The organism is Haloarcula sp. CBA1115 (assembly GCF_000827835.1).
GTDB lineage: Archaea > Halobacteriota > Halobacteria > Halobacteriales > Haloarculaceae > Haloarcula > Haloarcula hispanica.
Genome location: NZ_CP010529.1, coordinates 3,358,596 through 3,413,484 on the forward strand (window position 1 = coordinate 3,358,596; position 54,889 = coordinate 3,413,484).

Sequence of the window (54,889 nt, forward strand, 5' to 3'; positions counted from 1 at the left end):
AGCGGAAGGAGCCACTGGAACAGCGAGAGAAGTCCAGCGCTCGCCTGCACACCGACAACGAGCAAAATAGTGGGCCCACAGCAGGCGAATCCGGAGAGCAGTCCCGGCAACCCCGACACAGCCCCTGCCCCCGGGCCGAGACGGCAGGCCGATGGGCCGCGCCACGCGACGGCGGAGACGGCGAGGTTGAGTCCGACCAGCGATGCCAAGACGGCACCGAGAAGCACGTTCAGCGGCGAGACGAGCAGTTCGACTGGGCCGACGACGACCAGTGCAATCGGTTCCCACTGAAACGGCCCGACCTGCCGGAACGCACGGGTAAGCGGGTTACTGACGACAGAAACCTCGTAGCCGGCTGGGCCGAAACCGAGGTGTCTGAGACCAGCGAGGTACAGCAGGAAGTACGCCAGTCCAGACACACCCAGAAGCAACTGACCGTCGCGGCGGGTGAGCGCTCCCCGGACCGCAACCGCAGTGTGCCGAAGCAAGCGTTCGATGCGAGCGGCCACACCAGCCCCGTCGGCTGCACTATCAGTCGACATACGCACTCTCCGGATAGAAACCGGCCCAGGCGAACCACATGGCGTCGAAGGCCAGTGAACGGTCCAGCGGGAGCGAATCGGCATCGTGTGTGGTCCCTTCGAGCGTGTAGCCGTCGTCCGCCGCTTCGACCGTCGCTGACTCCGGATTCGCGTACACGTAGCCCGTTTCGAGGTCGGTGTCGGCGACGGCGACGTACGGCGTGTCGCCGATGTTGCCTGTCAGAACGCGCTGACTCAGCAATGTTCCCTTATCGAAGGCCACCGCCCCCGTCTCCGTCCGGGTCCCGATGACGACGGTCTTTGGGTGCGCGCGGCTGTCACCCTGCAGCGGCTCAAACAGCGTCCGAGTGCTCGAATAGTAGCCGCGTTTCGCGTTGTACTGGCCGTATGGATCAGTGCCGTAACGCCGCGAAAAGCCGGTATCCTCGGTCAGAACGGTCGTTTCCGGATAGGTACTGGACCAGCGGTCCCACGTCGTCCAAGTGATCCGGAACTCCCGCAGCGACTCGCCAGTTAATGGGCCCGTAATCGCTGTCGCCAGCATCTGTGGCCACCAGCTATCGGTGCCCCGGTCGTACATCGTCAAATTCGAGTTCACAAGCCGCCCTGAGACGCCGAACTCCACTGGACCGCGCTCGAATCCCTGTGCGGTGCCCGTCAGCGGACAGTACGTCACAGCGACGGAATTACCAGCGACAGTGTCGTTCACGATTTCGTGGTGGACGAGAATGTACTGCGGATAGGCTTTCGCCTCCCCGTCGCGGACCACGCCGAACACCGGGTCGTCCAGATCCAGTATCTCTGGAGGCGTGTTGGTGAACGTCGGGTCGTCGATGGACGGAATACCGTCTTTACGAACGCCACCGCTGACGATGTTCTCTTCAAGCGTCCCGATATCGTAGTCCAAATCGAGGCGGCCATCAGCCGTCGGTGGCTTCGACCCGTCGCTTCGGTCGGTTGCCGTCGATGGCGTCCCGGTTCCGCCGCCGGACCCGGCCACTGAACGCGATCCAGTAGTCGAGCCGTCATCTCCCGCGCAGCCTGCGCCGCCGAGTGTCACACCGGCACCAACCGTCGTGAGAAGCCGTCGGCGGGAAAGGTCCATGCCATGTGTAGTCTTTCCAATCACTAAGTCTCGCGGTGAGGGGCCGGTAACTCCCTGCTGGCACGCTCAGCGAGGCTATCTCGGTGTACGAACCAACGCTCGGACGGCCTAATTGACGAGGGTGGCGGCCAGCGACGAGACGTACGCCAGTTCGTCCTCGTTCACGCCGTGGCCCATCCCCTCGTAGATGCGTTCCTCCACGTCCCCGTTCAGCTGCTCGAAGACCGAGGCCGTAACGTGAACGCGCTCTTCGGGAATGTGCGGATCGACGTCGCTACAGCCCAGGAACACCGGCGTTTCCTCGATGTCGCCCTCGTACTCGCTCTCGTCGATGGTCTCGCCGATGAGGCCACCACTGAGAGCCACGAGCCCGCCGTAGCGCTGCGGGTTACGGGCGACGAACTCGCTCGCGAGACAGGCCCCCTGGGAGAAGCCCAGGACGAGCACACGGTCGGTTGTAATCCCGGCTTCCTCGGCCTCCGTGACGGCGTCCTCGATAGCCTGCAGTCCCGATGTCCGCCCGGGTTCGTTCTGCTCGACCGGCGAGAGGAAGGAGTTAGGGTACCAGGTGTTCCGCGCAGCCTGGGGGGCGAGCAACGCCAGCCCGTCCTGTTGGAACTCTGTCCCCATCTGGACGATGCTCCGGGCAGTCGCACCCCTGCCGTGGACGAGGACCGCCGCCGCGTTCGCTTCCGACAGCGTGGTTCCTGCGGTCACGAGCTGCTGGTCCTGATGGGGGCCGCTCATCGCTTTCCTCCCGGTCGTCGGCTGCGCCCTGTCATGCCCGTGCAGTCGGTTTCTCTTCCCGTTCGCCCGGTTGCCGTAGCCAGCCACCGTGTCGTGTGCATACCTCAGATAGCGCGCGAAGACACTTGACTTGGCACATCGGTCAATCGGTCGAGATATCCCGTGTTCAGGCTCGCAATCGGAGTTCGATGTCGTCACCGTCACGCACTGTGAGACCGGTATCGGTTTCGGAGACAGCGTAGCCGGACTGACGGAGGCGCTTACGTGTCGCAGCAAGGGTTGCTTCGTCGGGGAATCGAATCTCGAACCACGCCAGACCCTGTCCGGCGTGGGGCCTTGACCGCCCCTGCCAGACGTTGGCTCCGATGTGGTGGTGGTAGTCACCGGCCGCCAGAAACACCGCGCCGTCGTACGCGGCTCTGACACGCAATCCGAGTGCGTTGGCGTAGAACGACCGGGCCGTCTCCACTGACGAAACTTCCAGATGTACGTGTCCAATATCGGACCTAGCGGGCATCGACTGTTCACCGGTCGCGGCAGCCGCGACTGACTGCGTATCGAGGGGCTCTGTCACCATTTCGACGTGACCCGACGGTGTCTCCTGCCACGACGCCCGCGGAAAGTCCCGATAGATCTCGACGCCGTTACCGGCCGGGTCCGACAGATATAGCGCCTCGCTGACACCGTGATCCGATGCGCCGGAAAGTGTCCACTCCGATTCGATACGCTTGAGTGCATCACCCAGCGCCGCTCGCGACGGAACGCGAAACGCGACGTGGTACAGCCCGGTCCCGGCAGAACCTCTCGCTGGTGCGTCTGGCCGACGGTTCAGGATCAGTAGTTCCTGTCCACCCGCACCGAGTATCGTCCGGTCGTCGTCTGAGTCTAGGACTTGGAGGCCGACAACATCACGGTAGAAATCGACAGTCGGTGGTAAGTCAGCAACGGTCAGGGCCACCCGGCCGATCTCGGTTTCTGATGGGAGAGTGGCTTGGTCCATACCGATAGCAGGTATAGGCAGCCCATAACTCTGGGTGCCAGCCGGAGACTCCCGCAACGAGTTTGAGTCGACAGTGTTCGAGTCGAGGCCGTCCGTCATCGAAGCGTTGTACATTGCTAGCACTCGACAGTGCCTTTGGAGAAATGGTAAAATTCAGTGTAAAAAACTCAAAATATACTCCGCACCAGGAATTATTCATGAACTATTACGTATTACTAGCAGAGCCGTGTGTTAACCTTCATCAGAGTAGTACTATAACCTTCGAGTTGTTACCTTGGGTTGACTATGAAAAAGCAGGAGCTCATCCACCTTCACGGCCTGCTTGCACAGGTACAGAACCACTACGAAGCCGAATCCGGGACAGAAGTAGACCACGACGAATACGAGGAACTGGGCGTCAAGCCGACATCGATTCACAAGTCGAAAACAGACCACAAGGCCGCTGTCTTTGCGATTGCTGACGGTATTGCCTCCGAGATGGCTGACGAGACCAAAGAGCCAGTTTCTGCCGCCGCGGACTAACAGTTCTCCGTCGTTTCTATGCAGTTCTCCCGACGAGCAATGCTATTAGTGACTGTATAACGGCTGTCGGAATCATATTGGAGACGCGATACGTCGAGGGTGTTGAACAGAGAGACCCTGTTGCTCGGTAACCGGACTTACTCGTCGATTAATTCCTCGAATTCGGGTAACACGTCGTCCGATTCGTCCTCGGACTGGCCCGACGACTGGTCATCGGCCTCTGCTGTCGACTCTGTCGACGAAGACTCGTCGTCCGTCGTTTCGTCGGCCTCCTCCGGAATCTCCTCGATTTCGAGCACGTCGAGCGGGATATTCTCGAGTCGTTGCCCGATCTCCTTGCGTGCAATTCGGGCGGCATGTTCGTCCCGTTCGACGTTGAACACGGTCATCTCCAGTTCGAGTGCGACGAGACTCTCATCGGCCGCGAGAAAAGCCGGTTCCAGTGTCTCGCCGCAGTGCGGGCAGTGCCGGTCGCCCATGTTGATCTCGACGTAGTTGAGGTCGGGGTTCAGCATTTCCCCCGTCTTCGAGATGGCGATGCGAACTGCCTCGTCCGCAGATGCCACATCGTACACTGGGACTGCGGCCTCGACAACAACTCGGCAATTCATGCTAGTATGTTTGTTTCCCAATATAATGAAGGTTAGCCCTGAAACGGGGATCACCTCTCACCCCATATATCGTGGTATAGAGGGGCAGAAAGCACCGTTGAGCCGCACAGACGCAAGCGACATAAAACATCACGACGGCGAAAAGCAGTGACAGATCAGACGGATATGAACGTCCGCTAGTCGAGAGAGGTCTCCAACCCGTGCGAGCGGAACTCGTAACGCCATTACCTCCGGGTCCGTACACACGGACAATGGAACAGGGCGTCATCGACGTCGGGTCGCTGGCCGGCGGTATCGACCTCCAGGCAACTGTCGAGAGCGGGCAGTCCTACCTCTGGAACCGGGAGGACGGCGAAATGTACCAGCGCGACGGGGGAACCGGGGACGACGCGTGGTACTGGACGACAGTCCGTCGAGACGGGTCACCAGCAGTCATCCGCGTCCGGCAGCGGGACGGTGTCCTCGAATGGGAGTCCACGATCGACGCGGAGGCAGACCTCAAGCGACTCCTGCGGCTTAGGGACGACCTCTCCGCGATTCGGACGACGGCACCGGCCGACGACGTGGTCCAATCAGCCTACGATAGGTTCTGGGGGATGCGTCTCGTTCAGGACCCACCGTTTGGCTCCCTCATCTCGTTCATTTGCTCGGCCCAGATGCGCGTGGCCCGGATACACAGTATGCAACAGGCGCTCCGCGACGCGTTCGGCGAGACAGTCGAGTTCGACGGGCGGACGTACAACGCCTATCCGACGCCGTCAGCGTTGGCCGAAACGACCGAAGAACGCCTCCGGGACCTCGGGCTGGGCTATCGAGCGCCGTACGTCCAGCGCACCGCGGAGATGGTCGCAGGCGGCGAGGCCGACCCGGAGGAAGCCGTCGGTCTCGACTACGAGGACGCCAGGGAGTCGCTCACCCGCTTCGTCGGCGTCGGCGACAAGGTCGCGGACTGCGTGTTGCTGTTCTCGCTTGACTACCTCGAAGCGGTCCCGCTAGACACCTGGATCCGGTCGACCATCGAGGAGTACTACCCGGAGTGTGAGCGAGGGAACTACACCGACACGTCCCGGGCCATCCGGGCCGCGCTCGGCGGCGAGTACGCCGGCTACACGCAGACCTACTTGTTCCATTATCTCCGGACGGGCAGCGACGAAAACTGACGCGGGTGATGGAAGGCGACAGTATAACGGAGTCCACAAGCAAACCCTCGGACATGGCTCGCACGCGAGCACATGTATTCGTCTCCGGTCGTGTCCAGGGCGTCTATTACAGAGCGACCACGCGGGAGCGCGCACAGGACCAGGGGGTCGACGGGTGGGTCCGGAACCTCGACGACGGGCGCGTCGAAGCGGTGTTCGAGGGCCCCGAGGACGACGTAGAAGCGATGGTCGAGTTCTGCCACGAGGGGAGCGAACGCGCGAACGTAACCGACGTCGAAGTCGAGTTTGAGGAGCCGGAGGGTATCAACGGCTTCGAGGTCCGCTGGTAAGCCGCCGTCCCGTAGAGTTACTTCACTGGCGGGCGAACCCGCGGGTATGCTCACCGGCTCCGAAATGGGTGTCGTCGATGAGAACGCCGCGGCGCTCGGCGTCCCGCGCAAACAGCTGATGGAGTCGTCCGGGCACGCCGTCGCACGGGCGGTCCGTACCCTCGCTGACCCCGGCGACCAAGTCACCATCGTCGCTGGTCGAGGGAACAACGGCGGAGACGCGCTCGTCACCGCCCGCTTTCTCGACGAGTACGACCTCCGCGTCCTTTTGTTGGGCCGCCCGGACGCAATCTCGACGACGATTGCCAGGGAGAACTGGGATGCCCTCCAGCACGCCGAGTATCCGACGAAACCAGTCAAAGATTCCTCGGCCTTCGACCTTGGGAGCCCTGACGTCGTCGTCGACGCGATGCTAGGAACGGGAATCGCCGGTGCCCTCCGGGAACCGGAGGCAACGGCCGCCACGGCGATGAACGAGAGCGACGCGATCGTCCTCTCTGTGGACGTCCCGTCGGGCCTCGACGCCGAAACGGGGCGGCTAGCCGAGAACGCCGTCGACGCCGACCACGTCGTCACGTTTCACGACACCAAACCCGGTCTGGCGGACCTCGACGTCCCGGTCACAGTCGCCGACATCGGCATCCCCGACGCCGCGGAGTTGTTCATCGAGCGCGGTGATCTCACCCGCCTCGAACGGGACCCAGCGAGCCACAAAGGCGACAACGGCGAGGTGCTGGTCGTCGGCGGCGGCCCGTACACCGGCGCGCCGGCGCTCACGGCCCAGGCCGCCCTCAGAGGCGGGGCCGACCTCGTTCGAGTCGCCTGCCCGGCAGTCGTCGCGCGGGAAATCCAGTCCTACAGCGAGAACCTCATCCTCAGACCGTTCGACGGGGACCACCTCGCGCCACCCCACGTCGACAACCTCGCCGAACTGGCGGCAGAGCACGACACGCTGATCGTCGGGCCGGGACTCGGGAACGCCGACGCGACGCTGGAAGCGGTCGGGGACCTGCTGTCAGGATTCGAGGGGACGGCTGTCGTCGACGCCGACGCTCTTTCCGTGGTTCCGGACATCGAAACGGACGCGGACCTCGTCTGTACGCCCCACCAGGGCGAGCTTCTCGGGATGGGCGGCGAGACGTCCGAGGACTGGCGGGAGCGGGCGGACCTCGTGGAGTCCTTCGCATCGGAGGTCGACCAGACACTGCTGGTCAAAGGCCCGTACGACATCGTCTCCGACGGCGAGCGAACCCGCGTCGGCCGGACGGGCAATCCGGGGATGACGGTCGGCGGCACCGGCGACGTGCTCGCGGGCGTGACGGGGGCGCTCGCCTGCGTTCAGGAGCCGCTCGACGCGGCCGCCATCGCCGCCTACACCGTCGGCACGGTCGGCGACCGGGTCGTCGACGACCGCGGCTACGGATTGGTCGCAACGGACCTGCTAGACGAGATACCGAGCGTACTGTGGCAGCGGGAAGCAGAAGCGTAGCGTCCGCAGTCAGGCCGACGCACCGACCAGCTCCCCGGCTTTCGCTCGGGACTGCTCGATGATCGCGGGCCGCGCCTCGAACTCGATAACCACCTGGTCGCCGTAGTCGACCGTCTCCACGCTGGCGTGGTCGTGAATCCACGAGACGAGGCTCATCGTGTCGTCGGTCATCGGGAGCACGAGTCGCTCGCGTTCGTAGTCCGGCAGTTCGTGGTCGATGCGGTCCGCCAGGTCGTCGATGTTGAGCCCCTGCTTGGCGCTGACGGCGACGGGGTTCGGAGCCAGCGACGAGAGCGCGTCTTTCTTGCGGCGGACCTCTTCATCATCGACCATGTCGGTCTTGTTGAGGACTGTGACGATGGGCGCTTCGTTGCGCTCGTACAGCGTGTCGTGGCTCGTCACCAGTTTCTCCCGGATTTCCTCGACCGACTCGGAGACATCGACGACGAGCAAGACCAGATCGGCGTGGTACACCGACCCGAGCGTCGATTTGAACGATTCGACGAGCCAGTGCGGGAGGTCCTGAATGAACCCGACGGTGTCGGTGACCAGCACCTCGCGCTTGCCGACCGCCGCGCGGCGGGTGGTCGTGCCAAGCGTCGTGAACAGACGGTCCTCGCTCTCGGCCGTGGTATCGAGGTCGGGATGCAAGTCGTCGTTCTCATCGACGTCGAGGTCGTCGGCGAGGCGGCGCAGGAGCGTCGACTTCCCGGCGTTGGTGTAGCCGGCCAGCGCGACGAGGTCGAAGCCGGACTCGCGGCGCTGCTCCCGGCGGTGTCGCTCGGTCTCCTCGATGGATTCCAGTTCGTCCCGGATGTTGGCGATCTGCTTTTTGATGTCCTCTTCGCGGGACTCGTCGTACTCGCCGAGCCCCATGAACCCCGGCCGCTCGTCGCGTTTGGCCAGGCTCGCCTTGGCCTCGGCGCGCGGGAGTTCGTAGCGCAGTTCCGCGAGTTCGACCTGGAGTTGGGCTTTTCGCGTCTGGGCCCGCTGGCCGAAGATTTCGAGGATGAGCCGGAAGCGGTCGATGACGCGCACCCGCTCGGGGAGCTCGTTCCCGATGTTGTACGTCTGGTACGGGCCGAGCTGATTGTCGAAGATCACGACGGCGGCCCCTTCGCGAGCGACCGCGTTGCTCAATCGCGTTACCTTCCCCTCGCCGAGGTGGTACGCCGGGTCCTCCGTTCTGGTCTGTGTGATCTCGTCGACAACCTCGTAGCCGGCCGCCCGGGCAAGGTCCCGGATTTCCGTCGTGTCGGCGGTGCCACTGTCGACGCGCTTCGCGATAACCGCTCGTTTCGTGGTGTGTGTCGCCGTCACTCGTTGGAAAACTACGGCGTCCGATTATTTAACCCCCCGGGAGGGGACTCACACTCTTCCGGGGGTCGGCGGTTGGACGGTAAAATGGCAGATACTGAGCGATTCCTGCAGCCGGCTGGCGAAACTAACGACTTCGATACCCGCTCGAAGGCTGAAATGCAGCCAGCAAAGCGGTAGCGGTCAGTCCGGCTTATTCGAGGTCGAAGCGGTCGAGCTTCATGACCTTGTTCCATGTGTCCACGAAGTCGTGGACGAGCTTCTCCTCCGCGTCGGCCGAGCCGTAGACTTCCGAGATGGCCCGGAGCCGGTCGTTCGAGCCGAAGACGAGGTCGATGCGTGTGGCTTCCCACTTGACCTCGCCGGTATCACGGTCGAGCCCCTTGTAGACGTGTTCGGAGTCCGACGCCGGCTCCCACTCCGTGCCCATGTCGAGCAGGTTCACGAAGAAGTCGTTGGTCAGTGTCCCCGGCTCGTCGGTGAAGACGCCGAGGTCGGTGTCCCCGTAGTTCGCACCGATCGAGCGCATCCCGCCGATCAGGGCCGTCAGTTCCGACGCCGTCAGGTTCAGCAGGTCCGCGTTGTCGACCAGCACTTCCTCGGCCGGTCGCGTGATGTCGTCCTGGATGTAGTTTCGAGCCCCGTCGACCTTCGGCTTGAGAGCGTCGAAGGAGGCGGCGTCGGTGTGTTCCGGTCCCGCATCGACGCGGCCGGGTTCGAACGGGATCTCGACGTCGTAGCCGGCGTTCGCTGCCGCCTGTTCTACGGCCGCGTTGCCGCCCAGCACAATCAGGTCGGCAAGCGAGACCTGCGTCCCGTCGGAGCGCGAGTCGTTGAATTCCGTCTGGATGTTTTCGAGCGTCCCCAGGACCGTCTCTAGCTGCTCGGGCTCGTTGACTTCCCAGTTTTTCTGGGGTTCGAGTCGGAGACGAGCGCCATTAGCGCCGCCGCGCTTGTCGCTGTCGCGGTAGGTCGATGCCGACGCCCACGCGGTCTTGACGAGCTGGGAGACAGAGAGGTCCGAATCGAGGATCTTTTCCTTGAGCTCGGTGACCTCCTCGTCCCCGATCAGGTCGTAGTCGGCGTCCGGGAGCGGGTCCTGCCAGATCATCTCTTCGTCAGGAACCTCCGGACCGAGGAACCGCTCAGGCGGCCCCATGTCGCGGTGGGTCAGCTTGTACCAGGCCTTCGCGAAGTTCATCCCGAACTCCATCGGGTTCTCCTGGAAGGTTTCCATGACCTCTCGGTAGTCCGGGTCTCGCTTCAGGGCGATGTCCGTCGTGAGCATCATCGGCGTCTGCTTTTCGTCTGGGTCGTGTGCGTCCGGCACGCTGTTTTTCAGCTCCTCGCTCGTGGGTGCCCACTGCCACGCGCCGCCAGGACCCTTCTCCGGCTCCCACTCGTAGTCGAGCAGGTTGTTGATGTATCCCATATCCCACTCGGTCGGCGACTGGGTCCACGGCCCTTCGATACCGCTCGTGATCATCTCGCCGCCTTTGCTGTTCCCGTTCTCGTTTTGCCAGCCGAGGCCCTGCTGCTCGATGGGGGCCGCTTCGGGCTCGGGACCGAGGTTCTCCTCGGGGTCGTCAGCGCCGTGGACTTTGCCGAACGTGTGTCCGCCGGCGATGAGCGCGGCCGTCTCCTTGTCGTTCATCGCCATCCGGTCGAACGTCTGCCGGATATTCTTCGCCGACGCTTCCGGATCAGGGTTGCCGTCCGGTCCTTCCGGATTCACGTAGATGAGGCCCATCACGGAGGCACCGAGCCCTTCTTCGATTTCGCCTGGCTCGTCGAAGCGCTCCTGGGTTTCCATCTCGTCTTCCGGCCCCCAGTTGACAGCCTTGTCCTCCTCAAAGGCGTCCTCGCGGCCGCCGGCGTAGCCGAACGTCTTGAATCCCATCGACTCGATGGCGACGTTCCCTGCGAGGATCATCAGGTCGGCCCATGAGATCTTTTTGCCGTACTTCTGCTTGATCGGCAGGAGCAGCCGTCGCGCCTTGTCGAGGTTCGCGTTGTCCGGCCAGCTGTTGATAGGTGCAAAGCGCTGTCGGCCGCCAGCCGCGCCACCGCGGCCGTCGGCGGTCCGGTACGTCCCGGCGCTGTGCCAAGCCATCCGGATGAACAGCGGGCCGTAGTGGCCGTAGTCGGCTGGCCACCAGTCCTGCGACGACGTCATCAGCTCTTCGAGATCCGACTTCACCGCTTCGAGGTCGAGTTTCTGGAACTCCTCCGCATAATCAAAGTCGTCCTCCATCGGACCGACATCACGGGCGTTCTGGTCGAGGATCTCCAGATTCAGCTTGTTTGGCCACCAGTCCTGATTAGATTTCGGTCGCTTCGAATGTCCACCTGCGGCACCGCTCATATCGGAATTCGGTGTTTCTGCCATCTTAACAGTAAGTAAGATTCGTCGGTAGCATACAAATCTTTGGATATGAGTAAAGAAATGGCATCGTGTGAAAAATATCGCCCCGAATTCTTTGGGACACCCCGGTAGCAACGACCCCCGTTCCTGTGGCGGAGGCTGTGTAAAAGGGAAAGCGCCAGAGGGAGCACAAAGGATTTAAAAACAGGCGGTCAGGTACGCTGTATGGGTGAGTTCGTACTCCAACTAGATGGGTTGGGCCTCCAGCAGATGGGCCTCGAATTCGGTGGCGGCGGCCTTATCGGCGGGATCATCGGGTTCGCCGCCAAGAAGGTCGCAAAGCTCATTGCCGTCATCATCGGCATCGAGCTGGCACTGTTCAAGTTCCTCGAGACGCGTGGCATCCTCCAGGTGAACTGGGACGCGATAGGCGGGGCCGCACAGAACGCGACCGGCACCGCCGGGAACGCGGCGTCGGCGCAACCGCCGTCCTGGGTCACGTCACTGCTCTCGGCGCTGCCGGTCAGCGCTGGTTTCACTGCCGGGTTCTTGGTCGGCTTCAAGAAAGGGTAACGCGACGCCGCGGCGTTAGCGCGTACTGATGTCGTCTTCGTCTTTGATTATCTGGGTTTCTGCCTCGCCGCTGGTGTGTTCGTTCACCACGTCGTAGAAGTCGTTCTGTAGGCCGGCCGGGAACGTCATGACGCCGACCCACGAGCCGTCGGACTGCCACTCCTCGCGTTCGAGGTCGCCGAACTGTCGGATCTGTGCCTGGGCGCTCCCAGCGTAGTCCGCGGGGACCTGCACGGCGACGGTGACCTCGTCGAACCGGATCGGAATGACCGGCCGGAGCGCATCGAGGGCGTCGTCGACCTGCGCCTCGACGGGTTCCATCGGGTCGACTCTGAAGTCCGTCTCTTCGAGCGCGGATTCGATGCGCTCCGGCGGGTGCGGCGCGTCGTCCATCTGTGGGTTGACCGCGTTGCGCGTGATCCGCTGGATGAGCTGTTTGTGCTTTTGTTCCTGCATCTCGCGGCGCTGGTCGGCCGTGATCTGTATCTCCCCCCGCTTGATGACTTCGGGGATGATGGCCATCGGATCAGTGGTGTCAAACACCTCTTCGAGCATATTCTCGGGCGGTCGGTCCCCCCGCGAGGCGTCCTCGAACACGTCCTCCGCGGCGATAACGTCCTCGAGGTCGCCGTCGAAGTCATCACGTTTTATCGCTAGCGCCGCGTCCGGATCCACCAGTACCTCGAACCGCTGGCCGTGGGATTCGAGGCGCGCCGTCACCGCCTCGTCAAGCGATATCATACCCGTCGGTAGCAGTGGGCCAGTTAAAGGCCTTACTGCGTGGTCGGACAGAAAAAGTCCAGTCGCCCGCGAGGGCTGTCGGAAGGGTTACTCTTCGGTGGCGTCTTCGCCTTCGTCGTCCGCGTCTTCACCGGTATCAAGGAGGTCGGCCTCCGCGAGGTGAGTCTCCTTCTCCTCGTCGGTCAGCTGGCCGAACGTCTCCGTTTCGACGTCGACCGTGGCGACGCCGATGCCTTCCGGCGTGAGCCCGTCCTCGTTGACCGACGCGAGAGCGGCCAGCGCGAGGTCGACGCCCTCGTCGAGGTCCATCCCCTCGTCGTAGTGCTCTTCGAGGTAATCCCGGATGTCGCCGCGGTCGGCACCGACAGCGAGGGCCTTCCACTCGTAGGGCGTCCCGGAGGGATCGGTCTCGAACAGACGCGGCTCGCCGTTGACGATGCCGCCGATGATGAGCGCGACGCCGAACGGGCGCGCGCCGCCGACCTGCGTGTACTGCTGGATGTAATCGGTGATTTCCTTGGTGAGGGTCTCGACGCCGACCGGCTCGCCGTAGCGCAGCTGGTTCACCTGCGCCTGGCGGCGGGCGAAGTCGATGAGCTGTCGGGCGTCGGCGACGTGGCCGGCCGAGGCGATGCCGATGTGGTCGTCGGCCTTGTGGATCTTCTCGACCGAGGAGCGCTCCATCAGCGGCGACCGGATGCGCTTGTCCACGGCGAGAACGACGCCGTCGCTCGTTCTGACGCCGATGCTTGCTGTGCCGCGTTTGACCGCTTCGCGGGCGTACTCGACCTGGTAGAGGCGTCCGTCCGGCGAGAAGATAGTAATCCCGCGGTCGTAGGCCTGCTGTTGATTTTGTCCCTGCATAGTTATCGGAAATCGAGTGCTGTCGCGCCGACGAACGCGCCGCCGGAGGCCGCTTCGACATCGTAGCGCGGAGGCCGAACAGTAGCGCTCCGGTCTGCGTTCTCGAACACGACGTGTCTCTGTTCAGTGGCTTCCGGCGGCCCGCGTATATACTTTTCTTCACAGGCACGCACAGTGCCGCTAATCCCCCGGACACGGACCCGAACCTCATCGCCGTCGACGCTGTCCAGACAGGTCAGTGCGGCCCGCGCTGGGTCTGTCTGGCCGCGTCTGGTCCGGACGATGGCCTCGGCCGTGCCGTCGTAGTCGTGGAACTGGAGGACGGTCATGTCCGTCTCGGCGCTGCCGGTGTCGCCCAGCAGGTTCTGGGCGGCGTACCACACCGCCCGCTGGAACGCCCGACGGTCCAGCGACGCTGTCGGCCACGTCTCGATACCGACGGCCAGATAGCGCCACCGGGGCCGGAGATGCTTCGGGAGGTGTTTCATACGCCAGCGTTGGGGCGGAGGACAATGAGCAGTGTGGTGTGGCGATCGGTCAGGATGTCGATAGTGGGGCTACTGCCCGTCATCGTTGACGGCGTCTACGTCGCCTTCCAGTCGGACGCCCGGTTCGATGACGGCGTCGCTCTGGCGCTCGCGGTTGCGCTCCGCGACCCGCTCCCACTCTGCCAGGCCCTTTCGGAGGGTATCAGCGTCGAAGCCGATGGTCTCCCCGACCGCGATGAGATCCCGCGGTGCGCGAATCTGGAGATGGTTACTCGGCGATGCCGAGACGACGAACGGTGCGCCGGCGTCCTCGACCAGTTCCCTGAGCTTCCGCAGTTCTTTGATGGCTCGGACGCGAGTGCCGCCGGAGGCCCGGAGCACCGGGCCGAAGTCGAACTCGACGCGGACGCCGTTGTCGGCCGCCGCGTTCGCCAGAACGTGGTTGAAATCGCCGTCCTCGCGCATCGGGTGGGCGAGCACGTCGACGGTCGGTTGCTCGACAGCGAACCGATTGATGCGGCGGTCGCCGCCGTGGACGACGACGACCGTCCGGTCGCTCCGGTAGTTCCCGACGAAACCGCTCGCCCGCGAGGGGTCGTCTGCCCGGACCTCGACGCCGGCGGCGACGTCGATGTCGTAGGCGTCACTGATGGCCTCAGCGTCGTAGTCCGCCTGCGCGTCGCCGTGGTTCCTGACGACGATGCCGTCGTAGCCCGAGTCGGCGGCCGTCAGCGCGTGCCGGGCGACGGTGCTGTCGCCGTCGGGATGGGCGTAGACGGCCTCGTACATCACAACTCCTCTAGGAGTTCACGAGCGTTTTCGACGGCCTTCTCCCGCTTTGCGGGGTAGGCCTCGACTTTCGCCCGGAGCGTGATGCCGTCGCCGCGTTCGACGCTCCCCCCGAACGCGGCCTGTTTGTCGAAGGTGAGAAAGAACGAACAGTTGTCGTCGACCCGGTCGTCCAGTTCCGCACGCACTGCGTCGATATCCGGCGCTGACGCGACCTGCGTGAGTACGTGCCGGATATCGTCAGCGTTCTCGACGCGAGCCGAGAGGACGACGATCCGGTCGCCGTAGTGCCCCTCGCTTTGTGCGCGCTCGATAGGGTAGTCCTCAGGCAGGAACGTTCGGAGCGCTCCCTCGACACGCTTGTCGTCCTCTGTCGCATAACAGAATGTCCGGAGGTCGACGTAGTGGAACGGAACCGACGACATTGAAGCCCTACTCGTCCTCGGCGGCTTCGAGGTTGTCTTCGGGGACGCCCTGCTCCTGTCCGTCCTCGAAGGAGACCGTGTAGTTGGCGTCGCCGAACATCGTCTCGACGACCTGCGTGATGGTGCCTTCCTCGCCGTCGTAGTCGCTGTGCTCGTCGTGGAGAATAACGCTGTCGTCCTCTTCGAATGCCATACTGGGCGGTACTCGGTGGCTCGTCAAAAAGGGACTGATTCAGGTTTGCTCGGCCCAGTCGCGGACGTGGTGGGAAAATGTCCCTGTGACACGGCCCAGATCTGACAATCAGGACCGCGACAAACCTCGATCAGCGCAAAGCCAGGGGTACGCTGATCAGGGCTGACCGATCTTGGTGTTCCCTGTCGCTTCCGTTGCGAAAGGCATGGCCATGATTAGACTTGTCTAAATATTTTCTTAGATAGATAGAATTAAGTGTCAGATCATTCTACAGTCACATGCGTTCCATCAACCACGGAACGCAAAGGCGTACAGATCGAGTGGGTAGAACAATCCGTCAGGTCGTCGAAACAGCCAATGAGTTCCTGCTACACGGGAGCGTGGCTATCCTTGTTCGGGCCTCTTCCCGTGTTTCGCTTCGAATGAGCCGGACCAGATATGTATCCGCGTTTGCAAGCTCTCCACCAGTGTCAGTGGCACAACGGATTCGGTTTCGAAACCCCCCTGAGATACGCCACGGCAGCCGATACGTCACAACAACTGTTATGGGACTCTCTCGACTAACCATCGACATGATCAGTCCACCGCTCTCCCCCGTCAAGACGGTTGTTTCGTCGAGGTGTCAGACACAGATAGGACACAGATGACGAGCGTCGACGACCTGTGGTACCTCTCCGACGGGGCGTGTCAGACCGCCGAGCAGACGTATCACCAGCTCCGGGAGCAGTACAGCGGCTACATCGAGTTCACGCGCCACCGTAACGTCCCGCGGAATCGGTTCCGGGACGTGGCCGCTGTTGCTCGGGACCACGGCGCACCGTACGGGGCGCACACGCTCGCCTACCGGCCCACCGGTGAACTCCTGCTCGTCCGCCACGAGGGCGTCGACATGTGGGTACTGCCCGGCGGCGAACTCGATGCCGGTGAATCCCTGCAGGAGGCCGCACTGCGGGAGTTAGGCGAGGAAAGCGGCATCGAAGCGGCCATCGAGGGACTGGGGCTGCTCGGACGGGTCGAGTTCTACTGTGACGGGAACATGGCCTGGGGCGTGCTGCCGGTGTACGAGGCGCGAGCGGAGACGACCGACATCGCAGTCAATGACCCAGATCATGAAATCAGTGAAGCCCGGTGGTTCGACGAACTGCCGGCCGATACGCGCGACCGCGAAGAGATTCTGCAGTGGCGCGGGCGGCGGTTCGGCGGCGGGGCGTAATCCGCTGAAACTGCACGGGTTACTCCGGGCCGAACGACTGGCCTTCGCGAGCGTCGGCGTTCATCCGCCGGATGGTCGCGCGAGCGTTGCTGGCGTCGTAGCCGAACAGCACGGTTTCGGCGTACTCTTCGGCCACTTCGACGGCCTTCGAGAGGTCGTCGACGTCCACGTCGACGGCGTACAGTTCGATGCTGAACGGGGTCGAGAGACGGTCCTGCCAGCCCTTTGCGAGAATCTCCAGCCAGTAGGTCGTCGAGTACGCCATGTCGTAGATGGGGACGACGAACTCGTCGACGAACTCGGCGATGTCGTCGACGGCGACGCCGGAGCGGGCTTCGAGGTGGCCGGGATAAGGGTCGGGATACAGCGTGAGGTACATCTCGCCGGGCACGCGCTCGCGAGCCTCGGCGACGAACTCCGTGATGACGTTACTGCGCCAGGCCGACCAGTCCTCGAACTCGCTGTCGGCAAAGCGTTGCTCACAGCGATCACAGTGACAGTACTCGTCCCGGGGGAAGCCCACGTCGTCGAGGCGGACGTCCTCGTTGACGGCGGCGGCCTCCTCGATGATGTCGAGCAGGCCCTCGCGGTAGCGGTCGTGGGTCGGGCAGACGTACGTCCAGTCGAAGTACGGCTGGTTCCGGGTCGCCGGTGTCCCCTCGTCGTCGAACGCGAGCAGGTCCTCCTCGCTCTCGACTGCGTTGTCGCCGAAACAGGACACCATGTTCACCGCGCCGGCAATCGGTTCGACAGCGCGGCCGGTCACGTCCTTGACCTCGTAGAACGCCCGGTCGAACTCGGACCACTCCGTCTCCTCCTCGTTACGGGTGACGACGCCGTACATACACGCTGGTACGGCGGTTCGCCGGGTAAGAGTTCGGAAAGCGACGGCGCTGTCGCTGACAGCGCAGAGACCGAGAGAATACTGCCGGCCATCGGGATACCCCACCCCATACGACGCCGTTGAGGACCAGTAGGCAGGGCGGCCGACAGTAGATTCAGAGGGCGATACAGTCGATTCGCGCAGCCTTACCGCTTGACGTAGTACGCGAGGGCAAGTGCCATGACCGCGACGAGGGCGATGACTTTCTTTGACATCGTTTCAATAAACGAACACCGATTATAAAGAACTACCGCCGTGCTAATCGTCAGCACTCCCCTCTGTATCAGCGGGCATATCGGCGTCAGAGCCGGGGATATCGGCCCCGTCGTGGGTACCGACCGGCGGTCGGTTTACCGCTGCCGCTGACGAGTCTTCGAGGGGAGTCCGGTCGTCAGCGTCGGCCTCGATCGATTCCATGTCGCCGTCTTCTCGCGCGTCCTGGTCGATCCGCATCGAACAGAACTCAACGCCGCACATCGAGCAAAAGCGCGCCTCTTTGTAGTTGTCACCGGGGAGCGTCTGGTCGTGGTACTCGCGGGCGCGGTCGGGGTCTAACGCCAGGTCGAACTGTTCGCGCCAGTCGAAGGCGTACCGGGCTTCAGAGAGCGCGTCGTCCCAGTCTCGCGCCCCCTCGCGCCCGTTTGCCACGTCGGCGGCGTGGGCGGCGATGCGATAGGCCGCAAGCCCGTCCCGCACGTCGGACTGCTCCGGGAGGCCGAGATGCTCTTTGGGCGTGACGTAGCAGAGCATCGCCGCACCAGCACGGCCCGCCTCCGTCGCGCCGATGGCGCTCGTGATGTGGTCGTATCCCGGCGCAACGTCGGTCACGAGCGGGCCGAGGACGTAGAAGGGCGCGCCGTCACAGACCTCCTGCTGACGTTCGACTTGCTCGGCGACCTGATCCATCGGGACGTGGCCCGGCCCTTCGACCATCACCTGCACGTCGTGCTCCCAGGCGGTCCGCGTGAGTTCCCCGAGCGTGTCCAGTTCGGCGAACTGCGCGTCGTCGCCGGCGTCGGCGAGACAGCCCGGCCGGAGGCCATCGCCGAGGCTGAAGGTCACGTCGTACTCGCGGAATATCTCGCAGATGGCCTCGAATTTCGTGTACAGCGGGTTCTCCATGCCGTTCTCCTCGATCCACTGGGCGAGGATAGAGCCGCCCCGGGAGACGATGCCCGTCTTCCGGCCGTCGGTCAGCGGCAGGTGTTCCATCCGGACGCCGGCGTGGATGGTCATGTAGTCGACGCCCTGCTTCGCTTGCTTCTCGATGACGTCGAGCAGCAGTTCGTGGGTAATCTCGCTCGGGTCGCTGGCGCGCTTGACCGCCTCGTAGATGGGAACTGTTCCGATGGGGACCGGCGAATGCCGGACGTTGGCCGACCGTATCTCGTCGAGGTTATTCCCTGTCGAGAGGTCCATCACCGTGTCCGCGCCATAGTGGACAGCGGTGTGGAGCTTCTCCAGTTCGCCCTCGATGTCGCTCGTCTCCTCGCTGTTGCCGATGTTTGCGTTGACCTTCGTCGCAAACTCCCGGCCGATAATCATCGGGTCCAGTGAGTCGTGACCGACGTTTGCGGGAATCACCGCCTGTCCATCGGCGACTTGCTGCCGGACGAACTCCGGTTCGACACCTTCGCGCTCTGCGACTCGCGCCATCGCCTCGGTGACGGTTCCGTTCCGGGCCGCTGCTAGCTGCGTCATAATCACTAGGTTATACTACTTGGTTATAAAGCTGCGGTGATCGGTCGCGGTAAAGAGACCCTGTCAATACTGGGACCGACCCCAACACCGATGTACGCGAACAGGAAATAGACGAACAATGGCCCGCCGGACCCGCCGCGCAGTACTCACGGCGCTGGGGAGTGGTATCGCCGCGACGGCAGGCTGTGGGTCGTTCGGTCGGGAGCGGGTGGACGTGCTGGTCGCGGGGAGTTTACAAAAGGCGGCCAGTGAGACGCTACAAACCCAAACAGACGTGGAGGTCGCTGTCGAAGCCCGCGGCTCTGTTCAGGCCGCGCGTCTGGTCGCCGACGGGAAGCGCGACCCGGCTATCGTCGCGCTGGCGGATCCGACCCTGTTCGACCGGGTCATGGACACCGCCTGGCACGCTGTGGTCGCCAGCAACGAGATGGTGTTGGCGTACAACCCTCAGACGGGCGGCGGGACGCGCGTCGCGGAGGCGGACCCGTGGTACGCCCCGCTCCGGGGGGACAGTGTCTCACTGGGCCGCACCGACCCGACGCTCGACCCGCTTGGCTACCGGACCCTGTTCGTGCTGGCCCTCGCAGCCGACTACTACGACGAACCCGGCCTAGCTGAGGCGGTTCTCTCGCCGGACCAGACCTATCCGGAAACGCAACTGCTCGCACAGTTCGAGACGGGAGCCGTCAACGCCGCGTTCGTCTACCGGAGCATGGCAATGGAGCGGGACTACCCGTTTCGGGAGTTCCCCCCGGAGATACACCTCGGCGACCCCGCACACGCGGAGCGGTATCGGACCACCAGCTACGAACTGCCAAACGGCACGGCAGTCGCCGGCAACCCAATCGAGTACGGAGCCGTCCGCCGTGACGAGCAAGAAGCGACGCGTACAGCCTTCGAAACAGTCCTGTCCGGCGACTGGCTCGCACCACACGGATTTACCGTCCGTCAGGCGTATCCTCGACTAGTGGGAGATGTCCCGAGTACTGTCACGCGGTGAGACCAGAGCCGGCCACGCGGTCGGCGTGCGGGAACTCGTGCCCGTCCTGGGAGCGGTGCTGCTCCTGTATTTCGTCGTCCCGGTGATGGTGCTCGTGCTCACGTACTCCCCGACAGCGCTACTGACGAGTCTGACCGAGACGTACGTCATCAACGCCGCAATCACGTCGCTCGTCGCCGCGCTCGGCAGTACCACCATCGCCGTCGTGTTCGGCCTGCCGTTGGCCTACTGGCTCTCGAAGAACACCGGCGCGCTGGCGACCGCCGCGATGGGGGTCGTCGTCCTGCCGCTCGTCCTCCCACCGATCGTCAGCGGGATGTTGCTGTTGACCGTCGTCGGCCCGAACGGACTCGGCGGCCTTACCGACCTGGCGCTGACCCGGTCGCTGCTGGGCGTCGTCGCCGCCCAGACGTTCGTCGCGTCGCCGTTCTTCGTCGTCACCGCCAAGGCCGCCTTCGACGGCATCGACGACCACCTCGAAGAGGCCTCCCGGTCGCTGGGCCGTGACTGGGTCGGGACGATGCGCTCGGTGACGGTGCCGCTCGCAAAGCCCGGCCTGCTCGCCGGCCTCGTACTGACCTTCGCCCGCGCGATGGGCGAGTTCGGCGCGACGATGATGCTGGCGTACTACCCGCGGACGCTGCCGGTCCAGATCTGGGCCTCGTTCATCTCGGACGGACTGGACGCGGCGCTTCCCGTGGCAGTGGTCCTGCTGAGCGTCGCGCTCGGGACGCTGCTGATAGTCCATGCGCTGCGGGCGACACCGTGGCGATAACGGTCGGCGTTGTAAAAATCGCGCCGCCGACTTACCGCTCGTGCGCCCAGAACTCCTCGTCGACGGTGACCTCTTTCTTGAACAGCGGCACCTCCTCCTTGAGACGGTTGATGCCGTCTTCGACAGCACGGAACGCCTCGCCCCGGTGGCCGGCCAGGATGACCACGAAGACGATGTCCTCGCCAGCGTCGACTACCCCGGTCTTGTGGTGCAGGCGAACCGCGTAGACGCCGTCCCGCGCTTCGAGGTCCCGCCGGAGCGCGGCCATCTTCTCTGTGGCGACCTCGTCGTAGCGCTCGAACTCAAGCAGTTCCGTCGGCTGGTCCTCCGGTCCCTCCTGTGCGCGGACGCGCCCGGTGAAGGTCGCAATTGCGCCGGAGTAGACTTCGTCCGGATCCCGCTTTACGTCCGCTACGAGCGTCTCCAGCGTGATGTAGGGGTCCCGTTCCTCCATCGCCGCGACGATGTCGTCGAGATCGGCGTCCGCGCCGTGGGGTGCGCGATGCACGACGGGGTCGGCGACCTCGCGGTCGTCCAGAACGACCTTCGGGATGCTCGCGTCCGAATATCCCTCGACAAGTGCGTAGTCGTAATCGGGCGCGAGCGCGTCCAGCGTCTCATCGAGCGTTCGGGATTCGCCCGTCGCGTACCACTCGCCGTCGTCGGTGAGCGCGACCGTCTCGGCCGCGCCGGCGTCGCGGTGGCGAGCCGTGTCTTTTCCGTCCGTGTCGACGTCCGGGGCGTGCGTGCAGTGTTTGACCGTCGCGACGCGTCCGGACCCGGAGAGCCGCTGGGTCAGCCGCTCGACCAGCGTGGTCTTCCCCGACTCGGAGTGGCCGACGATACCGAGGACTTGCATGCACACCGGTAACGGGGCGACGTAGATAGACCTTTTTCATGGAGCGGCGAAGCTGCTGCCGGTAGCCACTCCTCACCGGTCGACGGTCTTCTCGACCACGCGGATGTCTTCGATGGCCGTCGCGGGGTACTCGCCGTCCTCGTCTTTCTCGTTTGCCTTCACCATGTCCCACACGACGTTGAGGCCGGTCGTCACGCCCTCCAGCGCCTCCATCTCGCAGCCGGTCTTGCCGACCGTCTCGACGGCGACCATGATTTCGACGGCCGCGTCGCCGACGGTGAACTCGACTTCGACGTTCGTGATAGGAATCTGGTGGCACATCGGCACTGTCTCCCAGGTGTGCTTGACCGCCTGAATCGCGCCGATGCGGGCCGTCGTCAGCACGTCGCCTTTCTCCACCTCGTCGGCGTCGATGGCGGCGAGTGTGGACTCAGTGAGTCGAATCTGTCCGCGCGCGACCGCGCGGCGCTGGCTCTCGGCCTTGTCACCGACATCGACCATCTGTGCGTCCCCCTCCTCGTCGACGTGCGTGAACTCCTCGGGCATGCGTCCCTGTAGCCGACGCCGGCCCAAAACCGTGCGGGTCCGCGTTACCGACGGACGAGGCCGAGTAGGTGGCCCACCGCTGGCGCGACGAGTTTCTCCGCGCCCGTCCGAGCGGCGTTCTCGCTCCCGGGCAGACAGAACACCAGTCGGTCGTCGACAACGCCGGCGGTTGCCCGCGAGGCCATCGCCATCGGCCCGACCTCCTCGTAGGAGAGCCAGCGGAACAGCTCGCCGAAGCCGGGAATCGGCCGGTCGAACAGCGGTTCGATGGCGTCCACGGTCACGTCGTCGGGGGTGAGCCCAGTCCCGCCGGTCGTCAAGACCACGTCGACGCCGTCATCCAACAGGGCGGCGACGGCGTCCTCGATAGCGTCCATCTCGTCGGCGACGAGGCGGCGCTCGACGATTTCGTGGCCCGCGTCCTCGCAGGCCGTGGCGATGATGTCGCCCGCCGGGTCGTCGTCCAGCGTTCGCGAGGTCGAGACCGTGAGGACCCCTATTTCAACCCCTTCGGCGTCGTGGGCGTGATGATCGTCGTAGTCGTGCTCCCCATGACTGTGGTCGTGGTCACTGTCATGGCCGTGCTCTCCGTGTTCGTGGCCCGCCTCGCTGTCGCTGGCTGCCTCGTCATGGTCGTGTCCCATACCCGAAACGACAGTCGGCGGAGAAATATACCCTCGGCTGTCTGGCCGGTGACCGGCGGTCGGACGGCGGCCCCGGCACCGCACCAAGCCAGGTCTGGGCTGAGAGGACAGCGGCTTACTCGTAGTACGGCAGGCGCTCGACGACCTCCGCGAAGGCCACGTTCTCGCGGACCTGCTCCATCTCGACGCGGAGGCGCTCCCCGACATCTGCGTCAGAGACGATGACGACGTACCCGCCGTCGATACGCGCGACGCCGTCGCCTTTGTCGCCGATGTTTTCGATCTCGACCACGCGCGTTTCACCCTCGGCAACTGGCGGGGACGACGGTGCGAACTCCGGTTCCCTGCTCCGCCCGTCGGACCGGGAATCGGACTGGGTCTCAGACTTGGATTGGGAATTGGACTGAGGCTCGGGCTCCGATTGGGAATTAGAGCGAGGCTCGGGACTGGAATGAGACTGTGGCTGGGGAGTGGGTGCCGCAGCCGCCGACTGGAACAGTGCGATCCGGTACAGCGTCTCGGGGGCCAGCGTTCCCAGTTCGACTTCTTGTTTCGGAATCTCGACCACGTACGAGTCGTGCTGCTCCTCGACGGAAGCCGTAAAGAGACAGTGAAGATCTGAATCGGTCGCCATTAGTATAATTGGTTCAGCTAGCACCGGAACTGCATTGATTCTGGTGTTTTCGATCCGCCGGGCCGACCGCTGCTAGAAGGGGTGACAGACAGGCTGTGCACGCCCGCTATCGAGCGATCCGTCGGGCAGAACTCGGGGTTACTCGAACTCGAACAGCCGACGGAGCTCACGCTCGATGGCGTCGGTGAACGCCGACAGCACTGTGTCGAACGTCGCTTCGTCGCCCGGCAGAGACTGTGCACGCGCCGCAGTGTCGTCGGGCAGCCGGATGCTGAACGCCCCGCCCCCCTCGTACACCGGCTCGCTCTCGCTGAGAATCTGCCGGTCGATCCCGCGAAGGACCTCGGAATCGTACTGCCCGTGTAGCTCCTGGTACGCGTTCGAATACGCCGTTTCGAGCTCCTCGAAGTAGTGGACGTACTTCTCGTCGAACTTCTCGGCGTCGAACTCGGTCATAGATGCAGTGTCGCCGGGGCGAGGGTAAAGGGTTCCGTGCCTCAGAGATGGAGTTCCCAGCCGAAACCGCTGCAGCGTCAGTCGACATCAATGCGGTCGGATTCGGGCTCCGCCGGTCGAGGGTCTATCGGTCACGACCGGACGCCGCTTACCACTCCCGCGTACCCCCGATTTCACCGTCGAATCGAGTGAAAAACTCGTCCATGAATTCCCGACGAGTCCGACCGAGACGGCGGCCGGGGTGGGTGTACAGCATATCTAGACGTTCTCGGGCCCATTCCCGAAGCAGCGTGATATCCGGATGATCCGACGATTCGAGGTCAGTATCTGACGTGTCATCGATGACAGCGTATTTCTTACCCGTCCGCCCAGATCGCTCGCCGACGATACAGGCCAGTCGGACGAGTCCGCGTGCCCCGGCAGCGTCCAGTTTGTCCGCATCGAAGAGGAGTTTCGCCTCCAGCGTTCTCGGCTCCGGAGAACTCGCGCGGATACTGTGTGCTCGGATACAGTGTTTGACACGGTCGATTCGGTCGGGCTTCACGTCTTCGGCCGCGAGTAGTTGCGCGGCTTCCGCCGTGGCCCATTCGTCGTGGTCATCGATTTCACCGGCCCGCTCCCGGGGCCGACCAATATCGTGGAGCCACGCCGACGCGGCAAGGACATCCCGGTCGACCGAGCCGTCGCAGTGCCCCGCGAGCCGAAGCGCGACGTCTCGGACTCGCTTGGCGTGAAACTGGTCGTGCGCTGGGAGGGCGTCTTCGTAGTACGGGACCGACAGTGTTCGAGCGAGGGGACCAAGTTCCTGTGTCATTGGCGGCGGTGGCACCTCGCATGCCGGCTGGAATAACTGCTGTGAAATGCCTCTGTATCGCTGACATGAAGCGGAGCGGTCCCACTCAGCGGGAGTCAAGCAAGTCGTCGAGGAGTTTCCGCTGGGCGGCGGCGAGATGTTCGGTGAACGTCGAGGTGGAGATGTCAAGCGCTTCGGCCACGTCGCCGGCAGTCGCATCGCGCGGATGCTCGAAGTACCCCATCTGGTGGGCCTGGCTCAGCACCTCGCGCTGGCGATTGGTCAGTTTCGCGCGGTCGAGCACGACCGGCTGATCCGTCTCCGTGGACGTGTCTTCGAGTAGCCGCCGTAGTTTGACGGTCTCGCCTTCCGACTGGAGGTCGGCAACGATATCCCGCAGAGTCGGCATATCGTCGACGAGAAACGTGACAACGATGGATTCGGTATCCGCCGTGAACTTCTGGACGACACAGCCGGCCGCTTCGATACGTTCACAGACACAACCCTGTTCGGCCGCCCGGGACACCTGGAAGACGTGTCGCTGGTCGTAAGCGAAGACATGGTCCACATTCGGGAGTTCGCTCTGTAGCGCTCCCGGGTGGTCATCACCGCCCTTGAGCGTGAACTCTTCGAGAACGCGGTCGGCATCGCCACTCGTTGCGCTCCGAGAGACCGACGACACTGACCACTCCTCGTCAGCGTGTGGCTGTACTTGACAGGACCGAGGACCGAACACTTCGACCTCGGCGAGCATTCGGCCCGACATACACGGTAGATGGGCCGGCCTCCATAAGAAAGGGCAGGCGAACATGTTCGTATAAAAAACCGCCATATAATGGGCCTAAGATGTCGGGCTGGCAGTTCATCCGGGTTCTGGGACAAACCCCGAACACAGCGACACAGCGCAGCCGTTCGAATCGCTGGCGAACCGAGATAACACAAGATTATGAGACGCAACACGATACTCATCGGTCTGTTGATAACAGCGGTGTTGCTGCCGATGTGGTACGTCGCTTTACACGGCGAGCCACCGTCGGAAGAAATCGCTATCGACGAGAGCGTCAGCGACATCCGGCCGCTCGAAAGCCCAGTAGAGACGCCGAACAAGCTGTCACCGAGCCAGGTCGGTGTCGTCGTCTGGGTCGCCCTGTTCGGTCTCGTGGGCGTGCTGACGGCCGCCCACCAGTTCATGAACAGGGCGGTCCGGCCGCCTGACGACGCCGAGCCGGTCACCGACGGCGGGACCGTCTCGTTACCGTGGCTCAACACGGAGCACCGCTGGGTCGTCGAGTACCACGACGCCTCGGACGCCATAGAGGGACTCGTCGCCATGAGCGGGCTGACGGTCCTGTCTATCGTCTTCGCGGCGCTGTTCACCGGCGAGTACCTCACGCTCGCCCGCACCCAGTACTTCGGGCTGTACGCGACCGGGATGTTCCTCTCGCTCGCGCTCTCGACGGTCGCGTACTACGCCTGGTTCATGCCACACGTCGAAGTCGCCGAGATCAGGGGGCACGAATGATAGACTATCCGAAACCCGATGACGACGACGAGGAACAGGGCGATGACTGCTCGTGTGAGGGGGCCACCGGTACGTCCCCGACGCTGTACGGGGACGCCCGCGCGGAACTCCGCCGCAGGGACTTCGCGAAGTTCCTCGCGACCGTCGGCGGCCTGACTGCCGTCGCCAGCCTCACCGCGCCGCTTGCCAGCACCACGCAGGTGTTCGAGCGGGGGTACAAGGGACCGGTGTACTCCGACGGCATCCACCTCGTCGACAGCGAGGGCGAGCGCATCACCGAGGAGCGACTCTCCGAAGGCGAACACATAACGGTCTTCCCGGAGCCCCGGCCCGGCATCGAGGATGCCCCGACGCTACTGGTACGCTACGCCGAGTCCGACTACGGCAGCGACATCGCAGAAGGGTTCACCGTCAGCGGGTACGCTGCCTTCTCGAAAGTGTGTACCCACGCCGGCTGTATGGTGTCGGACCGGGAGGACGACCTGGTCGTCTGCCCCTGTCACTTCGGGAAGTTCAACGTCCTGGAAGGGGCGGCGGTCAGTGGCGGCCCGCCTGGACGACCGCTCCCACAGCTTCCGATTACGGTGACCAGCGACGGGTTCCTCGTCGCCACCGGGGACTTTGAGGGGCCAGTCGGCCCCGGAGGTGGATAATGTCCCGCGCCAAAGCCGTCTACGACTGGTTCGACACGCGCCTCGACCTGGAGAACGGCCAGACGTTCCTCGGCAAGGCGTTCCCGGCCGAGGACTCGTTCCTGCTGGGCGAGGTGGCGCTGTTCTGTTTCCTCCTCCTGATCCTGTCGGGGGTCTTCCTCGGGTTCTTTTTCGAGCCCTCGACCTCCGACGTGGAGTACGACGGCAGTGTCCAGAAGTTCCAGGGCGAGGAGATGCCCGAAGCGTTCGTCTCGGTGTTGCACATCACCTACGACGTGCCCTTCGGGATGTTCATCCGCCGGCTCCACCACTGGGCGGCCCACCTCTTCGTCGCCTCCATCGGATTGCACATGTTACGGGTGTTTTTCACCGGCGCGTACCGCAACCCCCGGGAGCCGAACTGGATCGTCGGCACCGGCCTGGCAGCGCTCTCGATGGGCGCGGCCTACACCGGCTACGCGCTGCCGTTCGACGAGTTCGCCGCCACAGCGACGAGTATCGGTTACAACCTCACGATATCCATACCCCTGTTAGGTGATTTCCTCGGCCAAGTGGTGTTCGGGGGTGAGTTCCCCAGCAGCGCCACCATCCCGCGGCTGTACTTCCTGCACGTTCTCGTGATACCGGCGGCTATCGCCGTGGGCTTAGCCGTCCACATGGCCATCCTCATCAGGCAGAAACACACCGAGGCCCCGCGGGACGGCGACGTGACCGGCGGCCGTCAGTCCGTCGACGAGGAGGACGACGACATCATCATCGGCCTGCCGGCGTTCCCGAACCAGGCCGCCGTCTCCGCGGTGGTGTTCTTCGTCACCGCGGCGACGCTGTCGGCACTTGCGGGCCTGCTCCCGGTCCACAACGTCGCTGAGTACGGCCCGAACGACCCCGCGGCCACGCCGGAACTCATCATGCCGGACTGGTTCCTGATGTGGGTGTACGGCTTCCTGAAGCTCCTGCCACAGATCAGCTTCAACGTCGGCCCGGCCCACATCAACGGGGAGTTCATCGGCGGCATCGTCCTCCCGGGGCTGGTGTTTGCCGCGGTCGCCCTCTGGCCGTTCATCGACCGGACGGAGCCGACCCACTTCACCGCGGACCCGCTGGACCGGGCCTGGCAGACCGGTGTTGGCGTGGCCGCCGTCGCGTTCATCATGATTGCCTCGATTGCGGGGATGAACAACATCCTCGCGGACCAGGTGCTCGGAACGACGACGAACGTGGTCAACCCCATCCTGACGGCGGCGCTGCTCGTCGTCCCACCCGTCTTCGGCGGCATCACGTACCTGCTGTTGCGGGACGGCGAGCCCACGCCGTCACAGGAGGGCGACGTAGCCGCTGACGGTGGTGCAGTAGACGAGAGAACGGCTAGCACCGAATCGGAGGAGAACGGATGACTGCGAGCATCAAACTGACTGAGCGGCAGTATCGCCTGCTGGATACGACGAGCAAGCTGGTCGGCCTCGTACTGGTCGCCGCCGGCCTCGAAGTCGGCGGCAGCACGCCGACCGGCATCGCCTTAGCCGTGGCCGGCACTGCCTGCGCGACTGCGACAGTGTTCATCACCAATGAGTAGAAACGACCTGACCGACGACGAAAGGGACAGTGCGGGAATCAGTCGCCGCGACTTCGTGCGCGGTCTCGGAGCCGCGTCGCTGCTTGGCGCGACGGGGCTGTCCTTCGCCGACGACGGCATGGACGGCCTCGAAGCGGTCGACGACCCCATCGGGTCGTATCCGTATCGGGACTGGGAGGACCTCTACCGCGACGAGTGGGACTGGGACTCCGTCGCCCGCTCGACCCACAGCGTCAACTGCACCGGCTCCTGTTCGTGGAACGTCTACGTCAAGGACGGCCAGGTCTGGCGCGAGGAACAGGCCGGCGACTACCCGACGTTCGACGAAAGCCTCCCCGACCCGAACCCGCGCGGGTGCCAGAAAGGGGCCTGTTACACGGACTACGTCAACGCCGACCAGCGCGTGCTCCACCCCTTGCGCCGCACCGGCGAGCGCGGCGAGGGCCAGTGGGAGCGGATTAGCTGGGACGAGGCGCTGACCGAAATCGCCGACCACGTCATCGACGAGGTGCAGGCGGGCCGGTACGACGCCATCTCCGGGTTCACGCCGATTCCGGCGATGAGCCCGGTGTCGTTCGCCTCCGGCTCCCGCCTCGTCAATCTGCTGGGCGGCGTCTCGCATAGCTTCTACGACTGGTACTCGGACCTCCCCCCGGGACAGCCGATCACCTGGGGCACCCAGACGGACAACGCCGAATCCGCCGACTGGCACAACTCTGACTACATCATCGCCTGGGGGTCGAACATCAACGTCACGCGCATCCCCGACGCGAAGTACTTCCTCGACGCCGGCTACGAGGGCGCAAAGCGGGTCGGTATCTTCACCGACTACTCCCAGACGGCCATCCACACCGACGAGTGGCTCTCGCCCCACGGCGGCAGCGACACCGCGCTCGCGCTGGGCATGGCCCAGACCATCGTCGACGAGGGGCTGCACGACGAGGAACACCTCAAAGAGCAGACCGACATGCCGCTGCTCGTCCGGGAGGACACCGGGAAGTTCCTCCGGGCGAGCGAGGTCGGCCTCGCCGAGGACGCCGACGACCCGGACAAGGTGTTCGTCATGGTCGACGCCGACGGCAACCTCCGTCGTGCACCCGGTTCGCTCGGCGAGCGGGACGGCCAGAAGGACTACTCGTTAAGTATCGAACTCGACTTCGACCCGCAGCTCTCGGTCGAGCGTAGTGTCGACACCGACGAGGGCAGCGTCGCGGTCCGGTCGGTCTGGGAGAACCTCACTGACGAACTCAGTCAGTACACGCCGGACGTTGTCCACGAAGAGACCGGCGTTGGGACGAACACCTACCAGCGGGTCGCCCGCGAGTTCGCCGAGGCCGACGCCGCGAAAATCATCCACGGCAAGGGCGTCAACGATTGGTACCACAACGACCTGGGCAACCGCGCCATCCAGTTGCTCGTGACGCTGACGGGCAATCTCGGCGACCCCGGCACCGGACTGGACCACTACGTCGGCCAGGAGAAGATCTGGTCGTTCCACGGCTGGAAGGTGCTCTCGTTCCCGACCGGAAACGTCCGCGGCGTGCCGACGACGCTGTGGACCTACTTCCACGCGGGCATCCTCGACAACACTGATCCGGACACCGCAGAGAAGATACGCGAGTCCATCGACAAGGGATGGATGCCGGTCTACCCCGAGGAACGGGACGACGGGAACCGACCGGACCCGTCCACGATGTTCGTCTGGCGCGGGAACTACTTCAACCAGGCCAAGGGCAACGTCGCCCTCGAAGAACAGCTCTGGCCCAAACTCGATCTCGTCGTCGACATCAACTTCCGGATGGACTCGACGGCGATGTACTCCGACATCGTCCTGCCGGCGGCCAGCCACTACGAGAAGTACGATCTCTCGGAGACGGACATGCACACCTACGTGCACCCGTTCACGCCGGCCGTCGAACCGCTCGGCGAGGCCAAGACCGACTGGGAGATATTCCGCCTGCTCGCCGAGAAGATACAAGAGCGCGCCCAGGAACGCGGTGTCGAGCCGATCGAGGACCGCAAGTTCGACCGGACCATCGATCTCACGACCATCTACGACGACTACGTCCGCGACTGGGAGACCGGCGAGGAAGAAGGGCTCGTCGAAGACAAAGCCGCGGCGGAGTTCATCCTCGAACACTCCGAGGAGACCAACCCCGAGGGTAGCGACGAGCAGATAACCTTCGACGACATCGACGAGCAACCACAGCGGTTCCTCGAAGCCGGCGACCACTGGAGTTCGGACATCAAGGACGGCGAGGCCTACGTCCCGTGGCAGGACTACGTCCACGACAAGAACCCCTGGCCGACCTTCACCGGCCGCCAGCAGTACTACATCGACCACGACTGGTATCTGGAACTCGGCGAGGAACTCCCGACCCACAAGGAGGGGCCGGAGAACACTGGCGGGGACTACCCGCTGTCGTACAACACGCCTCACGGTCGCTGGTCCATCCACTCGACGTGGCGCGACGACCCCAAGATGCTCAGGCTCCAGCGGGGGGAGCCGGTGGTGTACATCAACCCCGAGGACGCCGAAGAACGCGGCATCGAGGACGGCGACACCGTGGAGGTGTACAACGACCTCGGCGCGGTAGAGGTGCAAGCGAAGATCTACCCCTCCAGCGAACCGGGGACCGTTCGGCACTTCTTCTCCTGGGAAAAGTTCCAGTACCCCGACCGGGACAACTTCAACACGCTCGTCCCGATGTACATGAAGCCGACGCAGTTGGTCCAGTACCCGGAAGACACCGGGGAACACCTGCACTTCTTCCCGAACTACTGGGGGCCGACCGGGGTCAACAGCGACGTGCGTGTCGATGTCCGACCGAGCGGAGGTGACACCGAATGAGTACCGACCAACAGGACGACCAAGGCGAAGAGGACACGCTGGTCAACGTCGCTGACGGCGTCGACCACCAGGTCGCGATGGTGATGGACCTGAACAAGTGCATCGGCTGCCAGACGTGTACGATCGCCTGCAAGAACCTCTGGACGGAGGACGGCGGCAGCGAGTATATGTACTGGAACAACGTCGAGACCAAGCCCGGCGAGGGCTACCCGCGGGGCTGGGAGGACTCCGGCGGCGGCTGGGAGTCTGAGGAACACTCCGACCGCTCGCCCGGCGAGATTCCCGACGAGGAAGACTACGGCCGCGCCTGGGAGTTCAACCACGAAGAGATCATGTACGAGGGCAGCGACGAGCCGCTGCGGCCCCGCGACGGCGCGGAGTGGGGACCGAACTGGGACGAGGACCAGGGGGCCGGCGAGTACCCCAACAGCTACTACTTCTACCTCCCGCGCATCTGCAACCACTGCACCCACCCCTCCTGTGTCGAGGCCTGCCCGCGCTCGGCGCTGTACAAGCGCCAGGAGGACGGCATCGTTCTCGTCGACCAGGACCGCTGTCGGGGCTACCGCTACTGCGTCGAGGGGTGTCCGTACAAGAAGGTGTACTACAACACTGTCTCGAAGAAATCCGAGAAGTGCATCTTCTGTTACCCCCGCATCGAAGGCGAAGGCCCCGACGGGGAGACGTTCGCCCCGGCCTGTGCCGAGGAGTGCCCGCCCCAGCTCCGGCTGGTCGGCTTCCTCGACGACGAGGAGGGACCGATCCACAAGCTCGTCAATGAGTACGAAGTGGCCCTCCCGCTCCATCCGGAATTCCGCACGCAGCCGAACGTCTACTACATCCCGCCCTTTGCCCCCGGGCAGCACACGGAGGACGGGGAGACTGTTGACATCGACCGTATCCCACGCCAGTACCTCCGAGAGCTGTTCGGCGACGGCGTCGACGAGGCGCTGGACACTATCGACGCACACCGGCAGCGCGTCCGACAGGGTGGTGACAGCGAGCTCATGGAACTGCTTCAGGACAAGAACCCGGCCAAACAGTACCGACTGGAGGTGTTCGAAGATGAGTAGCGAGCCGCTACGCGGCTCGGAAACGCGAGCGGGCGATGCCCGCGAGCGGTCCCAGTTGGCCGCCCCTGAGCGTGCTCAGGGGGTGGTCAACGATGACTGACCACCGACGCACGCTCACACTCACGGCGGTGCTTTCGGCGCTCATCGTCGTCTCGACGGTGGCCGCGCCGATGGTGAGCGCCCGGCCAGCACACGAAATCCCGGTTTCCGAGGTATCGACGGCCGACCTCGCCGAACCGAACGCCGACGGCTGGGAAGAAGTCCCGGCCTCGGACGTACCGCTTGCGAGCGCCCCGAGTAGCGTCCCGAACGCCGACGACACGTCCGTCGAGACAGTCGACGTGCAGGCGGCTCGCACTGATGAGCGACTGTACGTCCGGCTGGAGTGGCACGACGCGACACAGGACATGAACGCTAGCGCCACGCGTGAGTTCGCCGACGCGGTCGCGGTCCAGTTCCCGACGAACACGAGCTCCCGGCCGCCGATAGCGATGGGCGGCCCGGACAACCGGGTCAACGTCTGGTACTGGAGCGGAGCGACCGGAACCCAGGAACTGCTGGCCGGCGGCGCTGGCTCGACGACAGCGTTCGAGAACCCAACCGTGCAGGCGAACGCGAGTCACAGCGGCACTGGCGGCAACGCCACTTGGACGGTGGTCTACTCGCGCCAGCTTGACGCCCCGAGCGAGAACCGGACCGACCTGCGGACTGACGGTGATCTCGACGTGGCCTTCGCCGTCTGGAACGGCTCTAACGGCGAGCGGTCCGGCCAGAAAGCGGTCAGCGAGTGGCACTACTACCCGTTCAGCGGCGGCCCGCAGGGCCCGCCCTACGAGACGCTGCTGTGGACCGTCGCCGGCATTGCCATCGTCGCCGTCGTCGGCGTCACCAGCTTCGGCATCTACCGCACGCGGGGGGCCGAGTGATGGCGACCACGCCAACCGACCCCATGGACGACCTCGACGAGGACGCCGCCGCCCGGGGTGCGGTGTACGCCACGCTCGCCAAGGCGTTCGAGTACCCCGAGGAGTCGTTCCACAGCGCGGCGGCCGACGGGACGCTGGAAGCCGATTTGCGAGCGTGTCTCGACCGGACGGGCCTTGCCGTGTCCGTCCCGTCGCTCACCACCGACGACGACTACGAGACGCTCGCGGCCCGCTACAATGACATCTTCGAACTCGGTTACAGCGAGTACACGGACCGGACCGACGGCTCGCTGGAGGCGGAGGGGCCGCCGGTCCCGCTGTACGAGTCCAAATACCGGCCGGACCACTCCTGGAACGACGTGAACCTCGACCTCTCGCGGGCCTACAGCCACTACGGCCTCGAAATCGACCAGGACGAGCGGGACAACCACGACGCGCTGACCTACGAGCTGGAGTTCGCGGGCTATCTGGCCCGCCGTGAAGCCGCCGTCGGCGAGGACGCCGCAATCGCCCGGCTGGACTTCCACGACCGGCACCTCGGCCACGCGGCCGCAGGCGTCGCGGACCGGCTCGCCGACGAACCGGGAACCGATATCTACGGCGGCTTCGGCGAACTGCTGGAGGCGTTCGTCCGGGCCGACCGCAACGACCTCGCGGCACGGCTGGAGGACCAGCGATGACGGCGGCGCTACAACAACGAGTCAGACCGCTGCTGCACGGCGGGAGCCACTCGCTGGCGAACCTGGCAGTCGGCGCTGCGGCCGTCGCGGTCGCTGCTCGATACCTCGCCGTCCTGTTCGTCAACGCGCCCGGATACGCTGGCGTTCCGGTCTCGCCCGGCCTGGCGACAGGCGTGTCCACGGCCGTCGTCGCCGCCGCGGCTATCGCCGTCGCCGTCACCGACGCCGACCCGCTCACCGGCATCGGGCTGCTGTTCGTCGGCGTGTTCGGCCTGCTGTCACTGCTCAGTAGCGCGGCGGCACTGCCGGCGGCCGCCGCAATCGTCCTCGGGACGGCGACCGTCGCTGCTGTCTCGGGTCGGCGGCTGGACCTCGTTTCGGCCGCCGCGGTCGCCCTGCTCGTCGCGGCGCTGAGCATCGGGCTGGCCAGCGGCGTCGGCGGCTGGACGGACCACCGTCCGGTTGCCTCGACTGTGGCGCTGCTCGGGATCGCGTCGACGCCGGCGTTCGCCGCGGCGGACTGGCGCTCGCTGTCGACGGCGGACTGGGGCGCGGTGATCGGCGGACTCGCCGCCTTCGCCGTCGTCTTCGGTGTCGGTCGCGCCGTCCCGTTCGTCACCGGCGCGGTCACGCTCACAGGAACCGGCGTCGTCGGCACGAGCCTGCCGGTCGTTGCACTGGCCGCTGCCGGTGCGGTGACGGCGGCCAGCGCGGCTAGCCGAACGCGGCGATGGTCGCTGCTCGCCGGCGTCGCGCTGGTCGCGTTCGCGGGCGTCCCGGCGTCGCTCCCGCGTGCGCTCCCGTTCGCGCTCGGCATCGCCGTCCTCACCGCACAGGAGGGCCAGCGATGACGGGCTGTCACGACGACGACGAGTTCGAGAAGCACCTCGAAGAGGACCCGGACCCCCAACTCGACCCCGAGCGCAGTCCGGGCCTGCACACCGACATCGAAGCGCTCGAAGACATCGAAGTATCCCGCGAGGACGTGACCATCGGCGAGGCGACACCCGAAGAGTTGGCCGCCAGCGACACCGAACCCGTCGAGGACGACGCGGTGGCGTCGCTGCTGTCCGACATCGAACACGGCGCGAAGACCGACCGCCGGCGCGCCGCCCTCGAACTCAAAGACCGCGCGTCCACTGACGAAATCGTGGCGGCACTGGCCCGCGCCGCAACGACCGACGACGACAGCGACGTACGCCAGTTCGCCGTCGAGGCGCTGACGGCCCACGGCGGCGAGCGGGCCGCAGCGGTGGCGGTGGAACTGCTCGACGACCCCGACCCGTGGGTCCGGGCGGAAGCCGTCGTCACGCTCGACAACGTCGACCGCGAGGCTCACGAGGACGATATCGCGGCCGCAATCGACGACGACCACCACGCGGTCCGGCGCAACGCGGCCATCTCGCTATTCAAACTCCGTGGGGAGGAAATGGCCGACTTGCTGCTGGAGCAGAGCCGCGACAACAGCGAGCGGGTCCGCGAGTGGGCCGCCCACATGCTCGGCGGCGTCGACGAGGACCGCGCCCGCGAGCGACTGCAGGAACTCACCGACGACCCGGCCACCGTGGTCCGCCAGACCGCCGAGCGGTCGCTCGACGTGGACCCCGGACGGTTCCGGCGGCAGTTCGGTGGTGCGCTGGAGAACGACGCCCGACTGCTGCCCGGTGAAGACAGACTCAATCGGATGCCCGACCTCTGACGATGACTGACGGAACGCCCACCACACTGACCGACCGCATCGAAGCCGCACTGCGAGACGTGCGCGACCCGAACGCCGACCTCTCCGTGTTCGACGCGGGCTTCGTCGAGCACATCGACGCGGCCGACGGCGACGTGACAATCGAAGCCGACCTGACCGCGCTGGACGGGCAGACGAGCACACAGGTCGTCCAAGCGATGCTCCACGCGGTCGACGACGTGGACGGTGTCGACAGCGTCCACGTCGAACGGACGACGCCATCGAGCGAGGGGCAGGCCGGTGTCGAGTCCTTCGACCACGTCGTGGCCGTCGCCAGCGCCAAAGGGGGCGTCGGCAAGTCGACGGTGGCCACGCATCTCGCCTGTGCGCTGGCCGCCGATAACGACGTGGCGCTGTTCGACGCCGACATCCACGGGCCGAACGTCCCGAACTGCTGGAGGTGAGCGGCCCGGTCCACTCCAGCGAGGAGGGCGACCCGCTCCCGGTCCGGGCGGGCGACATGGACGTGATGAGCGTCGGCCTGATGGAAAGCGGCGCGCCGCTGGCCTGGCGCGGGGCGATGGCCCACGACGCGCTTGAGGACCTCTTCGAGAACACCGCATGGCGCAACGACGAGATACTGGTGCTTGACCTGCCCCCCGGAACCGGTGACGTGGTGCTGACGACGCTACAGGAGGTCCCCGTCGACGGCGTAGTCGTCGTGACGACGCCGTTTCACGCCAGCGTCAGCGACACCAGCCGGACGGTCGAACTGTTCCGCGACAACGACGTGCCGGTCCTGGGAACCGTCGTCAACATGGCAGAGTACGTCTGTGACTGCTGTGGCGAACCGAACGATCTGTTCACGGGCGACGCGCTTTCGGACCTCGATGCCGAGGTGCTGGCCGACCTCCCGTTCTCGCACGACCTGCAGGGGACGCCAGCACCCGGCGACATGCCCAGCGCGGTCAGCGATTTGGGCGACGCCGTGTCCGACGCCCTCGACACCGCCGGCGAGGTGGGCGTCGACCCGACCGCCGATATCCGGGGCCTGCCGCCACAGGAACGCAAGGATCTGGTTCGAGAGCAGTTCACCGCACTGGACAGCGACGAGTCGTTCGTCCTCGTCAGCGACCGCGACCCGACGCCAGTCGGGCAGTTCCTGGGCCGACTCGCGGAGGCCCCGCGAGAAGCCTTCGACCCGTTCGAGGTCCGCCGAGCGACACCGTCCGACTGGGTACTGGAGACGGTCAAGCCGTGAGTACGGTCGCTGGCAGTCGACAGTGATAGCCGGGGACATACCTCGCGGGCAGGACTAAAGGCCTAATTGTCCGCACCCGTAGTAGTAGCATAATGACCGCGAAACTCGTGACAGCGGGTCGACTCGCTCGGGGTCGCTCATGCGCCGTGCCCCAGCGGGCCGGAGGGGGAGCGTGACCGACCCGTTTGCGGTGATGAACGCTATCGGGCTGGTCGGGTTCGCGTTCGTCGGCGCGGCGAAGGCTGTCGAGGAGCGCTACGACGTGTTCGGCGTCACGGTCGTCGGCGTGATGACGGCACTGGGTGGCGGGACGACGCGGGACCTGCTGTTGAACCGCGTTCCGAACTCCCTGCAGTCGCCCGGCGAGGTCGCCCTATCACTCCTTGGTGTCACCGCCGCTGTTCTGTTCGTGCATTTCCTCGACGACGGCCACCAGCATCCGGTCGTCCTGACGGCCGACGCCATCGGGCTGGCGGCGTTCACGACCACCGGAGCGCTGCTGGGCCATCAGGCCGGCCTCCCGGTGTTTGCCGTCGTCGCGCTGGCGACGGTCAACGCGGCCGGCGGCGGGGCGATATCGGACCTGCTGCTGGGCCGGACGCCGTTCATCCTCCGCGAGGACTTCTACGCGTCCTGTGCCGTCATCGGCGGCCTCGCCTTCTGGGCGCTGGCACAGCTGGGCGCGGCGGCCGGTGCGGCATCGGCCGGGTGCGCGCTCGCGGTGCTGTTGGCCCGAGGGCTGGGCATCGGTCGCGGGTGGTCGCTCCCGACGGTCCAGGCGTGGGAACGACGCGACACACAGTAGAACCACGCCGCAGCTCCGGGTTCCCGTCTGTCATGCCCCGCTCCCCTGCATCCGCTGGGCTTCGTCGCTGTGACCGACTGTGGGACCGCCTGTGAGAGCTGTCTCTCGTACTCGTCGCGATACTGGTCGCTGACGGCGCACACGACTCTGAACGCGTATTGACCGCGAAAATGGGTGAGGGGAAGTCGGCCGCCGCGACGAACCCGATCAGTGCCCCGCAGATCCCCTACTGACCGAGCACCTCCCGGGTCGTCGCCGCCAGTGACGCGTAGAACGCTTCGCGTGTCTCTGCCTCGACGTGCCCGAGGAACTCGTCAGCCCACGCATCGAGGTGCTCCGTACGGAACTGGGCAAGCCGTTCGTCGAAGCCCGCTTCTGCCAGATAGGCGGCGAACTCCAGTTCGGTCGCAATGTGGTCCGGGAGGTCCGGATGGTCGGCCGCGGGCTGGACGCCGAACTCCCGGTACCAGCGTACGACAGCCATCGTGGCTGGCCCCTTGACCGGGCCGAGTTCGTCCGGGTCGTCCCCGTCGCGATAGACGCTCTCGTAGGGTGGACACGGTGGCCCGTCCGGCCCGATGAACAGCCGGGTGTACTCGGCGTTGAGACGGCGAAGGTCAACCGAGCCGACGTCGCCGACCACCGGGACCAGCTCTCCGGTCTCGACGGCTTCGACCAGCTGTTCGGTCGGTTCCCGCCAGCATTCGGCGAGGACGGCGTAGGTCGCCGCGACATCCGAGCGGAATCCGTCGCTGTCTGTGCCGCGCTCGGATGCCCGCTCACGCTTGGCGGGAGCGTCAGTCTGTCTGGTCATTGTCGCTCCTGTCGACCGCCGTCAGTCGCGTACGATTCGGGTCTCTCGACTCGCTGAATCGGCACGTATTTCAGGCCGAGCGTGACGATGAGTGCGCCGAAGGCGACGATACCGAGGGTGACAGCCACTTCGACCAGCGTCGGGGTGTAGGCCCCCGCAGTCGCCCAGATGTCCGTCGTGATGCCGGCATACTCACCACCGGTCGAGATACCCGGTGGGAGGGCGATGTTAGCGACTTCGTACCCCGTGAACACCAGCCGGATCCCTTCGAACATCGTGCCGAATACCGCGAGGAGGCTCGCGGTGAAGATGACCGACACGCGCTTCCGGAGCGATGGAATCATCAGCATGACAAGCGGGACCGCCCCGCCGACGACTGTCCAGAGCCAGAAGTAGACGGACTCGCCGATGAGAAAGCTACTGGTGATGGCCCAGAACTCGAAGTGGTTCGCCCAGGCGTGGGGCAGTCGCTCGGCCGCGAGCAAGTACACTACGTGAAGCGCGAGGAAGATGCCGAGTATCTTCCCGAGACTCGTGAGTTCCTCGCGGTCGACCTCGTAGTTGGTGAGCCGGTCTGCGAGTACCGACACGACCAGCAACAGCCCGAGCCCGGAGACGAGCGCCTTGGCGATGAACACCGGTGCGACGAGGGGGCTGAACCAGTCGCCCCGACCGATCTGCGTCGCGAAAATCCACCCGGTCACCGAGTGGAGTGCGACCGCGGTCGGGAGAGCGAGTGCTGCCGTCCAGAACATGAGCGTGCGGTCACGCTCGCGTCCAGCGTCGGTATCAGCAACACCCAGTGCGAGTCGCGACCCGCGAGCGGCCAGGTCGCGGCGGGTCAGCAGCCACAGATACCAGAGGTTTAGCACGCCATAGAGGATGACGATACCGAAGTCCCACACCATCGGCGAGCGGAAGTCCGGCGAGGTGAAAAACTGGTAGAGTCGCTCGGGCCGCCCGATGTCTGGGAGGATGAGCAGGCCTGCGACGGTGATACAGGCGAGGCTGACCAGCACGCCGAGCCGTGCGAACCCCTCGTAGCGGTGTGAATGGAAGAACTTCGGAGCACTGGAGATGATGAGTCCCCCGGCAGACAGCCCGACGAACAGGACGAACATCATGATGTACAGTCCCCACGAGAAGACGTTGCGCATCCCCGTGGCGACCAGCCCCGTGGTGAGTTGGTAGCCCCAGGCTGCCAGTCCAGCGACCATGAGGGCTGCGAGCAGACCGAGCCACAGCCGTCCTTTCGTCCCGAAGGCCGGGATTGCGATCCGTGACGAGTCAGCGGCCATCAGTCATCACCTCCGGACCCCACTGCCGGGACGTGTGGAGCAGCATCACCCTCGATGGAGTGGGGGCTCCCACCCGAGTCGCTACTGTCGCTTCCGTCGGCGTCAGACGGCACGTCCTCGGCTCCATCGGACCACGGAGAAACATCGTCGAGTTCGCTCTCCATTTTATCCGACGTTTGCGGCCGGCCGGGACTCATCTCGCCGCTGATATAGTGCGTCTTCGGGTTCGTCCCGCGGTCTTCGAGGAGCTGGTCCGTCTCGTACTCGTTGATGTACTTCGAGACGGTACTCCCCTCGTCGTCGAGGTCGCCGAAGATGCGTGCGTCGGCCGGACAGTTGACGACACAGGCCGGGTCGAGTCCCTCGTCGACGCGGTGGCTACAGAACGTACACTTCTCGACGACGCCCTGTGGACGGGCGGCAACGTCGCCCGTCCCCTCCTCGGGCATCTGCTCGGGTTCGTCCCAGTTGAACACCCGTGCGTTGTACGGGCAGGCCGCCATGCAGTAGCGACAGCCGATGCACTTGTCGTAGTCGATCTCGACGATCCCGTCGTCCCGGGTGTACGTCGCGTTGACCGGACAGACCTTCACACAGGGCGCGTTTTCGCAGTGTTGGCACGCCGTCGGCTGGTACTCCATGTCCAGCGAGCCACTGCCGCCGTCTTCGGGATAGCCACCGGACGGGGTGTCAATCTTGTCGCCGCCCTCCGTCAGGACGCGGTTCCAGAACTGCCCCATCGGGACGTTGTTCTCCTGTTTACACGACACTGCGCATGCCTGACAGCCGATACACCGCTCCTGGTCGATTACTAGGCCGTAGTTCGTCATTGTTAGTCACCTCCTGCGCGCGGTGCGTCGGCACCGGCCCCGCGCGGGTTATCGGCTTCGTACTTGTCCGTATCGACGTCATCGGGGGCCGGTTCGACTTCGACACGGACGTCGTAGAACGCCATCGTCTGGCCGACCTCGCTGACCTCGTTGTGCGTGAGGTCGTTGTGGTGGCCCGCGACGTAGTCGCGTGACCACCATCCCTGGTCAGTGTTTACCAGCCCCGGCTGGAACGCCTCGTTGTACTTCGCCTTCACGATCATCTCGCCGCGGTCGTTGTGCACCCGGACGTACTCGCCGTCCTCGATGCCGCGAGCCTTCGCATCCGACGGATGGATGTCCAGCTGTGGTTCGGGGTTGACCTCACGCACCCAGTTCAGCATCTCGTACTGCGAGTGGATGCGGAACCGACTGTGCTTCTGCATGAACATCAGCGGGTACTCGTCGGCCTTCTCGTAGTCGTCGGCTGTCCGGTCTTCGAGTGGCCGCGGGAGGTCGAACGTCACGCCCTCCTCGCTCGGGGCGTCGTCGTCGTACATCTTGATTCGCCCCGTGTCGGTGGGGAACGCATCGGTGTACTTGACGATGGGGACGCTCTCTTTCTTCTGTGTTCCCTGCTCGAACAGCGTGTCGAAGTCGATATCGTCGTCTCGGTCGGCGAGTTCCCGGAGCATTTCGCGTTTCGTCTCCGGGAACCGGTCGCCAAAGCCGAGCCGCTCCGCGAGCCCGCGGATCGCGTAGTAGTCGTCTCTGGCCTCCCACAGCGGTTCCTGTACCTTGTGTCGGTAGCTGATGTGTGGATGGGACCCCCAGCTGGACGTGATATCCTCCTGTTCGAACCAGTGTGGAACCGGGAGGATGATGTCCGCGTGCTGGACCGTATCCGTGTGGTGCATATCCGCGACCACGTACATCTCAAGGCTCCTGATGGCCTCTCTGAACCGCTGCCGGTCCGGGAACTGGTTGCCCATCATGTTCGACTCGATCGAGTAGACGGCCCTGACCTTGTGCGGGTCACCGTCGAGTATCGCGTCTGGGTATTCGGGGAAGAACAGCGACGGTCCGGGGTCAGCGTCCTCCGGCGCGCTCCAGCCACCGGTACTGAGCGTCGCCCCGCCGGAGTGATGGGCGTGGATGTTTCCGTGCCGACCGTAGTCACCGGTCAGTGCCATGAGCATCGCGTAGGTCTGGCCGAAGATGTGCCCGTGTTTGTACCGCCCGATCGCGTAGCTGGGGGCGATGCCACCGGGGCCGCGAGTCGCCAGCCATCGGACTGCAGTGCGGATGTTTTCCGCGTCGACACCGGTCTTCGCCGCGACTTTCGATGGCGCGTAGTCGGCCACATGGTCACGGAGTCTGGTCAGTGCCGTCTCGCATTCGATGCCGTCGACGGTGTACTCCCCAAAGAGCGCATACGGGCCACCGGTCTCCGGTTCGAGTTCGACCGGCGTCGTACTGCCCTGTTCGACGGCGACGACCTGGTTCTCGCCGCCGTCTTCGAAGACGTCGCTCGCCTTGAGCAACTCCCCGGTGTCCGTGCGGATTAGCGCCGGCGCGGTCGTCCGTTTCCGGAGGAAGTCCTCGTCGTACGTCTCGTCCTCGAAGACAGTGTGCATCATCGCAAGGGCGAGATGCACGTCTTTCCCGGGTTTGACCGGGAGCCACAGGTCGGCTTTCGACGCTGTCGTCGTGTACACCGGGTCAACCACAACGAGCTTCGCCCCGCTCTCGACGGCGTCGAGAACCTTCGAGGCGTCCATCTGGAACTGGCTGGCGAAGAGGTCCGACCCCCAGACGATGATGGTGTTCGCGTTCTCCCAGTCCTCGGCCTCGTTCGTCGACGGAAGGAAGAAGCCGGTCCCAGTGACCCGGTTGAATCCGCGACCGACGTTGGCGTCGATGCCCCAGGCAGACTGGGTCGAACCGAACAGAGAGGCCAGTCGATTGAACGCCGTGCTGGACTGGCCGTAGTTCCCCGACCCCGCGTGGAAGAGGACGCTCTCCGCGCCGTGGGCTGCTTTCAGCGACTGCATCTTGTCGGCGACGAGGTCGAGTGCCTCGTCCCAGGAGACGCGCTCGAACTCGGCATCCGGGCCGCGTCCGTCGGGGTTTGGCTCGTCGGGCGACCAGTCTGTGCGCTTCATCGGGTACTTCAGTCTCGTCGGGTCGTACACACGCTGGGTGTGTGAGAGGCCGAGCACACAGGCCCGCTTGTACTGCTCGTCTTCCGGCGGATGTGGCTCGACCTTCTTCACCTGGCCGTCGCGGACGTGGACGTCGATGGGGCACTTCCCGCGACAGTTCGGCGAGCAGACGGTCTGGATGACCTCGTTTTGCCCGACGTAGCTCTCGATACCGGAGTCACGGTTGGACGGCCCGGTTCCGTCTCCGCTTTCGACCAGCGTCTGGAAGAACTCGCCCCCGCCAAGACCGAGGGCAGCAGCCGCTCCGCTGGCTTTCAGTACGTCACGTCGGTAAACGCCGTCGTCGTCAGTCATCGTCGAATCCCTCAGGTTTGGTCGGCCGCTCGTCTTCACCGAACTCTGCCAGTAGCTCCTCGTGATACTTCTCGTGGAATTCGGCGTCGCTCAGTTCTCCGTTCGAGACACGAATCGCATCCCGAGCCATCCGTAGCCCCAGATCAGTGTCGTACTCGACGCCGTCAAGCATCGCTGCTGCTTCGTCTTCCCACTCATCAATCGGCGTCAACCGCGGCTGCTGTGGGTCATTCATGGCTCTAGTTACCGATTACCCTCGAAACTCGGTAGGGAGAGCGCTGTATTGTGAAGGGGTTTAAATACGGGCGGGAGTGTCACCGGGAGTCTCTGCCAGTGCGTCCAGCCCGAAAAGGCGAGTCTACGGGTCGAAGGCGGCCGTCGCGAGTTTCGATTCGACGGCGTTCAGGCGTTGAGAGAGTGCGGATTTCGAGATGTCGAGCGTGGCCGCGAGTTCGTCGAGGGTCGTCTGTCGGGGCGTCTGATAGTACCCTTCGTCCACTGCGAGTATCGCTGCTTCCCGCTGTTTTGTCGTGAGACAGGCGAGGTCGACTGTAGTGGGCTCCGACTCGGTCGCGTCGTCCTGTCGGGATGTCAGCCGTCGCAGACGCACTCGTTTCGCGGCCGATTCCAACTGGTCGACTAGCTCGCTGATGACGCTTCGGTCTGAGACGTACGTCTCGATGAAAAGCGAGTCACCGTCTACGCGCTGGGTTCGTGGAACACACCCGACCTCGCTAAAGGCGAGACAGAGACAGGCGTCCCCGACCTGATTTGTCGAGTGGAGAACCCGCTCGGTACCGGCCTCGTCGGTGACAGTCACCTCGGCGTGACAGACGCCGTCGTCGATCTGGTTCTGAGCGTTCTCGATGTCTGCATCCGGATCCGAAAGGGGGCACGAACAGTCATCGGGCAGTTCAATTTCGAACAGAACCTTGAGGGTTCGTTCTTTCGCGGTCCCCGATGTCGCCCCTGTAGGCCCGCTCTCGGATTGTCCCATTCTGATTGTCACTCGACTATCTGCGGTTAAATGGGTTTTGTCATCGCCGCCGAAATCCGCAGACTGCGGGCGTATTCTACCTGTTCTTCTATGTGGAGAATGGAGCCTCCCGAAGCCGCGGCGGCGTCACTCATTGCGTCGGTGACAGCGTTCGTCTGCTATCGGAGGATCGAAAATAACCGCCTGTACTGCTGTGCTGGGCCATAGCCGGCGATGAGTCGGCCGAGAGACACCGCCGTCAGGTGCCCGCACGGTGGTGTCACTATATTCACAAGATAAATGCCGCCTCCGCCTGATACACAGACAATGGTCCTCTCGGACGTTTTGCTTGCCCCCCTGGGACTGGCGGCTCTCCTCCTGGCGGTGCCGATAGTGGTGCTGTATCTCATCCGACCGGACCCGCAGGAACTCACGCTGCCGACGTACCAGTTTCTCGTCGCCGGAGAACGCCAGCAGTCAGCGACGCCGTTTCTCGAACGGATCTCGCGGAGCCTCCTCCTGCTGTTGCAGGTACTGGTCGTGCTGGTGCTCGCGGTCGGACTGGCGACGCCGTACGTCACCGTCTCCGAGCGGGCGACGGTCGAGGAGACGGTCATCGTCGTGGACACCAGCGCGTCCATGCGGACCGACGCCGACGGTCAGACACGCTTCCAGCGGGCCGTTGCGGCCGCCCAAGAAGAAGTAACAGGAACGACCTCCGTCGTCACGACGACCAACGGCGGCGAGGTCGTGCTCCAGCGTGGTACGCCGACGGCAGCGCAGGGGACGCTGGATGGGCTCAGCCCGACGGACGCGCCGGGAGCGCTCAGCGGCGCTATCTCGCAGGCGGCCTCGCTCGCCGGTGAGAACGCCAGAATCGTCGTCCTGAGCGACTTCGCGGGCGAGGAGTGGACCACTGCAGTCACCTCAGCGCGCGGGCGCGGCCTCTCCGTCGACCTCCAGCAGTTCGACGGTGGGGGCGACGCGAACGTCGGCTTCATCAACCGCCGGTTCTCCGGCTCGGCGGTGACGCTGTCGGTGAAAAACTACGGCGACTCGACCGTCACCCGGACCGTTCGGCTCGGCAACACCCAGCGAGAACTGCAGCTCGGACCCGACGACGTTGGCTCGGTGACGATGCCGGTCCCGGCCGGCGGGAGCGAGGCCCGGCTCAGCCCGGGCGACAGTTTCGCGACTGACGACAGCGTCTACGTCGCCGCACCGGCGGACGCGGCTGTCGACGTACTGGTGCTGACAAACGACCGGAACCGGTACCTGACCACCGCGCTGTCGGTCGTCGACCGGGTGAACGTGACGGTCAGCCAGCCGCCGACGACCATTCAGAAGAACTACGACGTCATCCTGTACAGCAACGTCGACCAGAGTTCACTGTTGCCCGGCAACGTCGAAAGCGGGCGCGAACTGGTCGAAGACGGTGGCGGCGTGGCGGTACTGGCACAGGACGACCTCCCACAGCGGTACCGGGACCTCCTCCTCATCGAGCCCGGCGAGACCCGGGCGGGCGCGACAGTGGGCCAGACGGCACAGACACAGCTCACCCGCGGCATCGACTTCCAGCCACCGGACGAGTACATCTCCGGGTCGCTGCGCTCCGGGTCGGCCCAGGTGCAACTGGGGGACGGGACGCCGCTCATCGCGACCGAGGATCGGAACGGCGGCCGCGTGATGTACTACGGCTACATCGAGGACCGGTCCAGCTTCAAGTTCAACTACCAGTACCCCGTGTTCTGGAAGCGGGCGGTGTATTATCTGGCGGACAGGGAACAACTCCCGGCGCTGAACCACGAGACCGGTGAGACCGTCCGGTTCGGTAACACCACCGTCGAGGGGCCGGCCGGCCCCGTCTCCGGGAACTCGGTCCCGCTCCAGCGAGCCGGGCTCTACCGAAGCGAGAGCCGGCAGGTGAGCGCCTCGCTGCTGGACGAGGGCGAGTCAAACACCAACGTCGGAGCGCTCGACCAGCGCTCCGGAACGGCCGGGAACCTGACCCGGACCGAACAGCGGTCGGTGCCACAGCCGCTGACCGAGTACTTCGCGCTGGGCGGGCTGATACTTGCGCTGGCCGAGGTCGGCTATCTGCGCCGACGGGGTGACCTCTGATGGCGGTGTCCTACACCCTCAGGGAGGGACTCACCGTCGGCGTCGAGCACCTGTGGCCGCTGCTCGTCCTACCGGTCGCTGTCGGCCTCCTCGCGTATCTCGTCCGGCGTGGCGACGGTGGGCCGCGGTCGGCCTCGAACCGGAGCCGCCGGCTCCTGCTTGCCAGCCGCGTGCTCATCGTCTGCCTGCTCGTCCTCGGCGCGATGGAACCGTACACCGTTCAGACCCGCGAGACGCCGGGTGAACCGGGCGTGACACTGCTGACAGACGAATCCGCGAGTATGGGTATCTATCCGAACACGACCGACGAGCTGGTACAGGATATCGAGAGCGAGGGCGTCCCGGTGACACGGGCGACCATCGGCAGCGGGTCGAACTCGCGGATCGGCGACGGCGTGGCGGCAAATCTCCAAGCGAACGGGACGGTCGTCGTCGTCTCCGACGGCCGCGTCACGGAGGGCCGGAGCCTGGCGACGGCCGGCGAGGACGCCGCCGGGCTCAACGCGACCGTCCACAGCGTCACCCCGCAGTCGCCACGCACTGAGCGAGCCGTGGCGATAGCGGGGCCGTCGACGGTGAGCCGCGGCGTCCAGTCACAGTATACCGTCTCGATGCAGGGCGTGAGCGTCCTCGAGCCCGTGCCCGTCGAAGTGACTATCGACGGTGAGAGCGTGACTGAAGGAGAACTCCGGCCGGACGGCACGCTCACCGTCGACCACACGTTCGAGGAAATCGGGTCACACCGCGTGACTGCGACGCTGTCCGGCGACGACGAGTACGCGCGAAACGACGTGTTCTACAAGAGCGTCCGCGTCGTCGAACAGCCCGACGTGCTGTACGTCTCACAGGGCGAGTATCCCCTGCGGAACTACCTCGACTCGCTGTACAACGTTTCGACGGCCTCGTCGGTCCCGGCGGACCTCGACGACTACGCCGCCGTCGTCATGCAAGACACACCGTCGGGCAATATCGGGAACGCCACCGCGCTGCAGGACTTCGTCATCAACGGCGGCGGGCTCGTCGTCGCGGGCGGTGACAACGCCTACGAGAACGGCGGCTACGAAACGTCATCAGTGGCCTCGATGCTCCCTGTCCGAGTAGGGAACGCGACGGGAGGCGAGTCGAACATCGTCATCCTCGTCGACGTGTCCGGTAGCGCCGAGGGCGGCCTCTCGATACAGAAAGCCGTCGCCCTGGACGTGCTCGACCAGCTCGGCGACGAGAACCAGGTCGGCGTCGTCGCGTTCAACCACAACGCATATCGCGTCTCGGAGATGCAAGCGCTCGGGCAGAACCGGGCGGAGACTGCCGACAAGATACGACGGCTGGAAAGCGGTGGCGCGACGGATATCGCCGTCGGGCTTCAGGGGGCCGACGAACTGCTTGGCGACCGCGAAGGGACGATCATCCTCCTCAGTGACGGCCAGGACCGGCTCGGCCCGCCGGCGGCCGTTGCCAACCAACTGGGCCGCGAAGGGACCCGCGTCGTCTCGGTCGGTGTCGGCAAGCGAGTCGGCGTCGCGACGATGCGCCAGATCGCAAGCGAGTCTGGCGGCTCGTACTTCGCCGCCGACGAGACCGAGCGGCTCCGACTCCTCTTTGGCGGCTCCTCGCGGCGCTACGAGGGGGAGAACCTCACAATCGTCACGGAGGACACGTTCATCACCGCCGGCGTCGAGCTGACTGCGAACCCCGGCCAGGCGAACAACGTCCGGGTCAAGCCCGGGGCCGACTACCAAGTCGCCACCGCGGACGGGAAGCCGGCCATCGCCTCCTGGCGGTTCGGGCTGGGCCGCGTAGTCTCGATCACCGCCTACGATTCGGACAACACGATGGGCGGCCTGCTCGACCGGCCGGACTCGCTGGTCGTCACGAAGTCCGTCAACTACGCGGTGGGTGACCCCATGCGCACGCAGACCGGCGTCACAGCGGTCAGCGATGCTCGTGTGGGGCGTCCAACGACGCTGACCTACCAGGGCGATAGCCGCCCGGAGGCGGCGAACATCTCCTTCCGCCAGATCGGCGACGGCCGGTATCGCGGCGAGTTCACGCCTCGGGAGGCGGGGTATCAGACCGCACTCGACACCGAGTACGCGGCGAACTACCCCGTTGAGTACGGAGCCTTCGGTCCGAGTGACAGCCTCGATGCGCTCGTCGAAACGACGGGCGGGCAGACCTTCAGCCCGGCCCAGGGCGAACAGATAGCCAGAGAGGCGCGCCAGAAGTCCACCCGGGTCCGGACCGTTCGGAACACCTGGGACTGGCTCGCCTTGCTCGGCGCGCTCCTGCTGTTCACCGGCGAGGTGGTCGCCCGGCGTGTTCAAGTGTACCGCGGTCGCACCTCCCTGGAGAGTGGTCTCCCGTGAGCGCAATCGGCCGCCGGATCAACCTCGGGCTCGTGGTGTTCGTCGTCCTCTCGATGGTCGGCACCGGCGGAACGACGGTGCTGTACCAGGACTCCGCGAGCGAGCTTCGCTCGCAGAATCAGGAGCTCAGACAGGAAAACGCCGAACTTCGGGGGAACCTGGACGACACCAGAAATAAACTGGAATCCACACAGACCCGTGTCGAGGAACTCCAAGAGCGACTGGAGACGCGGTCGGAGGATGTCGATCAGGTCGCGACCAACCTGAACCAGACAGAGGAGCAGTTGAACGCCACGCAGAGTCAGTTGGCAGAGACCCGGCAGTCGCTCCGCCAGAGCGAGGGCCGCGTCGATGAACTGGAGGGGACAGTCGACGACCTTCGGGACGAGCGCGACACTCTCGAGGACGAAGTCGATGACCTCGAAACGACAATCGGCGATCTGGAGGCCGAAAACGAGGAGTTAGAGGACGAACGCAACGAACTGAAGGGGCAGGTATCCGACCTGCAGGACGATATCGACAGCCTGGAATCGCGGATCGACACCCTCGAAAGCGAAATCAATGAACTCGAAAATCAGAACGAAGCGCTGAGAGACGATATCGAGACCATCTGTAACAGGATGGAGACACCGGACCCGACCTGCGAGGACTACTAATGGACGACCCCGACACAGATACCGGAGAAAACGGCGACGAAGAGCCGCCTGAAAACGGACGGGCACAGGCACGCGAACGCATGGCCGACGCCATCGCCGAGGTCAGACGCGAGGGCAAGAAGGCGGCGTTCATCTACGCCATCGTCGACGCGGTGTTGGTCTTTCTCCTGGTGAACATCTTCCTGACTGTCCTCTCGCCGACTGCACTCCCGACACAGCTGTCAGTTCCGACGGCGGTGACGGACCCGGTCGGGGCGGCTGTCGGCCGCTCGATACCTGCGCTATCGTTCCCGACGGGCGCAGTCGTCGGCATTGTCGTCGGCGCGCTCTGGTTCGTCGGCGAGTATCTGTCCCGGGTCCGACAGCCACTCGTCGAGCAGTTCGAGGCGGCGAACGCGAACGTCACCGACGCGCTCCGAACGGCGCGGGACGCGGTCGAGGACGGGGCCGAAACGCGGATGGCGGCCCGGCTCTACGAAGACGTGCTTGCGAGTCTGAAACGGAGTTCGAGCGTCGCGCTCGTCGATAGCCGGCGGCTGCTCGGCACGCTTATCGTCGTTATCCTGCTGAGCCTGGCGACAGTGCAGGTGGCCGTCGTCGACATCGGCCTACTCGACCGCGACCCGGTCGAGACGGAGTCGCCGAACGACCGGCCCAGCGAGTACGAGGGGCTCGAAGACGGCGACGCGATACTCGGCGACAGCGAGGACGTGCAGGCGGGCGACGAGAACCTCACCGCCGAGATTGATTCGACGGGCGGCGACGAGGAAATCGACCGGAGCCAGTCGTTCCCGTCGTCGTCGGACACCGGGGGGCCGGGAAGTGGAAGTGGCACAGTCGACAGCCAGCAGGCCGGGTTCGCCGGCCAGGAAGACGTCGAGGACGCGGACCTCATCCGCGAGTACAATCTCAGGATTCGAGAGCAAGACACGGACGACGAGGACACCGACCCATGAGCTCAGAGCACGACATCGACGAACTACAGCAGAAGATCGCGAACGCACGCGAACAGATCGGCACGCGGATCGTCGGTCAGGAGGAGGTACTGGAGCAACTGCTCATCTGTATCCTGGCCGACGGCAACGCCCTGCTCGAATCGAACCCGGGACTGGGGAAGACGACGATGGTCCGGACCGTCGCGGAGGTGACCGACCTCCAGTTCTCCCGGATTCAGAACACGCCCGACCTGATGCCCTCCGACATCACGGGGACCGAGATCATCCGCGAGACCGACAGCGGCCGCGAGTTCGTCTTCGAGAAAGGGCCGGTGTTCGCCAACGTCGTGCTGGCCGACGAGATCAACCGGGCGACGCCGAAGACACAGGCCGCCCTGCTGGAGGCGATGCAGGAGAAGCAGGTGACCGCCGCTGGCGAGACCTACGAACTGCCGCGCCCATTTTTTATCCTGGCGACCCAGAACCCCATCGACCAGTCGGGGACCTACGCGCTCCCGGAGGCCCAGACCGACCGCTTCATGCTGAAGCTGCTGGTCGACTACCCCGACTACGACGAGGAGCGGACCATCGTCGACATGTACACCGCCGGGGCAGAACAGGTCCCCGTCGAACGCTCGCTGACCCGCCCGGAGATTCAGGAGATCCAGCAACTGGTCCGCGAGATGCCCATCGCCGACGACCTGCGCGACCGGGCAGTCCAGCTCGTGCGCCGGACGCGTGAAGCCGACGACATCGAGTTCGGGGCCAGCCCACGGGCAAGCATGGCGCTCGTCCAGACGGCGAAGGCGCGGGCGTTCCTCCACGGCCGCTCGCACGTCACTGGCGAGGATATCGAGGCGCTGGCCGCGCCCGTCCTCCGGCACCGGATTATCGTGGACTTCCGGGCCGAGCGCGAGGGCCGGACGGCAGACGACCTCATCGCGGACTTGCTGGGATGAGCCACCCGACGCACGCAATCTGGCGGGCGGACCCGTGGGAGGGACAGCCGTGACTATCGAACCGGATTTTCTGGACGAACTCGGCCGGTTTACCGCCGCGCTGAACCGCCAGACGACCTCGATTCGGCAGGGCGACCAGCAGTCCCCGCGGGTCGGCGAGGGGCTCACGTTCAGCGACTATCGGCGGTACTCGCCGGGGGACGACACGCGACGAATCGACTGGAAGCTGTTCGCCCGGACGGAGGAATACTTCATCAAACAGTACGAGGAAGAGCGGAGCCTGACCGTCCACCTGCTCGTCGACACGAGCGCGTCGATGGACTACGGCGACGCGACGAGTCACAAGTTCGAGTACGCCGCCAAACTCGGGCTCGGCTTCGCCTACCTTACCGCGGAGGAAAACAACGACTTCCAGTTCTGCACGTTCCGCGACCGGGTGAACCGGATCGATACCGGCCAGTCGAACCGCGGCGAACTCCTCTCGCTCATCGACCAGTTGAACGAGATGACGCCCGGCGGGACGGCCGATTTCGAATCCGCGCTGGAAGCGTACGCCGAACGCATTCGGTCGCGCTCGCTCGTCGTCGTCTTCAGCGACTGTCTGGCCGACCCCGAGGAACTCGAGTCGGGCGTCGCCGCGCTCGCACGCAATGACGCCGACGTGTTGCTCGTCCGCGTGGTCGCCCCGGAGGAACGGGACCCCGGCGTCGTCGGTGACGTGCTGTTCGCCGACCCCGAGAGCGACGAGAAACGCCGGTCGTATTTCAGCGGCTCGCTGGCCGAAACGTACCAGTCGCGGCTCGACGCCCACATCGACTCGGTGTCAAACCGCGTTACGGCACTGGGTGCGGATCACGTACTGGTCGATACCGGCGAAGACTACTTCGACTCGTTTGCGAGCATCTGGTTACAGTAGCCAGACGGCGGCAGGGTCGGCTTACTCCGCGAGGATGTGTGCCGGCAGGTCGTCACGGATGATCGTATCGCAGTACTCACAGCGGACGCCGTCGTCGCCGACGGCAAAGCGCGAGTCGACGGGTTCGGCTTCGGTCGTGATGCAGTTGTGGTTCGGGCATTCGAGGACGCCCTCGACGACCGACGGCCGCTCGACGCGGCGCTTCTCGACAACATCGTAGTCACGGATGATGTTGATCGTCGCCGCGGGGGCGATGAGCGAGAGCACATCGACCTCGTCCTGGGAGAGTTCGCGGCCCTCGACTTTGACGACATCTTTGTGCCCCAGACGGTCGGAAGGCATGTTCATCGCGACGGAGACGGAGTCGCCGCTGGTCCCGTCGATACCCAAGATCGCGAGGACGTTCAGCGCCTGGCCGCCCGCGATGTGGTCGATGACGGTGCCGTTCTGGATCTTCGAGACGCGGAGTTGCTGGTCGTTGTCGCTCATTGGTCGCCTCCGAGCATCAGGTCGAGCAGCGCCATCCGTACGGGGACGCCGTTGTGGGCCTGTTGGAAGTACTGTGCGTGGGTGGTCTCGTCGACGTCGTGGGCGATCTCGTCGACGCGCGGGAGCGGGTGCATCACGGTCAGGTCGTCCTTGGCCGCGTCCAGCGTGTCGGCGTCGATCTGGTACTGGCCGGCGACTTCGCGGTACTCGCTCTCGTCGGGGAACCGCTCGGCCTGGATACGTGTCACGTAGAGCACGTCCAGGTCGGGGAGAATCTCGTCGAGATCGGTGTGCTCGCGGATGCCCGCGCCGGCCTCGTGGAGGTCGTACCGGACCGACCGCGGAAGCTGGAGCGACTCGGGGCTGATGAAGTGCTGCCTGGCGTCGACGGTCGTGAGCGCGTGGGCCAGCGAGTGGACCGTCCGACCGTACTTCAGGTCGCCCATGATGCCGATAGTCAGGTCCTCAAAGCCCGCGTTCTCACGGATCGTGTAGAGGTCGAGTAGCGTCTGTGTCGGGTGCTGACCGGCCCCGTCGCCGGCGTTGACGAGCGGCACGTCGACGAACTCGCTCGCCATCTTCGCGGAGCCCTCCATGGGGTGCCGGAGCACGAGCGCGTCGGTGTACCCCTCGACGACGCGGACGGTATCTGCCAGTGACTCGCCTTTCTTCACGCTGGAGGACTCGACGGAGCCCATGTCGACGATGTCGCCGCCGAGGCGTTTCATCGCCGTTGTGAAGCTCATCTTCGTCCGGGTGCTCGGCTCGAAAAAGAGGAGGCCAAGCAGCGTGTCGCTGTGCCGGTCCGCGAACGCTCCCGGGTCAGCAGCGATGTCGGCCGCGTGGTCGAGCACCGTCTCGATGTCGCCCCGCGAGAGCTGTTTCGCGCTGATGATGTGGTCGTGCCGCATTTCACTCGATACCGCGCTCCGGACGGTCTTGAATCCCCCGACACGGGAATTGAACGGTCACTTACATCGTCAGGTTCGGCTTCGGGAGCATCGGCACTGGCTTCGAAAACGGGGTCTGAAAGATCCTAGCGGCCGAAATAGAAGGACAGGAAACTAGTCAGGGATTGCTCTGCCAGACGTCGACGCGGGGCTCGGTGTATGCCTTGCCGACGATGTCGGGGAGACCGTCGCCATCGAGGTCGACGACCTTCGCTTCGTGGGTGGGGATGCCGGTTCCCAGTTCTTTCTGCTCGAAGTTCCCCGCCCCGTCGTTGTGGAACACGAACTGTCGCGGTTCGTGTCCGTCCTCTAGCCCCATTTCCGCGACGAAGATGTCGGGATTGCCGTCGCCGTCGAAGTCCGCTACGTCGAGGCTGTGCGGGTTCGAGAGGTCGTCGTGCAGCAGCGTCAGATCCCACTCGGGCGGGTCGAACACGCCCAGCCTGGCCGGGCGGTCGTCGAGATACGGTTCGTCGCCCTCGACGAGAATTATTTCCAGGTCCCCATCGCCGTCGACGTCCTCGATAGCGACGCGGGTACACTGCCAGTCCTCGGCGATGGGCTCCCGGTCCCACCCATCGGCCGTCCGATGGAAGACGTTGGGGCCGGCGACGATTTCGACCTCGCCATCGCCGTCGACGTCCTCGACAGCGACGCCCTCGACGTCGATATCCTCGGCGACAACGTGTCGGTTCGCCACCGGCCACGGTTCACGCGTCGGGTCATCGGGGATGTCATAGTAGAATACCGTTTCGGACTCCTGAGACAGCCCGACGACCTCGTTCTGTCCGTCGCCGTCCACGTCCGCCACGGCGGTGTCGTGATACTTCTCGAAGTCGTCGGTGATGAGCCGGCGCGTCCACTGCTTTCGCGGGTTGTCCGGTATTTCGAACCACCACAGCTTGTGCTGGTGAATGTTCTGGCCGGCGACCATGTCCGGGCGGCCGTTCCCCGTTATATCGCCAAGCGAGCCACCGACGGAGAGTTCGGGTGCGCTGGCGACATCGTGGCGCTCCCAGCCGGGGTTTTCGTACCAGAACACGTTCGTCTGGAGCCAGCGGGCCAGCGGCCCCATGCCGAACACGGACAGCAAGTCGACTGACGTATCGACCAGCGGGAACTGGACCTCGTGCTCGTCGCCGAGCGCCCCGACGATGACGTCCGGTCGACCGTTCCCAGTGAGGTCGGTCGTGAGACAGAAGCTCATCGTGCTCGCCGGCGGCGAGGCTTCGATGCGCTCGTGATGTAGATTCATGTCCCAGCCGTTCGGGTGTATCGCTATTGTTATGGCTGGG

At 64.9% G+C, this 54,889-nt stretch carries 56 protein-coding genes and 1 pseudogene (1 of these 57 running past the window's edge); 26 read left to right on the forward strand and 31 right to left on the reverse strand.

The features are described from left to right. The 4 genes from SG26_RS16695 to SG26_RS16710 form a co-directional block, all read right to left on the reverse strand. Positions 1–542, reverse strand: the 5' portion of a protein-coding gene (locus tag SG26_RS16695) for a hypothetical protein (protein ID WP_014040567.1). Its footprint begins 61 nt before the window's first position; the window shows 542 of its 603 coding nt (coding positions 1–542); the start codon lies at positions 540–542; the stop codon falls past the left edge of the window. After that, positions 532–1,647 (reverse strand): DUF3179 domain-containing protein, encoded by a 1,116-nt coding sequence (locus tag SG26_RS16700; RefSeq protein ID WP_175055160.1) that lies wholly within the window; start codon positions 1,645–1,647, stop codon positions 532–534. The genes SG26_RS16695 and SG26_RS16700 overlap by 11 nt, the downstream gene beginning before the upstream one ends. Positions 1,648–1,755: 108 nt before the next feature. Then, positions 1,756–2,394 carry an alpha/beta hydrolase gene (locus SG26_RS16705; RefSeq protein ID WP_050038183.1) on the reverse strand — a complete coding sequence of 213 codons (639 nt, stop codon included), beginning with the start codon at positions 2,392–2,394 and terminating at the stop codon, positions 1,756–1,758. Positions 2,395–2,560: 166 nt separating this feature from the next. After that, positions 2,561–3,394 carry a VOC family protein gene (locus tag SG26_RS16710; RefSeq protein WP_050038184.1) on the reverse strand — a complete coding sequence of 278 codons (834 nt, stop codon included), beginning with the start codon at positions 3,392–3,394 and terminating at the stop codon, positions 2,561–2,563. Between the two features lie 285 nt (positions 3,395–3,679). On the opposite strand from SG26_RS16710, the gene SG26_RS16715 reads away from it, so the two are divergent. Continuing rightward, on the forward strand, positions 3,680–3,916 hold the full coding sequence (locus SG26_RS16715; protein WP_004592453.1) for a UPF0058 family protein: 237 nt from the start codon (positions 3,680–3,682) through the stop codon (positions 3,914–3,916). A 137-nt stretch (positions 3,917–4,053) separates the two neighbouring features. Here SG26_RS16715 and SG26_RS16720 read toward each other — a convergent pair whose 3' ends face one another. Then, positions 4,054–4,527, reverse strand: a complete 474-nt coding sequence (locus SG26_RS16720; protein ID WP_014040571.1) for a DUF555 domain-containing protein — start codon at positions 4,525–4,527, stop codon at positions 4,054–4,056. 251 nt (positions 4,528–4,778) lie between these two features. On the opposite strand from SG26_RS16720, the gene SG26_RS16725 reads away from it, so the two are divergent. From SG26_RS16725 to SG26_RS16735, 3 genes are read left to right on the forward strand one after another with little or no spacing between them, the layout of a single operon-like run. Further along, positions 4,779–5,687 carry a DNA-3-methyladenine glycosylase gene (locus SG26_RS16725; protein ID WP_050038185.1) on the forward strand — a complete coding sequence of 303 codons (909 nt, stop codon included), beginning with the start codon at positions 4,779–4,781 and terminating at the stop codon, positions 5,685–5,687. Between the two features lie 53 nt (positions 5,688–5,740). Further along, positions 5,741–6,016 carry an acylphosphatase gene (locus tag SG26_RS16730; RefSeq protein ID WP_165353752.1) on the forward strand — a complete coding sequence of 92 codons (276 nt, stop codon included), beginning with the start codon at positions 5,741–5,743 and terminating at the stop codon, positions 6,014–6,016. Between the two features lie 46 nt (positions 6,017–6,062). Continuing rightward, positions 6,063–7,505, forward strand: a complete 1,443-nt coding sequence (locus SG26_RS16735; RefSeq protein WP_050038186.1) for a bifunctional ADP-dependent NAD(P)H-hydrate dehydratase/NAD(P)H-hydrate epimerase — start codon at positions 6,063–6,065, stop codon at positions 7,503–7,505. A gap of 9 nt (positions 7,506–7,514) precedes the next feature. On the opposite strand, the gene hflX is transcribed toward SG26_RS16735, so the two are convergent. Together hflX and katG are read right to left on the reverse strand one after the other, a co-directional pair. Continuing rightward, complete coding sequence (gene hflX / locus SG26_RS16740; protein WP_014040575.1) at positions 7,515–8,825, reverse strand: GTPase HflX; 1,311 nt, start codon at positions 8,823–8,825, stop codon at positions 7,515–7,517. A gap of 190 nt (positions 8,826–9,015) precedes the next feature. Next, positions 9,016–11,211, reverse strand: a complete 2,196-nt coding sequence (gene katG, locus SG26_RS16745) for a catalase/peroxidase HPI (RefSeq protein ID WP_050038187.1) — start codon at positions 11,209–11,211, stop codon at positions 9,016–9,018. A 201-nt stretch (positions 11,212–11,412) separates the two neighbouring features. Here katG and SG26_RS16750 point away from each other — a divergent pair, with 201 nt between their 5' ends. Beyond that, on the forward strand, positions 11,413–11,760 hold the full coding sequence (locus SG26_RS16750; protein WP_008308823.1) for an FUN14 domain-containing protein: 348 nt from the start codon (positions 11,413–11,415) through the stop codon (positions 11,758–11,760). Between the two features lie 15 nt (positions 11,761–11,775). Here the strand turns inward: SG26_RS16750 and SG26_RS16755 are convergent, their stop codons facing one another. From SG26_RS16755 to SG26_RS16780, 6 genes are all read right to left on the reverse strand, one after another. After that, positions 11,776–12,501: a ribosome assembly factor SBDS gene (locus SG26_RS16755; RefSeq protein ID WP_014040578.1), complete on the reverse strand. Its 726-nt coding sequence runs from the start codon at positions 12,499–12,501 to the stop codon at positions 11,776–11,778. Between the two features lie 87 nt (positions 12,502–12,588). Continuing rightward, on the reverse strand, positions 12,589–13,365 hold the full coding sequence (gene psmA, locus SG26_RS16760) for an archaeal proteasome endopeptidase complex subunit alpha (RefSeq protein ID WP_014040579.1): 777 nt from the start codon (positions 13,363–13,365) through the stop codon (positions 12,589–12,591). A gap of 2 nt (positions 13,366–13,367) precedes the next feature. Next, a complete protein-coding gene (locus tag SG26_RS16765) occupies positions 13,368–13,853 on the reverse strand; it encodes an Rpp14/Pop5 family protein (protein WP_014040580.1) in 486 nt (161 codons plus the stop codon). A gap of 69 nt (positions 13,854–13,922) precedes the next feature. Further along, positions 13,923–14,642: an RNase P subunit p30 family protein gene (locus SG26_RS16770; protein WP_050038188.1), complete on the reverse strand. Its 720-nt coding sequence runs from the start codon at positions 14,640–14,642 to the stop codon at positions 13,923–13,925. After that, a complete protein-coding gene (locus SG26_RS16775) occupies positions 14,642–15,067 on the reverse strand; it encodes an RNA-binding protein (protein WP_050038189.1) in 426 nt (141 codons plus the stop codon). Before SG26_RS16775 ends, SG26_RS16770 begins: the two co-directional genes overlap by 1 nt. A 7-nt stretch (positions 15,068–15,074) precedes the next feature. After that, positions 15,075–15,260, reverse strand: a complete 186-nt coding sequence (locus SG26_RS16780) for a hypothetical protein (RefSeq protein ID WP_004515500.1) — start codon at positions 15,258–15,260, stop codon at positions 15,075–15,077. 643 nt (positions 15,261–15,903) lie between these two features. Between SG26_RS16780 and SG26_RS16785 the strand changes: the two genes are divergently transcribed. Further along, on the forward strand, positions 15,904–16,473 hold the full coding sequence (locus tag SG26_RS16785; RefSeq protein WP_044951872.1) for an NUDIX hydrolase: 570 nt from the start codon (positions 15,904–15,906) through the stop codon (positions 16,471–16,473). A gap of 19 nt (positions 16,474–16,492) precedes the next feature. Here SG26_RS16785 and SG26_RS16790 read toward each other — a convergent pair whose 3' ends face one another. Beyond that, positions 16,493–17,317 (reverse strand): hypothetical protein, encoded by an 825-nt coding sequence (locus tag SG26_RS16790; RefSeq protein ID WP_014040585.1) that lies wholly within the window; start codon positions 17,315–17,317, stop codon positions 16,493–16,495. Between the two features lie 297 nt (positions 17,318–17,614). Further along, on the reverse strand, positions 17,615–19,057 hold the full coding sequence (thiC, locus tag SG26_RS16795) for a phosphomethylpyrimidine synthase ThiC (RefSeq protein WP_050038190.1): 1,443 nt from the start codon (positions 19,055–19,057) through the stop codon (positions 17,615–17,617). A gap of 118 nt (positions 19,058–19,175) precedes the next feature. On the opposite strand from thiC, the gene SG26_RS16800 reads away from it, so the two are divergent. After that, positions 19,176–20,057, forward strand: coding sequence for an extracellular solute-binding protein (locus SG26_RS16800; RefSeq protein ID WP_014040587.1), 882 nt, complete (start codon positions 19,176–19,178; stop codon positions 20,055–20,057). Further along, complete coding sequence (locus SG26_RS16805; RefSeq protein ID WP_050038191.1) at positions 20,032–20,832, forward strand: ABC transporter permease; 801 nt, start codon at positions 20,032–20,034, stop codon at positions 20,830–20,832. Before SG26_RS16800 ends, SG26_RS16805 begins: the two co-directional genes overlap by 26 nt. Before the next feature lie 31 nt (positions 20,833–20,863). Here SG26_RS16805 and SG26_RS16810 read toward each other — a convergent pair whose 3' ends face one another. From SG26_RS16810 to SG26_RS16840, 7 genes are all read right to left on the reverse strand, one after another. Continuing rightward, the gene (locus SG26_RS16810; RefSeq protein ID WP_014040589.1) at positions 20,864–21,691 is read right to left on the reverse strand and encodes a molybdopterin synthase; all 828 of its coding nucleotides are present in this window, start codon (positions 21,689–21,691) and stop codon (positions 20,864–20,866) included. Between the two features lie 72 nt (positions 21,692–21,763). Next, positions 21,764–22,237 (reverse strand): cyclic pyranopterin monophosphate synthase MoaC, encoded by a 474-nt coding sequence (gene moaC, locus SG26_RS16815; RefSeq protein WP_050038192.1) that lies wholly within the window; start codon positions 22,235–22,237, stop codon positions 21,764–21,766. A gap of 44 nt (positions 22,238–22,281) precedes the next feature. Further along, the gene (locus SG26_RS16820; RefSeq protein WP_050038193.1) at positions 22,282–22,881 is read right to left on the reverse strand and encodes a molybdenum cofactor biosynthesis protein B; all 600 of its coding nucleotides are present in this window, start codon (positions 22,879–22,881) and stop codon (positions 22,282–22,284) included. A gap of 115 nt (positions 22,882–22,996) precedes the next feature. Next, entirely contained in the window at positions 22,997–23,515 is a 519-nt protein-coding gene (locus tag SG26_RS16825) for a TRAM domain-containing protein (protein WP_050038194.1), read from the reverse strand. 138 nt (positions 23,516–23,653) lie between these two features. After that, a complete protein-coding gene (locus tag SG26_RS16830) occupies positions 23,654–23,971 on the reverse strand; it encodes a DUF5783 family protein (RefSeq protein ID WP_050038195.1) in 318 nt (105 codons plus the stop codon). A gap of 148 nt (positions 23,972–24,119) precedes the next feature. Then, positions 24,120–24,785, reverse strand: a complete 666-nt coding sequence (locus SG26_RS16835) for an HD domain-containing protein (RefSeq protein ID WP_014040594.1) — start codon at positions 24,783–24,785, stop codon at positions 24,120–24,122. Between the two features lie 85 nt (positions 24,786–24,870). Further along, positions 24,871–25,530 carry a helix-turn-helix domain-containing protein gene (locus SG26_RS16840; RefSeq protein WP_050007411.1) on the reverse strand — a complete coding sequence of 220 codons (660 nt, stop codon included), beginning with the start codon at positions 25,528–25,530 and terminating at the stop codon, positions 24,871–24,873. A gap of 180 nt (positions 25,531–25,710) precedes the next feature. On the opposite strand from SG26_RS16840, the gene SG26_RS16845 reads away from it, so the two are divergent. From SG26_RS16845 to SG26_RS16900, 12 genes and pseudogenes are all read left to right on the forward strand, one after another. Beyond that, positions 25,711–26,286: a hypothetical protein gene (locus tag SG26_RS16845; protein ID WP_007190101.1), complete on the forward strand. Its 576-nt coding sequence runs from the start codon at positions 25,711–25,713 to the stop codon at positions 26,284–26,286. Continuing rightward, the gene (locus SG26_RS16850; protein WP_014040596.1) at positions 26,283–26,939 is read left to right on the forward strand and encodes a ubiquinol-cytochrome c reductase iron-sulfur subunit; all 657 of its coding nucleotides are present in this window, start codon (positions 26,283–26,285) and stop codon (positions 26,937–26,939) included. The genes SG26_RS16845 and SG26_RS16850 overlap by 4 nt, the downstream gene beginning before the upstream one ends. Continuing rightward, on the forward strand, positions 26,939–28,333 hold the full coding sequence (locus tag SG26_RS16855) for a cytochrome bc complex cytochrome b subunit (protein WP_050038196.1): 1,395 nt from the start codon (positions 26,939–26,941) through the stop codon (positions 28,331–28,333). The genes SG26_RS16850 and SG26_RS16855 overlap by 1 nt, the downstream gene beginning before the upstream one ends. Next, a complete protein-coding gene (locus SG26_RS16860) occupies positions 28,330–28,512 on the forward strand; it encodes a hypothetical protein (protein ID WP_050038197.1) in 183 nt (60 codons plus the stop codon). The genes SG26_RS16855 and SG26_RS16860 overlap by 4 nt, the downstream gene beginning before the upstream one ends. Continuing rightward, on the forward strand, positions 28,505–31,363 hold the full coding sequence (locus tag SG26_RS16865) for a molybdopterin-dependent oxidoreductase (RefSeq protein WP_050038198.1): 2,859 nt from the start codon (positions 28,505–28,507) through the stop codon (positions 31,361–31,363). The genes SG26_RS16860 and SG26_RS16865 overlap by 8 nt, the downstream gene beginning before the upstream one ends. Further along, entirely contained in the window at positions 31,360–32,436 is a 1,077-nt protein-coding gene (locus SG26_RS16870; RefSeq protein ID WP_050038199.1) for a DMSO reductase family iron-sulfur subunit, read from the forward strand. The genes SG26_RS16865 and SG26_RS16870 overlap by 4 nt, the downstream gene beginning before the upstream one ends. Positions 32,437–32,528: 92 nt before the next feature. Further along, positions 32,529–33,362, forward strand: a complete 834-nt coding sequence (locus SG26_RS16875; protein WP_014040601.1) for an ethylbenzene dehydrogenase-related protein — start codon at positions 32,529–32,531, stop codon at positions 33,360–33,362. Beyond that, positions 33,362–34,042 (forward strand): molecular chaperone TorD family protein, encoded by a 681-nt coding sequence (locus tag SG26_RS16880; RefSeq protein WP_050038200.1) that lies wholly within the window; start codon positions 33,362–33,364, stop codon positions 34,040–34,042. The genes SG26_RS16875 and SG26_RS16880 overlap by 1 nt, the downstream gene beginning before the upstream one ends. Next, positions 34,039–34,893 carry a hypothetical protein gene (locus SG26_RS16885; protein ID WP_050038201.1) on the forward strand — a complete coding sequence of 285 codons (855 nt, stop codon included), beginning with the start codon at positions 34,039–34,041 and terminating at the stop codon, positions 34,891–34,893. The genes SG26_RS16880 and SG26_RS16885 overlap by 4 nt, the downstream gene beginning before the upstream one ends. Next, the gene (locus tag SG26_RS16890) at positions 34,890–35,741 is read left to right on the forward strand and encodes a HEAT repeat domain-containing protein (RefSeq protein WP_050038202.1); all 852 of its coding nucleotides are present in this window, start codon (positions 34,890–34,892) and stop codon (positions 35,739–35,741) included. Before SG26_RS16885 ends, SG26_RS16890 begins: the two co-directional genes overlap by 4 nt. A 2-nt stretch (positions 35,742–35,743) precedes the next feature. Continuing rightward, a pseudogene (locus SG26_RS16895) lies at positions 35,744–36,981 on the forward strand (P-loop NTPase). A gap of 172 nt (positions 36,982–37,153) precedes the next feature. Next, the gene (locus tag SG26_RS16900; protein ID WP_014040606.1) at positions 37,154–37,786 is read left to right on the forward strand and encodes a trimeric intracellular cation channel family protein; all 633 of its coding nucleotides are present in this window, start codon (positions 37,154–37,156) and stop codon (positions 37,784–37,786) included. Positions 37,787–38,012: 226 nt separating this feature from the next. Here the strand turns inward: SG26_RS16900 and SG26_RS16905 are convergent, their stop codons facing one another. The 6 genes from SG26_RS16905 to SG26_RS16930 all read right to left on the reverse strand — a co-directional run bounded on the left by SG26_RS16905 (position 38,013) and on the right by SG26_RS16930 (position 44,223). After that, positions 38,013–38,600, reverse strand: a complete 588-nt coding sequence (locus tag SG26_RS16905) for a molecular chaperone (RefSeq protein ID WP_014040607.1) — start codon at positions 38,598–38,600, stop codon at positions 38,013–38,015. Continuing rightward, entirely contained in the window at positions 38,597–39,898 is a 1,302-nt protein-coding gene (nrfD, locus tag SG26_RS16910; protein ID WP_014040608.1) for an NrfD/PsrC family molybdoenzyme membrane anchor subunit, read from the reverse strand. The genes SG26_RS16905 and nrfD overlap by 4 nt, the downstream gene beginning before the upstream one ends. Continuing rightward, on the reverse strand, positions 39,898–40,728 hold the full coding sequence (dsrO, locus tag SG26_RS16915) for a sulfate reduction electron transfer complex DsrMKJOP subunit DsrO (protein WP_050038204.1): 831 nt from the start codon (positions 40,726–40,728) through the stop codon (positions 39,898–39,900). The genes nrfD and dsrO overlap by 1 nt, the downstream gene beginning before the upstream one ends. A gap of 2 nt (positions 40,729–40,730) precedes the next feature. After that, the gene (locus tag SG26_RS16920) at positions 40,731–43,226 is read right to left on the reverse strand and encodes a molybdopterin-dependent oxidoreductase (RefSeq protein ID WP_050038205.1); all 2,496 of its coding nucleotides are present in this window, start codon (positions 43,224–43,226) and stop codon (positions 40,731–40,733) included. Continuing rightward, positions 43,219–43,461, reverse strand: a complete 243-nt coding sequence (locus SG26_RS16925) for a 4Fe-4S ferredoxin N-terminal domain-containing protein (protein WP_008308761.1) — start codon at positions 43,459–43,461, stop codon at positions 43,219–43,221. The genes SG26_RS16920 and SG26_RS16925 overlap by 8 nt, the downstream gene beginning before the upstream one ends. 123 nt (positions 43,462–43,584) lie before the next feature. Then, positions 43,585–44,223, reverse strand: coding sequence for a helix-turn-helix domain-containing protein (locus SG26_RS16930; protein ID WP_014040611.1), 639 nt, complete (start codon positions 44,221–44,223; stop codon positions 43,585–43,587). 306 nt (positions 44,224–44,529) lie between these two features. Here SG26_RS16930 and SG26_RS16935 point away from each other — a divergent pair, with 306 nt between their 5' ends. The 6 genes from SG26_RS16935 to SG26_RS16960 are packed head-to-tail and all read left to right on the forward strand — an operon-like array spanning position 44,530 to position 52,155. After that, entirely contained in the window at positions 44,530–46,323 is a 1,794-nt protein-coding gene (locus tag SG26_RS16935) for a VWA domain-containing protein (RefSeq protein ID WP_050038206.1), read from the forward strand. Continuing rightward, positions 46,323–48,689 (forward strand): VWA domain-containing protein, encoded by a 2,367-nt coding sequence (locus SG26_RS16940; protein ID WP_050038207.1) that lies wholly within the window; start codon positions 46,323–46,325, stop codon positions 48,687–48,689. Before SG26_RS16935 ends, SG26_RS16940 begins: the two co-directional genes overlap by 1 nt. After that, on the forward strand, positions 48,686–49,345 hold the full coding sequence (locus tag SG26_RS16945) for a chromosome partition protein (RefSeq protein ID WP_014040614.1): 660 nt from the start codon (positions 48,686–48,688) through the stop codon (positions 49,343–49,345). The genes SG26_RS16940 and SG26_RS16945 overlap by 4 nt, the downstream gene beginning before the upstream one ends. Further along, positions 49,345–50,301, forward strand: coding sequence for a hypothetical protein (locus tag SG26_RS16950; protein WP_050038208.1), 957 nt, complete (start codon positions 49,345–49,347; stop codon positions 50,299–50,301). The genes SG26_RS16945 and SG26_RS16950 overlap by 1 nt, the downstream gene beginning before the upstream one ends. Further along, positions 50,298–51,239 (forward strand): MoxR family ATPase, encoded by a 942-nt coding sequence (locus tag SG26_RS16955; RefSeq protein WP_014040616.1) that lies wholly within the window; start codon positions 50,298–50,300, stop codon positions 51,237–51,239. The genes SG26_RS16950 and SG26_RS16955 overlap by 4 nt, the downstream gene beginning before the upstream one ends. Positions 51,240–51,288: 49 nt before the next feature. After that, a complete protein-coding gene (locus tag SG26_RS16960) occupies positions 51,289–52,155 on the forward strand; it encodes a DUF58 domain-containing protein (protein WP_050038305.1) in 867 nt (288 codons plus the stop codon). Positions 52,156–52,176: 21 nt separating this feature from the next. Here the strand turns inward: SG26_RS16960 and pyrI are convergent, their stop codons facing one another. The 3 genes from pyrI to SG26_RS16975 all read right to left on the reverse strand — a co-directional run bounded on the left by pyrI (position 52,177) and on the right by SG26_RS16975 (position 54,849). After that, positions 52,177–52,644: an aspartate carbamoyltransferase regulatory subunit gene (gene pyrI, locus SG26_RS16965; protein WP_008308747.1), complete on the reverse strand. Its 468-nt coding sequence runs from the start codon at positions 52,642–52,644 to the stop codon at positions 52,177–52,179. After that, the gene (gene pyrB / locus SG26_RS16970) at positions 52,641–53,555 is read right to left on the reverse strand and encodes an aspartate carbamoyltransferase (RefSeq protein ID WP_008308746.1); all 915 of its coding nucleotides are present in this window, start codon (positions 53,553–53,555) and stop codon (positions 52,641–52,643) included. The genes pyrI and pyrB overlap by 4 nt, the downstream gene beginning before the upstream one ends. Positions 53,556–53,712: 157 nt before the next feature. After that, positions 53,713–54,849 (reverse strand): VCBS repeat-containing protein, encoded by a 1,137-nt coding sequence (locus SG26_RS16975; RefSeq protein WP_014040618.1) that lies wholly within the window; start codon positions 54,847–54,849, stop codon positions 53,713–53,715. Positions 54,850–54,889: the final 40 nt, after the last annotated feature.

Bases quoted from the DNA above. Each gene is read 5' to 3' on its own strand.
- SG26_RS16700 (WP_175055160.1), bottom strand. From the start codon at position 1,647: ATGGACCTTTCCCGCCGACGGCTTCTCACGACGGTTGGTGCCGGTGTG.
- SG26_RS16705 (WP_050038183.1), bottom strand. From the start codon at position 2,394: ATGAGCGGCCCCCATCAGGACCAGCAGCTCGTGACCGCAGGAACCACG.
- SG26_RS16710 (WP_050038184.1), bottom strand. From the start codon at position 3,394: ATGGACCAAGCCACTCTCCCATCAGAAACCGAGATCGGCCGGGTGGCC.
- SG26_RS16715 (WP_004592453.1), top strand. From the start codon at position 3,680: ATGAAAAAGCAGGAGCTCATCCACCTTCACGGCCTGCTTGCACAGGTA.
- SG26_RS16720 (WP_014040571.1), bottom strand. From the start codon at position 4,527: ATGAATTGCCGAGTTGTTGTCGAGGCCGCAGTCCCAGTGTACGATGTG.
- SG26_RS16725 (WP_050038185.1), top strand. From the start codon at position 4,779: ATGGAACAGGGCGTCATCGACGTCGGGTCGCTGGCCGGCGGTATCGAC.
- SG26_RS16730 (WP_165353752.1), top strand. From the start codon at position 5,741: ATGGCTCGCACGCGAGCACATGTATTCGTCTCCGGTCGTGTCCAGGGC.
- SG26_RS16735 (WP_050038186.1), top strand. From the start codon at position 6,063: ATGCTCACCGGCTCCGAAATGGGTGTCGTCGATGAGAACGCCGCGGCG.
- katG (WP_050038187.1), bottom strand. From the start codon at position 11,211: ATGGCAGAAACACCGAATTCCGATATGAGCGGTGCCGCAGGTGGACAT.
- SG26_RS16750 (WP_008308823.1), top strand. From the start codon at position 11,413: ATGGGTGAGTTCGTACTCCAACTAGATGGGTTGGGCCTCCAGCAGATG.
- SG26_RS16755 (WP_014040578.1), bottom strand. From the start codon at position 12,501: ATGATATCGCTTGACGAGGCGGTGACGGCGCGCCTCGAATCCCACGGC.
- psmA (WP_014040579.1), bottom strand. From the start codon at position 13,365: ATGCAGGGACAAAATCAACAGCAGGCCTACGACCGCGGGATTACTATC.
- SG26_RS16765 (WP_014040580.1), bottom strand. From the start codon at position 13,853: ATGAAACACCTCCCGAAGCATCTCCGGCCCCGGTGGCGCTATCTGGCC.
- SG26_RS16770 (WP_050038188.1), bottom strand. From the start codon at position 14,642: ATGTACGAGGCCGTCTACGCCCATCCCGACGGCGACAGCACCGTCGCC.
- SG26_RS16775 (WP_050038189.1), bottom strand. From the start codon at position 15,067: ATGTCGTCGGTTCCGTTCCACTACGTCGACCTCCGGACATTCTGTTAT.
- SG26_RS16780 (WP_004515500.1), bottom strand. From the start codon at position 15,260: ATGGCATTCGAAGAGGACGACAGCGTTATTCTCCACGACGAGCACAGC.
- SG26_RS16785 (WP_044951872.1), top strand. From the start codon at position 15,904: ATGACGAGCGTCGACGACCTGTGGTACCTCTCCGACGGGGCGTGTCAG.
- SG26_RS16790 (WP_014040585.1), bottom strand. From the start codon at position 17,317: ATGTACGGCGTCGTCACCCGTAACGAGGAGGAGACGGAGTGGTCCGAG.
- thiC (WP_050038190.1), bottom strand. From the start codon at position 19,057: ATGACGCAGCTAGCAGCGGCCCGGAACGGAACCGTCACCGAGGCGATG.
- SG26_RS16800 (WP_014040587.1), top strand. From the start codon at position 19,176: ATGGCCCGCCGGACCCGCCGCGCAGTACTCACGGCGCTGGGGAGTGGT.
- SG26_RS16805 (WP_050038191.1), top strand. From the start codon at position 20,032: ATGTCCCGAGTACTGTCACGCGGTGAGACCAGAGCCGGCCACGCGGTC.
- SG26_RS16810 (WP_014040589.1), bottom strand. From the start codon at position 21,691: ATGCAAGTCCTCGGTATCGTCGGCCACTCCGAGTCGGGGAAGACCACG.
- moaC (WP_050038192.1), bottom strand. From the start codon at position 22,237: ATGCCCGAGGAGTTCACGCACGTCGACGAGGAGGGGGACGCACAGATG.
- SG26_RS16820 (WP_050038193.1), bottom strand. From the start codon at position 22,881: ATGGGACACGACCATGACGAGGCAGCCAGCGACAGCGAGGCGGGCCAC.
- SG26_RS16825 (WP_050038194.1), bottom strand. From the start codon at position 23,515: ATGGCGACCGATTCAGATCTTCACTGTCTCTTTACGGCTTCCGTCGAG.
- SG26_RS16830 (WP_050038195.1), bottom strand. From the start codon at position 23,971: ATGACCGAGTTCGACGCCGAGAAGTTCGACGAGAAGTACGTCCACTAC.
- SG26_RS16835 (WP_014040594.1), bottom strand. From the start codon at position 24,785: ATGACACAGGAACTTGGTCCCCTCGCTCGAACACTGTCGGTCCCGTAC.
- SG26_RS16840 (WP_050007411.1), bottom strand. From the start codon at position 25,530: ATGTCGGGCCGAATGCTCGCCGAGGTCGAAGTGTTCGGTCCTCGGTCC.
- SG26_RS16845 (WP_007190101.1), top strand. From the start codon at position 25,711: ATGAGACGCAACACGATACTCATCGGTCTGTTGATAACAGCGGTGTTG.
- SG26_RS16850 (WP_014040596.1), top strand. From the start codon at position 26,283: ATGATAGACTATCCGAAACCCGATGACGACGACGAGGAACAGGGCGAT.
- SG26_RS16855 (WP_050038196.1), top strand. From the start codon at position 26,939: ATGTCCCGCGCCAAAGCCGTCTACGACTGGTTCGACACGCGCCTCGAC.
- SG26_RS16860 (WP_050038197.1), top strand. From the start codon at position 28,330: ATGACTGCGAGCATCAAACTGACTGAGCGGCAGTATCGCCTGCTGGAT.
- SG26_RS16865 (WP_050038198.1), top strand. From the start codon at position 28,505: ATGAGTAGAAACGACCTGACCGACGACGAAAGGGACAGTGCGGGAATC.
- SG26_RS16870 (WP_050038199.1), top strand. From the start codon at position 31,360: ATGAGTACCGACCAACAGGACGACCAAGGCGAAGAGGACACGCTGGTC.
- SG26_RS16875 (WP_014040601.1), top strand. From the start codon at position 32,529: ATGACTGACCACCGACGCACGCTCACACTCACGGCGGTGCTTTCGGCG.
- SG26_RS16880 (WP_050038200.1), top strand. From the start codon at position 33,362: ATGGCGACCACGCCAACCGACCCCATGGACGACCTCGACGAGGACGCC.
- SG26_RS16885 (WP_050038201.1), top strand. From the start codon at position 34,039: ATGACGGCGGCGCTACAACAACGAGTCAGACCGCTGCTGCACGGCGGG.
- SG26_RS16890 (WP_050038202.1), top strand. From the start codon at position 34,890: ATGACGGGCTGTCACGACGACGACGAGTTCGAGAAGCACCTCGAAGAG.
- SG26_RS16905 (WP_014040607.1), bottom strand. From the start codon at position 38,600: ATGACCAGACAGACTGACGCTCCCGCCAAGCGTGAGCGGGCATCCGAG.
- nrfD (WP_014040608.1), bottom strand. From the start codon at position 39,898: ATGGCCGCTGACTCGTCACGGATCGCAATCCCGGCCTTCGGGACGAAA.
- dsrO (WP_050038204.1), bottom strand. From the start codon at position 40,728: ATGACGAACTACGGCCTAGTAATCGACCAGGAGCGGTGTATCGGCTGT.
- SG26_RS16920 (WP_050038205.1), bottom strand. From the start codon at position 43,226: ATGACTGACGACGACGGCGTTTACCGACGTGACGTACTGAAAGCCAGC.
- SG26_RS16925 (WP_008308761.1), bottom strand. From the start codon at position 43,461: ATGAATGACCCACAGCAGCCGCGGTTGACGCCGATTGATGAGTGGGAA.
- SG26_RS16930 (WP_014040611.1), bottom strand. From the start codon at position 44,223: ATGGGACAATCCGAGAGCGGGCCTACAGGGGCGACATCGGGGACCGCG.
- SG26_RS16935 (WP_050038206.1), top strand. From the start codon at position 44,530: ATGGTCCTCTCGGACGTTTTGCTTGCCCCCCTGGGACTGGCGGCTCTC.
- SG26_RS16940 (WP_050038207.1), top strand. From the start codon at position 46,323: ATGGCGGTGTCCTACACCCTCAGGGAGGGACTCACCGTCGGCGTCGAG.
- SG26_RS16950 (WP_050038208.1), top strand. From the start codon at position 49,345: ATGGACGACCCCGACACAGATACCGGAGAAAACGGCGACGAAGAGCCG.
- SG26_RS16955 (WP_014040616.1), top strand. From the start codon at position 50,298: ATGAGCTCAGAGCACGACATCGACGAACTACAGCAGAAGATCGCGAAC.
- pyrI (WP_008308747.1), bottom strand. From the start codon at position 52,644: ATGAGCGACAACGACCAGCAACTCCGCGTCTCGAAGATCCAGAACGGC.
- pyrB (WP_008308746.1), bottom strand. From the start codon at position 53,555: ATGCGGCACGACCACATCATCAGCGCGAAACAGCTCTCGCGGGGCGAC.
- SG26_RS16975 (WP_014040618.1), bottom strand. From the start codon at position 54,849: ATGAATCTACATCACGAGCGCATCGAAGCCTCGCCGCCGGCGAGCACG.